This window comes from Cryobacterium zongtaii, assembly GCF_002909375.1.
Classification (GTDB): domain Bacteria; phylum Actinomycetota; class Actinomycetes; order Actinomycetales; family Microbacteriaceae; genus Cryobacterium; species Cryobacterium zongtaii.
This window is the reverse complement of sequence record NZ_PPXD01000015.1, coordinates 1-57,332: the sequence shown is the minus strand read 5'-3', so window position 1 is coordinate 57,332 and position 57,332 is coordinate 1. Positions and strand designations below refer to the sequence as shown.

Below are 57,332 nucleotides of genomic sequence, written 5' to 3'. Positions count from 1 at the left end.
TGTGCACCTGCAGCTGCTGCTGGAAGACCCGTGGATCGAGGAGAACCTGGCCTGCCGGTCACTGCTGCACCTGATGGGCAGCCCGGTGCCCCCGGACCGTGACCTCACCCGCAAGGATGTGCTGGCGACCCTGGCGGCCGACCGCACGAATCCGGCGTCGATCGCGTATTCGCTCGGTGCCGCCAGGGAGAACGCCCGCCGGGCCAGGGAGATCGTCTCCACCGAGCTCTGGGAATGCCTGAACACCACCTACACGAAGATGCCGAAGAACATCGCCAGCGCCAAGACGCACGATTTCTTCGGCTGGGTGCGCGAACGCGCGGCCCTGGCCGTCGGCATCGTCGAGTCCAGCGCCAGCCGGGACGACGCCTGGCACTTCTTCACCCTGGGCCGCAGCCTCGAGCAGGCCGACATGACCGCACGGCTGCTGGCCACCCGGTCACTGACCGAGAACAGCGGACCGTCCTGGACCACGATCCTGCGCTCCTGCGGGGCATACGAGTCGTATCTGCGCACCTATCGTGGGGTGCCGTCGGCACGGAACGCCGCCGAGTTCCTGCTGCTGGACCGGCTCTTTCCCCGGTCGATCGTGTTCTCGATTTCCCGGGCCGAGCAGTGCCTGCAGGAACTCGAACCCCGCACGGACCGGCTGGGCGTCTCCGAATCGTCGCAGCGGGTGCTCGGCCAGATCCGCAGCCAGCTGGAATACCGACCGATCATGGAGATCCTGAACGACCTCCCTGGGCACATGGACATGGTGCTGGACGCCACCAGCACCGCGTCGGAGTCGATCGGGCACCGATACTTCCCGACCAGCGCGGTGCCGACCTGGACCGGAGAAGCCTCGTGAAGCGCCTACGGATTCGCCACACCACCGGCTACAGGTATCAGGGCGAAGTAGCCACCTCCTACAACGAGGCCAGGATGCTGCCGGTCACCTCCCCCGACCAGTTCGTGCTGTATTCCAACCTGGACATCAGCCCGGTCTCGAGCAACCACAACTACGTGGACTACTGGGGTACCAGGGTGTCGTCGTTCGAGGTGCTCACCCCGCACGCCGAACTCACTCTCACGGCCAACAGCCTCGTGGAGGTGTCGCCGCGGGAGCACGCGCTGCATCCGATGCCCTGGGCGGACCTGGCGGCGTTGGTGGCCCGCTCGACGGCCTCGGTCGAACAGTCCTGGCAGACCTCGCTCACCGAACCGCCGGCGGACGTGGTGGCCACAGCCGCCGAGATCGCCGGTCGGCTGGACCCGTGTGACGCTGCGCTGGCGATCTGCCGATTCGTGGGGGAGAACATGGCCTACGTGCAGGGTGTCACCGGGGTCAAGACCAACGCCCGTGAGGCCTGGGCCGACAGGCGCGGCGTCTGTCAGGACATCACCCACGTGGCGCTGGGCGCGCTGCGGTCGGTGGGGATTCCGGCCCGTTACGTGTCCGGCTACCTGCACCCCAGGCCGGATGCCCTGATCGGAGAGACCGTCACCGGCGAATCCCACGCCTGGGTGGAGTGGTTCTGCGGCGAGTGGCGCGGCTACGACCCCACCAACCTGATCGACATCGGTGACCGGCACGTGGGTGTGGGTCGCGGCCGCGACTACAACGACATCGCCCCCTTGCGCGGGGTGTACGCGGGGTCGAGCGGGTCGCAGCTGTTCGTGAAGGTGGAGATCACCCGGGAGTCGTAGCCCGGCGCTGACGCGGCCCGCCTCGCTGCATAGACTGGTAGTTGCAAGCGCGGTGTACTTGCGTCGTGTAGTCGGAGTCGGGTCGGAAGAGCATGGAGCAGCACGAATGAGCATCGAAGACGACGCCGTCGAGGTTCGCGCGCAGGGTTGGCGCACCCTGGCCGCCCTGCATGGCCGCATCGAAGCCGTGCTGGAGCGGGCCCTGCAGGCCGGCTTCGACCTGTCGGTGGTCGAGTTCACCGTGCTGGACGCCCTCAGCCGCCAGCACGGCTGGCACATGCGGATGCAGCAGCTCGCCAGGGCCGCCGCCCTCTCGAGCAGCGCGACGACCCGCCTGGTGAACCGGCTGGAAGACCGGGCGCTGCTCACCCGCATCCTCTGCGCCGACGACCGCCGCGGCATCTACACCGAGCTCACCGAGGCCGGTAAGGCGCTGCTGGCCCGCGCCCGGCCGGTCTACGACGAGGCCCTGGCTGGCGCCCTCGCCGCCGCCGAAGAGGAACCTGAACTCGGCCCCCTGGTCGACGCCCTGCACCGACTGCCCGACCTGGCCCGCGCCGCGCTCTGACGGCCGCGCGCACCGCACACCGCTCGCCCTGCCGGTCTGCACGGACTTGCGCACTGTCGCGAGTTGCCGCAAAGTGACCCTTCAGGCGACCTGAAGGGGCACTTTCCGGCAAGTCGGCGAACTGGGAAGTCGGCGGATCTAGGCCGGGGCGTGCGCCTCGAGGAACTGATACACCTCGGTGGGGTCGACGCCGGGGAAGGTGCCCGTCGGCAGGGCGGCAAGCAGGCTGGTGGGGGTGCGGGCGACCGGCCAGGCCTGGCCCTCCCAGCGGCCGGAGAGTTCGTCGGGCGCCCGGCGGCAGCAGGATTCGTCAGGGCAGCGCGACACGGCCCGGTTCGGGGTCTCCCGGCCGCGGAACCAGTTGACGTGGGCGAACGGCACGCCGACGCTGACGGAGTAGTCGCCCTCCTTGGCCTTCTCGATGCGGGAGGTGCACCAGAAGGTGCCGGCCGGGGTGTCGGTGTACTGGTACCAGGGGCTGAACCGGTCCGGAACGTCGAAGACCGTGCGCGCCGTCCAACTGCGGCACACCGTGCTGCCCTCCACGGCGCCGAGCGCGTCGCTGGGGAACTGCACGTCGTCGTTCTCGTACGCCTTGATGATGGTGCCGGACTCGTGCACCTTCATGAAGTGCACCGGGATGCCCAACCGCGCGGTGGCGAGGTTGGTGAACCGATGCGCGGCGGTCTCGTAGGACACCGAGAAGGCATCCCGCAGGTCTTCGAGCGAGATACGCCGGGCCGCCTTGGCGTCGTTCAGCAGTCGCAGGGTGTCGGTCTCCGGCAGCAGGATGGCGGCGGTCAGGTAATTGGTCTCCACCCGCTGTCGCAGAAAATCGGCGTAATTTCCCGGTTCGACGTGCCCGCAGAGGTGGCTGGCGAAGGCCTGCAAGATCGGTGAGCGGCTGTCACGGGACGCGGCCTGCTCGGTGGGCAGATAAATTCGGCCGTTGCGCTTGTCGGTGACCGACCGGGTGGAGTGCGGCAGGTCGCCGACGTAGTGCAGGGAGAAGCCGAGGTGTGCGGCCATGTCGGCCACGACCTGATGCGAGACGGGGCCGCCGGAGTGCCCGACGGCCGTGAGGAGCTCGAGCGCTTGCGCCTCGAGTTCGGGGAAGTAATTGTCGCGGGCGCGCATCTCGGCGCGCAGTTGGGCGTTGGCCCGCCGCGCCTCTTCCGGGGTGGCCGCGCGTTCCCGGTGCAACCGTTCGATCTCGTTGTGCAGGGTGAGGATGGTCTGCAGGGTCTCGTCGGGCTGGCCGGGGCCGACCCGGAGCCGGGGCAGCCCGAGCGCCGTGAAAACCGGTCCACGCTGGGCTCGTTCGACGGCGATCTCCAACGCCGCCCGGGGAGTGGGCGCATCCGTCCGCAGTAGTTCGTCGACGGTGGTGTTCAGGGCCGCGGCGATCAGGCGCAGCATCGACAGGCGGGGTTCCCGTTTGCCGTTTTCGATCATCGAGATCTGCGAGGGCGCCCGGTCCACCGCCGCGGCGAGGGTGTCGAGGGTGAGGCCGAGCCGGTGCCTGCGGTCCCGGATGCGCCGGCCCAGGGTGAGCGCGTCGAGGCCGCCCTCGCCCGGCTCGGCGTGGCCCGGCGCGGGGGACCCGGTGGCTGACGGGCTCGGTGCTGGCGCTATGGGCGGGAGAGCTGGATCGACGGTGACCATGTGCTCATGCTCACATGCGGCGATTGTTCACACAACCGGAAGAACAGGATTTCTTCTTCGGATTGGGCCCGGGGTGCGGTCGGTGGCGCGCAGCAGAGTGGGTGCACGCACCAGTTCCGCAATGACGCTGACCGAGGAGAACACCATGACGAACCCCACCGCATCCGGCCCCACCGCATCCGGCAGCCCCGCCGCCCGCCCCGGCGACCAGACCCAGACGGCCGCGGAGCTCGCCCTGGAATGGGCGGCCGACCCGCGCTGGGAGGGTGTGCGCCGCGACTACACCGCCGACGACGTGATCGCCCTGCGCGGTGCCGTTCGTGAAGAACGCACCCTGGCCCGGCGCGGCGCGGAGAAGCTCTGGGAGCTCATCCACCAGAACGGCACCCCGGAGAACCCCGAGTGGGTCCACGCGCTCGGCGCCCTCACCGGCAACCAGGCCGTGCAGCAGGTGCGCGCCGGACTCAAGGCCATCTACCTGTCCGGCTGGCAGGTCGCCGCCGACGCGAACCTGTCCGGCCAGACCTACCCCGACCAGTCGCTCTACCCGGCCAACTCGGTGCCGGCCGTGGTGCGGCGCATCAACAACGCGCTGCTGCGGGCCGGCCAGATCGAGGGCGCCGAGGCGGCCGCATCCGGTGCCGAGCCCGGCATCGACTGGATGGCGCCCATCGTTGCCGACGCCGAGGCCGGCTTCGGCGGACCGCTGAACGCCTACGAGCTGATGGCCTCCATGATCGAGGCCGGCGCGGCCGGTGTGCACTGGGAGGACCAGCTCGCCAGCGAGAAGAAGTGCGGCCACATGGGCGGCAAGGTGCTCGTGCCCACCGGCCAGCACATCCGCACCCTCAACGCGGCCCGGCTGGCGGCGGATGTCGCGGGCGTGCCCACCATCATCATCGCCCGCACCGACTCGCTCGCCGCCACCCTGATCACCAGCGACATCGACGAGCGTGACCAGGAATTCCTCACCGGCGGCCGCACCGCCGAGGGGTTCTACGACACCGCGAACGGACCCGACGTGGTGATCATGCGCGGCCTGGCCTACGCTCCGTACGCCGACCTGCTCTGGGTGGAGAGCAGCGAGCCCGACCTCGAGCTCGCCCAGCGCTTCGCGAAGGAGATCCACGCGCAGTTCCCCGGCAAGAAGCTCGCCTACAACTGCTCCCCGTCGTTCAACTGGAAATCCCACCTCAACGACGAGCAGATCGCCGCGTTCCAGCGGGAGCTCGCGGCCTGCGGGTACGCCTTCCAGTTCATCACGCTGGCAGGCTTCCACGCCCTCAACCACTCCATGTTCACCCTGGCCAAGGACTACTCCGAGCGTCAGATGAGCGCATACGTCGACCTGCAGGAGGCCGAGTTCGCCTCGGAGGCCGACGGCTACACCGCCACCCGCCACCAGCGGGAGGTGGGCACCGGCTACTTCGACCGGATCGCCACCGCGCTCAACCCCACCAGCGCCACCCTCGCGCTGGCCGGTTCCACCGAGGCCGAGCAGTTCTAGCCGGCCCGGCCCAGACATCCGCATCGCTTCGAAGGAGAAAACGATCATGACCACGACAACCCAGGCGACGGCCGAACGGCCGACACCGCCCACCACCGGGCGGGCCTTCGGTGAGACCAGCACCGGCAGCTTCGCCACCATCCATCCGCACCTCGAGGTGACCGGGTCCCTCGGTGAGCGCTACGACGAGATCCTCACCCCGGCGGCCCTGGAGTTCCTCGCCGAGCTGCATGACCGCTTCGCCGGCACCCGGCACGACCTGCTGGCCGCCCGGCTGCAGACCCGGGTGGACGCCGCCAACGGGCGCGACCCGCGGTTCCTGCCCGAGACCGCGCACATCCGCGATGACCCGACCTGGCGGGTGGCCGGCGCGGGCCCCGGCCTGGAGAACCGCCGGGTGGAGATCACCGGGCCGACAGACCGCAAGATGGCCATCAACGCGCTCAACTCCGGCGCGGCCGTGTGGCTGGCCGACCAGGAGGACGCGACCAGCCCCACCTGGGCGAACGTGATCGAGGGCCAGCTCACCCTGTACGACGCCGTGCGCGGCACCTTGTCGTACGACGGCCCAGACGGCAAGGCGTATCGGGTCACCGGCGCCCCCTCCGACCGGCAGGATGGCGGCACCCCGGGGTCCACCCCGACCATCGTCATGCGGCCGCGCGGCTGGCACCTGGTGGAGAAGAATCTCACCTTCGTCGACCGGGCAAACCGGCGGATGCCGGCCTCCGGCAGCCTGGTGGACTTCGGCCTCTACGCCTTTCACAACGCGCACCGGCTGACCGAGAACGGCAGCGGGCCCTACTTCTACCTGCCCAAGCTCGAGAGTCACCTCGAGGCTCGGCTGTGGAACGACATCTTCAGCCACAGCGAGGACCACCTGAACCTCGGACACGGCACCATCCGCGCCACGGTGCTGATCGAGACCATCCAGGCCGCGTTCGAAATGGACGAGATCCTCTACGAGCTGCGCGACCACTGTGCGGGCCTGAACGCCGGGCGCTGGGACTACATCTTCAGCATCATCAAGACCTTCCGCGCCAGGGGCCGCCGGTTCGTGCTGCCCGACCGCAAGGAAATCACCATGACGGTGCCGTTCATGCGGTCATACACCGAACTGCTGGTGGCCACCTGCCACCGCCGCGGCGCATACGCCATCGGCGGGATGAGCGCCTTCATCCCGAACCGGCGGGACCCCGCCGTGACCGAACGAGCCCTCGAACAGGTGGCCGCGGACAAGCGCCGCGAGGCCGGTGACGGCTTCGACGGCACCTGGGTGGCGCATCCCGACCTCATTCCCACCGCGAGGGCCGAGTTCGACGCCGTGCTCGGCGACCGGACCAACCAGCTGGAGCGCACCCGCGATGAGGTCCAGGTCACCGCGGCCGACCTTCTGGATGTGGCGTCGGCCGGCGGTCAGATCACCGAGGCCGGGGTGCGCGACAATGTGCGCATCGCCCTGCGCTACATCGAGTCCTGGCTGCGCGGCGTCGGCGCCGCGGCGATCGACAACCTGATGGAGGATGCCGCCACCGCGGAGATCTCCCGCTCGCAGATCTGGCAGTGGATCCACGACAACTCGGCCCTCGCCGACGGTCGCCGGATCGACGCGGACTGGGTGGCCGGGCTGGTCGCCGAGGAGATGGCGGCGTTGCCCCGTACGGCAGAGGACAGGTTCGATGACGCCCTCGAGGTGTTCAGGGCCTCGGCGCTCGAACCCGAGTTCCCGACCTTCCTCACCGTCGCCGCCTACGCCCGCTACCTGTAGGCGACAGGCGTCAGCGAACGGCCCCGCCGGCACCCCCGGCCGGGCCGTTTGCGCGTCCGGAGCCGGACTGAGAAGCTGGGACGGTGACCGAGACCACACCGACAGACCCTGCTTCGACAGGCCCCGCACCGACCGACCCTGCTTCGACAGGCCCCGCACCGACCGACCCTGCACCGACCCGGCCCGCCGCCGAGGTGCGGATTCGCCCGGCCCGTCCCGACGAAGCCGCGGCGCTCGCCGAGCTGGCCGAGGCCACCTTCGCCCTGGCCTGCCCGCCGCACACCAGCGCCGACGCCATCGCCGCGTTCCTTACGCGTGTGCTCGCCCCGGCGAACTTCGAGGCCTTCCTCGCCGACCCGGACCGGCTCCTGCTCGTGGCCGAAACCGGCGCGGGCACCCTCACCGGCTACACGATGCTCGTCTTCGGTGAACCGCACGACGCGGATGCCGCCGGCGCGATCCGGATCCGCCCCACCGCCGAGCTGAGCAAATGCTATGTGCGCGCCGAGGCGCACGGCAGCGGCACGGCCGCCGCCCTGATGGCGGCCACTCTCGATGCCGCCCGGGAGCGTGGGGCCGCCGGCTCCTGGCTCGGCGTGAACCAGGAGAACGTGCGCGCCCTGCGCTTCTACGGCAAGCACGGCTTCGAACAGGTGGGTATCAAACGGTTCCTGGTGGGCGAGCGCTACGAAGACGACTACGTGCTGGAGCGCGCCCTCTAGATCCGCGAACCGTGAGAAAAAGCCCCGAAAACCTCGAGATTCCGGGGGTTAACTCACAGGTCGCGAGTTCTTGACCTGCTCGTAGGCGGCCAGGGCGGCCCGGCGGGTTTCGCCGAGGTCGACGATGGGCTGCGGGTAGGCCCCGGTGCCCCATTCGGGCACGTTCTGCCGCACGTATTCGTTGGCGGGATCGAACTTGGCCGCCTGCAGTTCGGGGTTGAACACCCGGAAGTACGGCGCGGCATCCGCCCCCGACCCGGCCACCCACTGCCAGCCGAAGGGGTTGCTGGCCGGGTCGGCGTCGACGAGGGTGTCCCAGAACCACTGCTCGCCCAGCCGCCAGTCGATGAGCAGGTTCTTGATCAGGAACGACGCCGTGACCATGCGCACCCGGTTGTGCATGCTGCCGGTGCGCCACAGCTCACGCATGCCGGCATCCACCAACCGGAAGCCGGTGCGGCCCTGCCGCCAGGCCTGCAGGGCGCGCTCGTCCAGCGGCGGCCAGGGGAAGGCGTCGAAGCCGGGGCGCAGGTTGGCCGTGGCCAGATCGGGTGCGTGGAAGAGCACGTGGTACGCGAACTCACGCCAGCCGACCTCGGTGAGGAACCGGGTCGCGCTGCTGGCGGCTGCGCCGGTGAGGCCCCGCCGGGCGACGTCGGTGGCGTGCCAAATCTGGTGCGGACTGATTTCGCCCCAGCGCAGGTACGGCGAGAGCCTCGAGGTGGCCTGTTGCGCCGGCAGGTCGCGTTCGGTGCCGTACCGCGGCAGGGCGTCGTCGAGGAAGGCCGCGAGCAGCTGCTGCGCGGCGCCTTCGCCGGGGGTCCAGGCCTCGCGCAGCCCGTCGGCCCAGTCCGGGTGGCGCGGCTCCAGCTCCCACGAGTCGAGGTCGTCGGAGGGCAGGGTGGCGGGGGTGCTGCGCGCTGGGCTGGCTGCGTCGGTGTCGCCGGGCAGATCGAGCGATGCCGGTGCGGGGTAGGGCGTCCGTGGCGGTGGGCCGGCGGTGCAGGCCCGCCAGAACGGGGTGAACACCGTGTACGGGGTGCCGCCGCCGGTGCGGATGGTCCACGGTTCGAAGAGCAGGGAGCCGGCGAAGCTGTGCGCCACGATGCCGGCCTCGGTGAGGCTCGCCTTGATCTGGGTGTCCACGTCGCGCTCGGCTTCGCCGTACCGCCGGTTCCAAAACACCGCGCCGGCGCCGAGCTCATCGACGAGCTCGGCGATCACGGTCGCCGCGGCACCGCGGCGCAGCACCAGGCGGCCGCCGAGGGCCGCCGTGTCGGCGGCCAGGGAGACCAGGCTCTGGTGCAGCCACCAGCGGGCGGCGCCGCCGAGCGGGCGGATGCCGGGGGAGGTCTCGTCGAGAAGATAGACCAGCGTGAGCGGCCGGTCGCGTTCGACCGCGGCGGTGAGGGCTGGGTTGTCACCCAGCCGCAGGTCATCACGCAACCAGACCAGCGAAGGCCCGTCGGGATGGGCCGGGCCTGTTTGGGCCGCGGAACCGCCTGCGCCGGTCACGCGGCGCTCTCGTCGACGTCGGAGACCCGCAACACGATCTTGCCGCGGGTGTGGCCGCCCTCGATGGCCCGGTGTGCGGCGGCGCCGTCCTCGAGATCGAAGACCGAGTCGATGTTCACCCGCACGCTGCCGTTGTCGATCAGTGCCGTGATGGTGTCGAGCACCCGGGCGTCGGCAGCGACCTTGTAGCCGGTGGCGCGCACGCCAGCGGCGGCGGCGTCGGCCTGCATGGTGGGCCAGCTGCCGGTGGGGGCGTTCACGAGCAGGCCGTCCGGCCGCAGCACCGCGAGCGAGCGGGTGCCGGTGTCATCGTGCACATTGCCGATCAGGTCGATGACACTGTCGAGGTTCGTGAGGTTCTTCTCGAACCGGGTGGTGCTGTAGTCGATCACCTCGTGCGCGCCGAGGCGCTGCAGGAACTCGATCGAGGCCGTGGAGCCCGTCGCGATGACGTGGGCGCCCAGGTGCCTGGCGAACTGTACGGCGAAGTGGCCGACGCCGCCGCTGCCGGCGTGGATGAGTATCCGCTGGCCGGGGCCGGCCTCGGCGAGGTTCACCATGCCCCAGGCTGTCATCGCGGCCAACGGGATGCCGGCGGCCTCGACATGGCTCACCGCGGCGGGCTTGCGGGCGACGGACAGGCTCGACACCACGAGGTATTCGGCGTAGCTGCCCGCGATCCGCGGCGGCCGGGCCATGCCGTACACGGCGTCGCCGGGCTGCAACTCAAAGGTGTCGTAGGGGGCGCGCACGACGACCCCGCTGAAGTCGTTGCCCAGCACTGTGGGGTAACCGCCGATTGCGGCTGCGGCGCCGGACCCGGCCCTGGTCTTCGCGTCGATGGGGTTGATGCCCGCGGCCACCACGCGCACGAGGAGCTCGTCGCCTACCGCGATGGGCAGTGGCAGCTCGGCCACGTGGAGTTCGTCGGGGCCGCCCGTGCGGTCGATGACCAGGGCGCGCATGGAGGTGGGCATAACCGGGGAAAAGGGCATGTGCCTATTCTGCGCCACTATCCTGGCGTCTTCCCGGCCGGGCGCCCCGGCCGGCTAGGTGCCGGACGGGCCGCGACTGGCGAAACGCTGCTGCAACAACACCGCGACCACGATGATGAGGCCCTTCGTGATGGACTGCACCGAGGTGTCCAGGTTGTTCTGGGTGAACACATTGGTGAGGGTGCTGAAGATCAGCACGCCGAGCACCGTGCCCACGATCGTGCCGCGGCCGCCGATGAGCAGGGTGCCGCCGACCACCACGGCCGCGATGGCGTCGAGCTCGTACAGGCCGCCGTGGGTGGATGTGCCCGCTGTGGTGCGGCCGAGCATCATGATCCCCGCGATCCCGGCGGTCAGGCCGCTGAGCACGTAGACGTAAACCAGGTGTCGCTTCACCCGGATTCCGGCCAGCCTGGACGCCTCCCGGTTGCCGCCGATGGCCACCGTGCGCCGGCCGAAGGTCGTGCGGTTCAACAGGAACCAGGCCAGGATGGCGACGATGAGGAAGACCCAGATCAGCAGGGGGACGCCGATGATGCTCGACCGGGTGAACTGCAGGAAGCCGGTTTCGATGACGATCTGGGTGCGGCGACCGGAGATGAGTTCGGCGAGTCCGCGGGCGCCGACGAGCATGGCTAGCGTGGCCATGAACGCCACGACATTGCCGTACGCGATCACGATCCCGTTGATCAGCCCGGCCGCGATCCCCACGCCGACCGGGATCAGCACCATCAACAGCCAGGAACTCTGGGTGGCGGCGGCCTGCACGGCGGTGAGGCTGGCGACCACGGTGGCCAGGCCCATCACCGACCCGACGGACAGGTCGATGCCGCCCGCGATGATCACAAAGGTCAGGCCGATGCTGATCACCCCGATGATCGAGGCGAAACGGATGATGGTGAGGAAGTTGTCGTAGCTGGCGAATCTGTCGCCGGCGGTGACGGTGCCCACGATCACCAGCACCACCAGCGCGATCACCAACCCGAGGTTGCGGCCGACGGATCCGCTCATGATCCGCCTGAGCACACCTGGACGGTTTTCGCCTCCGGTTTCGGGGACGGTCTGGGCGGCGATGGCACCGTTGGGTTCGCTCACGCTGCTGCTCCTTTCATGACCAGATCGAGCACGCCGGCCTCGTCGATGGCGTGCGCGTCGGTGGTGGTCAGCACCTCGCCGTCGCCGATGACGAGCACCCGGTCGGCGAGTCCGATGACTTCCTCGATCTCACTCGAGACCAGGATGATGGCGGTACCGGCGGCGGCCAGCCGGCGGATGAGGGCGTAAATCTCGGCGCGGGCGCCCACGTCGACGCCCCGGGTCGGTTCATCCAGCAGAAGCACCTTGGTGCCGTGCAGCAGCCAGCGGGCGAGGAGTACCTTCTGTTGGTTGCCGCCGGACAGCGTGCGGGTGGCCCGGTCGGGGTCGGCCGGTCGCAGCTCGAGGGCCTGCATCTGCTCGAGCGCTACTTGCCGTTCGCGGCGCTCGTCGAGGAAACCGCCGCGAGCGAACCTGGCGAAGGTCGACAGGGTGACGTTGCGGTAGACCTGTTCGTCCAGGATCAGGCCCTGGCTCTTGCGCTCTTCCGGAGCCAAGCCGATACCGGCCTTGACGGCGTCATTCACCGAGCCGGCCGCGAGCCGCACCCCAGCCACGGTCACGTGCCCGGCCGAGGCCTTGCGAGCCCCGTAGATGGTCTCCAGGATCTCGGACCGGCCGGACCCGACCAGCCCGGCGAGGCCGACGATTTCGCCCCCGCGCACGCTCAGGCTCACGTCGGCGAAGATGCCGCGCAGGCCGAGGCCCGCCACCTCGATGAGCACCGGGGCCTCGGCGGGCACCGGAACCCGGTCGGGGAAGACGTTCGCCACGGTCCGCCCCGTCATCAGGGTGATCAGGTCGGCGGTGGAGGTGTCCGCAACGCTCAGTCCGACGGCCATGCTGCTGCCGTCCTTGATCACGGTGATCCGGTCGCCGATCTGCCGGATCTCCTCGAGGCGGTGCGAGATGTACACCACGGCGACGCCCTGGGCGGTGAGCTCGCGGATGACCCTGAACAGGTTTCGCACTTCCTCGGAGTCCAGCACCGCGCTGGGCTCGTCCATGATGATCAGCTTCGTGTCGTGGGACAGCGCCCGCGCCATGCTGACGATCTGCTTGTTCGCGGCGGACAGCCGGCCCACCTCAGTGCTGGGCGACAGATTGCCGTGGCCGAGCCGCACGAGTAGGGCGCGGGCGGCGCGATTGGCCTCCTTCACCTTGAGCAGGCCCCCGGAGGAGCGCTCGTGCCCGAGGAAGATGTTCTCGGCGATGGTGAGGCCGTCGACGACGTCGAGTTCCTGGTACATCGTGGCGATGCCGAGGCCGAGCGCGAAGACCGGATGGATGATCGACACTTCATCGCCCTGCCACCGGATGACGCCCCCGTCGGGTTGATACACACCGGAGAGCACCTTGATCAGGGTGGACTTGCCGGCGCCGTTCTGCCCCAAAAGGCAGTGCACTTCGGCCGGGCGAACCTCCAGGTCGACCCCCTTGAGCGCCTGCACGCCGGCGAACGCCTTCGTGATTCCGTGCACCCTGAGCAGGGGTTCCGAATGGTCGTCGTCGATCATGCGGGCAACATAACACACATATGTCGATGCACGAGATTAAGTCGGCGATAAATGGGGATACTTCTGCTACTGTGTGCCGCGTCAGCGTTGATAGGCCTCCGGGATGCACCCTTTCGCCCGGTTTGCTGCGCACCTCTTCGTTGGCGAACCTGCGATTCACCAATAAGGAGGACCACATGCATGCACTACGCACCAGGCGCCGCAAGATGCTCCTGGCCGCCGGAACCTCGCTCGCCATGGTCGGACTACTGGCGGCCTGCACCCCCGGCAGCACTGAAGAATCCGACACCGAACCCACCAGTGCCTCGCTCGAAGAGAACGCCGAGACCGGGGACACCGTCGTGATCGGCTTCTCCGGTCCCGCCGCCGACCACGGCTGGCTCGCCGCGATCAACTCGGCGGCCATCGCCGAGGCGGAGAAGTACCCGGACATCGACCTCAGGGTCGCCGAAGGCACCAACGACGCCAACCTCCAGATCAGCCAGGTGGAGGGCTTCATCAACGACGGCGTCGACGCCATCGTCCTGCTGCCCACCGACGGCGCCGCCTTGACCGAGGTCGCCATCCAGGCGATGGAGGCGGGAATCCCGGTGATCAACGTCGACCGGGAATTCTCCAGCACCTTCGCCGCCCGCACCACGATCCTCGGCGACAACTACGGGATGGGGGTGAGCGCGGGCACGTACATCTGTGAGGAGGTCGGCGACAACCCTGACGCCGTCGTCGCGGAGATTGCCGGCGTCGACTCGCTGCCGCTGACCCAGGACCGTAGCCGCGGCTTCGCTGATGCCCTCGACGACTGCGGCCTGGCGGTCGAGAACCGGGTGGCGGCCGACTTCACCGTGCAGGGCGGCGAGGCGGCGGCATCCCAGCTGCTCTCTGCGGCCCCGCAGATCGACGCCCTCTGGAACCACGACGACGACCAGGGTGTCGGCGTGCTCGCGGCCATCGATGCGGCCGGCCGGGATGAATTCATCATGGTCGGCGGCGCCGGCTCGGCGAACGCGATGCGAGAGATCGAGTCCGGCGACAGCGTGCTGCAGGCCACGGTCATCTACCCGTCCACCCAGGCCGCAGATGGCATCCGGCTGGCCCGCCTGCTGGTGCAGGACAAGGCGATGAGCGATCTTGTCGAGGTCGAGGTGCCCACCCGCATCGTGCTGAACGCGCCGGTGGTCACGAGCGAGAACGTCGACAAGTACCTGCCGACCGCCTTCGAATCCTGACCAGGCGGGACGCCCGCGGGTACCCGCGGGCGTCCCGCGACACCCACTTCATTCACGCCACGCCAGAAAAGAGGACACGTTGGACGCTCGCCAGTTGAGGATTGCCATGGTCGGCCACGGATTCATGGGGGCGGCGCACTCCCAGGGCTGGCGGGTTGCGCCACGGTTCTTCGATTTGCCGGCGCGGCCGGAGATGGCGCTGCTCGTGGGCCGGAATCCCGATTCCGTGGCCGCCGCCGCCGAGAAGTGGGGTTGGGCCCAGACCAGCACCGACTGGCGGTCGGCGGTCACCCGCGAGGACATCGACGTGGTCGACATCGTCACCCCCGGCCACAGTCACGTCGAGATCGCGATAGCCGCCCTCGACGCCGGCAAGCACGTGCTTTGCGAGAAACCCCTGGCCAATACGGCCGAAGAGGCCGAACGGATGGCGGCCGCCGCCTCCCGCGCGGCGGCGAACGGCGTCTTCGCCATGGTGGGCTTCACCTATCGAAGGGTGCCGGCCGCCACCTTCGCCCGAGACCTGGTGGCCGCCGGAACCATCGGCGAGATTCGTCAGGTGCGCGCCGCGTACCTGCAGGACTGGCTGGTCGACCCCGCGGTGCCGTTGGCATGGCGGCTGCAGAAAGACCTGGCCGGGTCCGGCGCCCTCGGTGACATCGGTGCGCACGCCATCGACCTGGCCGAGTTCATCACCGGTCAGCGGCTCACCTCGGTGAGCGGGGTGATGAAGACGTTCGTGACGGAGCGACCGTTGCTGGCCAGTGTGTCCGGACTCTCCGGCACCGCCTCGGTCGAGCGCGGCGCGGTGACCGTGGACGATGTGGCCCTGTTCACCGGTCGTTTCGACGGCGGCGCTCTTGGATCGTTCGAGGCCAGCCGGATGTCGACGGGGCGCAAGAACGCCCTGCGAATCGAGGTCGCCGGTTCCCTGGGGGCGGTGTCGTTCGATCTGGAAGACCTCAACGCGCTCGGCTATTACGACAGGGCGGCGCCCGCAGACCGGCAGGGCTTCACCCGGGTGCAGGTCACCGAGCCCGAGCATCCGTATATCTCGGCGTGGTGGCCGGCGGGTCACCTGCTGGGCTACGAGCACGGGTTCACCCACCAGGCCCGGGATCTTGTGGAAGCGATCATGGCCGGCCGCCAGCCGACACCGTCATTCGCGGACGGCCTGCACGTTCAGCGGGTGCTTACGGCCGTCGAACGCAGTGCCGCGACCGGTAGCGCCTGGACCCCGACCCTCGAAAGTGCTTGAGCACACCCCCTCTACCCAGCACAGTTCCACCTCAACCCAGGAGAATACGATGCCCCGTCCCGTCACCCTGTTCACCGGCCAGTGGGCCGATCTGCCCTTCGAAGACGTAGCCAGGCTTGCGTCCGGCTGGGGCTACGACGGGCTGGAGATCGCCTGCTGGGGCGACCACCTGGATCCCTGGCGCTGGGATGACGACGCCTACGTGGCGGATCGGCTGGCGATATTGGCCCGGTACAACCTCAAGGTCTACGCGATCTCGAACCACCTCAAGGGCCAGGCCGTGTGTGACGACCCGATCGACCAGCGGCACCGGGACATCCTGCCCGACGTGGTGTGGGGAGACGGCGACCCTGAGGGGGTGCGACGACGTGCGGCCGAGGAGATGAAACACACCGCCAGGCTCGCCGCGAAGCTGGGCGTGAAGACTGTGATCGGCTTCACGGGTTCATCGATCTGGAAGTACATTGCCATGTTCCCCCCGGTGTCGCAGGAGGCCGTCGACGCGGGCTACCAGGACTTCGCCGACCGGTGGAATCCGATCCTGGACGTCTTCGATGAGGTGGGCGTGCGGTTCGCGCACGAGGTGCACCCCAGTGAGATCGCCTACGACTACTGGACCACGGTGCGCACCATGGAGGCGATCGGCCACCGGGAGGCGTTTGGGCTGAACTGGGATCCGAGTCACTTCGTCTGGCAGGACCTGGACCCGGTCGGATTCCTCTGGGACTTCAGGGACCGGATTTACCACGTGGACTGCAAGGACACCAAGAAGCGCATGGTGAACGGGCGCAACGGGCGGCTGGGCTCCCACCTGGCCTGGGCGGACCCGCGCCGGGGCTGGGACTTCATCTCCACGGGCCACGGTGATGTGCCCTGGGAGGACAGCTTCCGGATGCTCAACACCATCGGCTACGACGGGCCGATCTCGGTGGAATGGGAGGACGCCGGTATGGACCGCCTCGTCGGCGCCCCTGAGGCGTTGGAGTTCGTGCGGAGGTTGGCGTTCGAAGCGCCGACGGCCTCGTTCGACGCGGCATTCAGCAGTCGCTGACGGTCCTATTTCGCCAGCGCGGCGGTTTCCATCAGTTCCAGCACCATGGCGTCCACCCGGGCGGGCGAGAGGGCGTGATGGATGGCCAGCATGCTGGCGCCGATCACGGCGGCGTCCGGACCCGCGCCGGACTGGGTGATCTGCAGATGCTGGGTCGCCAGGGGCATCGACCTCGTGTACACGACCTCCCGCACGCCGGCGATCAGGTGTTCGCCGGCCTGCGCCATGGAGCCGCCGATCACGATGACGGACGGGTTGACCAGGCTGACGCAGGCTGTGAGCACCTCACCGAGGTCCCGGCCGGCCTGTCGCACGGCTTGGATGGCCTCGAGGTTGCCGCGCTTGACCAGGTCGACCACATCCTGGTTGGAGTCGACCGGCAGGCCCTGGCCGCGAAGCTGCGCGGCGAGGGCGGGACCGGACGCCAACGCCTCAAGGCAGCCGCGGTTGCCGCAGTGGCAGGGCACCTCGGCCCCACGCTGTACCTGCACGTGGCCGATGTCGCCCGCGATGCCCTGGGCGCCGCGCTGCAGGATGCCGCCGGAGATCACGCCGGAGCCGATGCCGGTGGCCACCTTGACGAAGATGAGATGGTCCACATCCGGCCAGGCGGTCTCGCGTTCCCCGAGCGCCATGATGTTCACGTCGTTGTCGACCAGTACCGGAACGTGGAAATGCGCTTGTAGGGTGCCGCGCACGTCGAACCGGTCCCAACCGGGCATGATCGGCGGGTTGATCGGGCGGCCGCTGCTGTATTCGACCGGTCCGGGAAGGCCCACCCCGATGGCGAGCAGGTCATCCGCGGGCCGGCCGGACGCGCGCAAGAGGCTGTCACCGGCCTCGATGACCCAGTCGAGCACCGAGACGGGCCCGTCGGCGACGGCGATGGCGGCGCTGGTCTCGTGCAGCGGGCGCCCGGTCAGGTCGCTGACCGCGATCCGTATGTGCGAGGCACCGATATCCACGCCGAGCACGATTTTTGTGCCGGTGGCCAGCGCCACTTGCGAGGACGGCCGGCCACCGGTGGACGGTGCGTCCGTGCTGGGGCCGACGAGGCCGAGCTTGACGAGGGAATCGATGCGCAGGGCTATGGTCGAACGAGCGAGCCCGGTGAGAGCAGCCAGTTCGGTGCGTGTGCGGGAACGGCCGTCGCGAAGGATCTGAAACAGATCACTCGTGCCGGTGGAGCCGAGCGCATCTCCACGACTTATGTCGATCATTGGACAATCAAATCACATCGGTCGACTTATTTCTGTCGAACAGAATCGAATCATCGGGCGGCCGGCTCAGCGGCCGTAGTCGTAGGGTGGCGGGGCGGCGGCACGCTCGCGCTCGCGTTGGTGGTTGAGCAAATCGATCAGCTGGTCGGCGAATCCCACCAGGATCCTGATCTGGTCGTCGTCCCGGTCGATCCAGCGGCACTCCGGCACAGCGTTGCGCGGCACGAAGTTGTCGTGCTCCTCCCACACCAGCAGGGTGCGGTCGGCGCCGAGCACGTACTGCTGCCACCAGATCTGCCGCAGGTAGGAGCGGGGGATGCTGCGCCAGGGCTTGCTGGTGGTCTTGATCTCGGCGAGTTCGAAGACCCCGTTGCCCGCCAGGCCCAGGCCGTCGGGAGTGGCCAAGTGGCGGGGTTGACCCGCGGCATGGAACAGGTTGGTGCTCGGTTCGATGCCGTAGTTCGCCAGCACCCAGGCCGCGATCTCGGGTTCCCGGGCCCGACCGTGGTCGGTGTACGGGTTGCCGCCGAAACCGCTGCCGTTGATCTTCTCCCTCGCCGCGTTGTGCACGGATTTCTCGGTGGCGAGCTTGGCGACATCCGTGGCGGTGATGCCCTGGCTGCGAGCGCGCAGCCAGGCGACCCTGTCGGTGGAGTCGGCGACGATGCGCAGCAAGTGGGCGCTCACGGGCAGTGCGGCGGGCGCGGCCCGGACGGGCGGTGCGAGCATGTCGCCGGTCTCCTCGCCCAGGTCGAACAGGGCGAGCAAGTCATGGGGCACCTGCCCATTCTGCCGCACGCAGAGGCCGGATTTGTGCGGCCGGGCCGATGCCCGAGGGAACGGATGATGGGTTGGAAATCCCAAGCTGACTCGGACTGGGGGTGCGTACTTCCTAGGGAATACGGGCCGCCTTCCCTAGGCTTGTCCTCATAAAGGGGGACCGGCCGCCAATCCAAAAGGCCGAGAGCGAGTAGGCCCGATCGGCCTTTACACCAGCCACTCAACCGTGGACAGGTGGCCGATAACAGGCGGTCGTAGTGCACCACGATGTCATCGAGGCGCCCACCCACGCCCACTCGCGTCCATATCACCCGGGGCATCGTCCCGGGCCTCCTTCAGCGCGCCCCGCCGAGCGATTCGGCGCGCGCAATTCGTAGTACTGCCGCGCCTTCACCCGAGTGTGCGCGCATACACATTTCGACTGACCCATGAGGTAAAGAAAAATGACCACGATCCCTACCAAAGCCGCGACAATCTTCGGTTCCGTTCTTCTCGTCGGCGGCCTCGCCGTCGGAGGCGCTGCCGTGCCGGCGTTCGCCCACACTCCGGCCGTGAGCGCTGACTGCACGTCGCTGTCGATGAAATTCGAGAGTTACAACGTGATCGCCGCGAAGCCGGCCAGTGGCGGCAAACCGGCCGTTGCGGCCGACGCCACGCCGAATACGGTCACCGTCACCATCGACGGCGTCGCCTCGGCACCGGTGAAGTTCGGCAAGACCTATTCCTCGACGATCGCACTGGACGGCCAGAGGCCGCACACCTATTCGGTGGTTCTCGGCACGCACGACGGGTATGACCGCACCTTCGCCGACAAAACTGTCGCCTGCCCGACCCCGACGCCTTCAGTGCCGCCGGTGACGTCGACGCCGACGCCCACGCCTTCAGTGCCCCCGGTGACGTCGACGCCCACGCCCACGCCTTCTGTGCCGCCGGTGACGTCGACGCCCACGCCTTCTGTGCCGCCGGTGACGCCCACGCCCACGCCGATCGTGCCGTCGGTGAGCGAGACGCCCGCACCGATCGTGCCGCCGGCGAACGCCACGCCCACCCCGACGGCGACTGCCGTCACGCCGGCAGCCGTAACGGCGCCGGCGCCCACCCCCGCGGCGTCAACGCGTGAGCTTGCCGAAACAGGCGTCTCGACCTGGAGCGTTCCGGCCATTGCGGCGAGCGTCCTCGCGATGCTCCTTGGCGCCGGCCTGCTGCTGGCCCGCCGGTTCCGCCGCGCATAACCCGGCATAATCCCCAAGAACGCCCCGGACGAGGAATCGTCCGGGGCGTTCTGTCGTACTCGCGAGCACCTGCGGCCAGGCGGCCCGCTAACCGAGCGGGGGCCCGTCGGGTGCGGTCTGCGTGATGATGGCGCGAAGCAGGTGCATGGGCACCTTGGGCCTGCGGTTGTCATCGAGCAGTCCGTTGGTTTCCTGGAGGGTGTCGGTCAGTTGGGTATAACAGAACCCGGCCAGGAACGAACTGGAGTGGATTGCCGCCACGACGGCGTCCAGACGCTCGAGGAAATCGTCCGCGGTCTGGGCGCTCGAGTAGCCCCAGGCGTCACTGTCCGCATAGTGGGTGGCGAACGAGATGCCGCCGAATTCGGTGAGCATGACGGGCCGCTCACCGATCTCCTGGCCGGCGAGAAGGAGACGGCGCCCCGCGGGCCCGAGGTCGCTGAGAAGCCGGCGTTTTGCGTCGTCGTCGCTGTAACGCTCGCGGAGGGTGTCGCCGATCGATTCATAGTCGTGCACCGAGAGGATGTCGGAGTCGATGTGCTCCCATCCGTCGTTGGAGATCACCGGGCGGGACGGATCCAGCGTGCGGGTGAGCGCGACGAGTGCCCGCGCGTAATTCTGCTGCGCGGGGTCATGGGCGATGTGCTGCACGCCCCAGCTCTCGTTCAGCGGCACCCACGTCACGAGAGAGGGATGCGAGAGGTCCCGTTCCACGACTTCGGTCCACTCCGCCATCATCCGCCGCACGGCCGTGGCGCCGAATTCGAAGGCGCCGGGGGTCTCGCCCCAGACGAGGAGGCCGAGCCGGTCCGTCCAATAGAGGAAACGGGGGTCCTCGATCTTCTGGTGCACACGAGTCGCGTTGAAACCGAGTTCCTTGATGAGCTCGACGTCCCGGCGCAGGGCCTCCGGCGAGGGGCTGGCGAGATGCGACTGGGGCCAGTATCCCTGTTGCAGAACAGACCTCACATAGTAGGGCCGGTCGTTCAGAAGGAACCGGCCGCGAGCGATCGCCGCCGAGCGAAGGCCGAAATAGGAATGTACGACATCCACAGCCGTCCCCTGCGTGTCCGTTGAAGAACCGGTGCGTACCGTCAAAGTGGCATCGATCAGCCGTGGCGACTCTGGGGTCCACAGCAGCTCTTCGTAGGCTTGACCGTTCACCTGAGCCGGGAGCGCGATGGTGAAGACCTGGGTCGTCGCGGTGACGGCTACCGTCGCCTGGGTCAGGGGATCACCGTCGACACTCAGGCTGAGGCACACCGTCGTGCCGGCCGTGGGTCGTCGACTGACATCGATCCGAACACGAACCGTCGCATTCGGCAGGTCCGGTATCCAGTGCACGAGAGTGACGGCCAGGGGGTTCGTGGACTCGAGCCAGACCGGCTGCCAGATGCCGCTGGTGCGGTGATACCAGATTGAGTGCGGTTCGACGCGCCAATCCTGTTTGCCGCGCGGCTGAGTCACGTCGAGGGGATCATCCTCAGCCCTGACCACTATGGAGTGTTCGGCCACACCGGCCGCGACCGCGTCGGTGATGTCGAAGGAGAAGGGGGTGTGCCCACCCTCGTGCTGACCGAGAAACGTTCCGTCGACCCAAACGCTGGCGCGATAGTCGACCGCGCCGAAGTGCACGCGCAGACGCTGGCCCGTGAAGAAGCCGGCCCGCGCCAGGTCGTTGTCGTCGAAGGACCGCGAATACCAGGCCACCGGGTGGAACCCGGTGTCGTGAATGCCCGAGGCGGCGGACTCGAAGGGGAACGGAACCTGAATGGTTCGATCGAATCGCGCGTCGGCGAACCAACGGGCTGCCAAACCGATGTCGGCGTCGTCGAAGGCGAAGCCCCAGTCCCCGGACAGTTCGGTCCAAGCGGGGCGGACGAGCTGGGGGCGCGGGTAGCGCCCGTCCTGCTGGCTGGCGCGAAAGACGGCGGGCGCGAGATCGACGGTGCTACTCATGTCCTCCATCATGCACTGAATTTGCAGCGCTGTAAATCCGCAAATTGAATTGATGCCGTCGCAGCCGGGCCGGTCGGTTCAACCGTGGGGTACTGCTGGCGCGCTTTCCCGAATGACGAGGTCGAAATCCACCAGGCGATGGCGCCCCAGGCCGGTGTAGCCCATGATGCGCTCTTCCAGCATTTCGAGGGCGACGCGGGCCAGCGCGGGCATGTCCGGGGCGATCGTGGTGAGGCTCGGGAAGGTGACGGCCGCGAAGGAGATGTCGTCCCAGCCCACGACGGCCACGTCGTCGGGAATCCGGATGCCGCGTTCCTGGAGAGCGCGCAAGGCGCCGATCGCTGCGAGGTCGTCCCGGCACACCAGGCCGTCAAATCGCAGACCGCGATCCAGTGCTGCTCCGACGGCACGGGCGGCCTCTGCTGGAGCGATGGCCCGGGTGGGGATGAGCAGGGACATATCCAGGACCAGCCCCGATTCCTCGATCCCCTGCTGGTATCCGATGAGTCGCTGCGTGGACGTGGCGGATTGGCCGCTCTCCTCGTGACCCACGAAGGCAATTCGGGTCCGTCCGAGGGCGCTGAGGTGGCGCGTGGCCAGGTTGGCGGCGGCGACGTTGTCGATCATCACGTGGTCGACACCGATCGGCGCCGCGCCCTCGCCCAGCAGCACCATGGGTATGTCGCTGCGGCGCTGGGCCACTTCGGTGGACGTCATCATCGAGGGTTGGAAGAGCATGCCGTCGACGAGGCCGGCCTCACTCGACGAGAGGACGGCCCGCTCGCCGTCGATGGTGCCGGATGTCTCCTCGAGGAGCAGTCGGTAGCCGGCGCCCGTCGAGGCGGCTGCCGCTGAGACCAGACTCGCCAGCTCGGAGAAGTAGGCCAGGCGCACATCGGCGAACGCGAGTGCGATGAGGCCCGTGCGTCCCGTGGCCAGGCGTCGGCCGAGGGCGTTCGGCCGGTAGCCCAGATCATCAATGGCGCGTTGAACCCGCTCCCGCATCGCCGCGGAAACGTGGGGATGGTCGTGCACGACGTTCGACACTGTCTTCATCGACACGCCGGCGTGAACGGCGACGTCCTGGAGTCGCACTCCGGCCATTGCTGCTCCTTGAGTCGGCGCTGCGGGGGCGCGTGAGGGTTTCATCCATGACTCTAGCCTTCGTGCCCGTCTGCTTCGTGATGCGAAGGAAGCTTGACGGATGACTTTCTAGCGCTGTAAATTTATCCCGTCGCATCATCCGCTTTCTGAAGCCGTGCCGGAATGAACACATCACCCGGTCCGGCACCGGCCGGGCACCTGATCCGACTCATTCATCGCCGCGAGTCGGCGACTACTCAAAGGAGAGCACCATGAAGGAAGGATTCGCGCGTCGCGCGATTGCCGCAACCTTGGCGGTTGGAATGGGGGTTGCCCTCGCCGGTTGCAGCACTGGAGGCACGAGCGCCGGTGGTGGAGCCGTGTCCGGCGCGGACTACACCGGTCCCGACGTGACGATCAGCTTCTGGAATGGGTGGACGGGCGGCGCCGCCCCCGTTCTCGTACCGAAACTCGTCGAAGAGTTCAACTCTGAGCACCCGAACATCGTGGTCAAGAACGTTCCCATGGAGTGGGGGGACATCTCGAAGAAGATGCCGCTGGCCATCAAGGCGGGCAAGGGCCCCGACGTGGCCGTCGCCCACGGTGACGATGTCGCCACCTACGCGGCGCAGGGCCTCCTCCTTGAGGCCGACGCCATCATCGACGATCTCGGCTACTCCGCCGATGACTTCCCCGAGGGCCTGATGGACGCCGGCGCATACTCCGGCAGTCAGTACGGGATTCCCTGGAGCGTGACGCCGCTTGGCCTCTACGTCAACAACGATGTCCTGAAATCCGCCGGAATCGACCCCGCGACGGTACCCGCCGACAAGGACGGCTACATGGCCGCACTCGAGACACTGAAGGCAGCAGGCATCCAGGGCGAGTGGGTCGACGGCTACGTCTTCACCGGCACCTTCGAGTTCCAGTCCCTGCTCTGGCAGTTCGGTGGCGACCTGTACAACGACGATGTGACCAAGGCGACCTTCAACTCCGAGGCCGGCGTGCAGGCCCTCACTCACATGACCGACCTGATCGACCAGGGCTACAGCCCCGCGAATGTGGCCCAGGACGGCAACATCAAGGGCCTGCTCTCCGGGCAGACCGCTTACAACTGGAATGGCGTCTGGCAAACGACCAATGAGGCGTTCGACGCGCTGGACTGGACAGCGGCACCGGTTCCCCAGATCGGAACCGAGAAGGCCGTTTGGTCGAGCTCGACCCACTGGATGTTCCTGAACAACAAGGGCCAGGACGCCAACAAGACCTCCGCAGCAGCGACCTTCGTCAAGTGGATGAACGAGAACTCCAGCGGTTGGGCCGAAACCGGTGAGCTGCCCGCAGCAAATGACGTTCGTAACGACCCCGCCCTGATCGAGGCGTACCCCAACCTCGCGACCTTCATCGATGAGCTTCCCTACGCGCACTACGAGACCAGCGCGCCGGGCATCACCGCCGCGAACGCGCTCATCACCACCGCGCTCAACGAGGCGCTGACCGGCAAGAAATCACCCGCGGATGCTCTCGACGACGCGGCCAAGCAGGCCGACGCGATCCTGAAGCAGAACGAGGCGAAGTACGGTGACTAGTCTGGCACCCCTCCCCCCGACCGCCGTGGCGACCCCGATCCCTGCCCCTCGGCGCGCGAGCGCCGGGGGGTCGGGGACCCGCAGGCGAACCTGGACGGCCTATGCCTTCCTGGCTCCGTTCCTCGTTCTCTTCGCTACCTTCGTGGTCGGTCCCGCGGTCTTCGGAGTCTGGATCAGCGTCACCGACTGGAGCCCCTATAAGACCGAGCAGTCGTTCATCGGGCTGCAGAATTACATCGATCTCGTCACGCCGGGTTCGGTCTTCTTCGGCGATTTCTGGCAGAGCCTGGGTGCCACCGGGATCTTCACGGTGGCGAGCGTTCCCTTCCTGCTCGTGATCCCCCTCGGTGTGGCGCTGCTGCTCAACCAGAAAATTGCCGGCGGAACCGTGTTCCGGGCGATCTTCTTCGCACCGTTCGTTCTGGGTGTCGCGGTGATCGGAGTGATCTGGAAGTACATGCTCGACACGCAGTCGGGCATGATCAACCACCTCCTCGGCCTGATCGGTCTCCCCTCCGACATCCCCTGGACCGTCGACGTGCCGTGGGCGTGGGTCTCGCTGGTGGGCGTGACCGTCTGGTGGACTCTGGGGTTCAACGCCGTCATCCTGCTCGCCGGTCTCAAGGGCATCAACACCGACCTCTACGAAGCGGCCGCGCTCGACGGCGCGGGGGCGATCCGCAAGTTCTGGAACGTCACCCTGCCTGGACTGCGACCGGTGATGCTCTTCGTCAGCACCACCACGATCCTGGCGTCCGCGAACATGTTCGGGCAGTCCTACCTGCTCACCAAGGGTGGGCCGGCCAACCAGACCCGCACGGCGATCATGTACATCTCCGACCAGGGGCTCTCGCAGAACAACATGGCGGCAGCGGCGGCCATGAGCTACGTGCTCTTCGCCTTCCTGGCGATCATCAGCGTGATCAACTTCCGCCTTCAGCGGGACAAACCCTAAGGATCATCGATGACTACTCTCACTCCGCGACGGGTGTCGGGACCCGCACGCCTTCGGCGTGGTGCCCTCTACGCCGCGCTGATCGTCGTCGCCCTCACGATCATCCTGCCCCTCGTCTGGATCGTGATCACCTCATTCAAGACCGACACCGATGTCATCTCGAATCCGTATTCAATCCTTCCGAACCCGTTTTCAGTCGACGCGTACGGGACTCTGGCCAGCGGCCAACAGCCGATCTTCCGCTGGCTGCTCAATAGCCTCGTCGCGGCCACGCTGCAGACCGTGATCGTGCTGGTGACCGCCTCGATGGGCGCCTACGCGCTCGCGCGGCTGGAATTCAAGGGAAAGAAGTTCATCTTCGGGCTCATCATCGGCACCCTCCTGGTGCCGCCGGTGATCTTCCTCATTCCCAATTACCTGATCGTGCAGAACCTCGGTTGGCTCGACACCCTGTGGGCGGTCTCCGTCCCCGGCGCGGCCGGTGCCTTCGGCATCTTCTTCCTGCGCCAGTTCTTCGTCGGGCTGCCGACCGAGATCGAGGAAGCCGCGCGTATCGACGGGGCCGGGGATATCAGGATCTTCCTCCAGATCGTGCTGCCGCTGGCCAAGCCCGCGCTGTCGACGCTGGCAATTCTGACCTTTCTCGGCAACTGGAATGACTTCCTGTGGCCCATCTACGTTCTGCTGAGCCCGGAGAACCTCACCCTGCAGCCCGGCCTGTCCCAATTGCAGGGCGCCTATTCCACTCACTTCAGTATCGTCATGGCCGGCGCGGTCATCGCTTCGGTCCCGGTGCTCGTGCTGTTCTCGCTGGCCCAGAAGCAAATCGTTGAAAGTGTCGCCAGCTCGGGCGTGAAGGGGTGAGTCTGCGGCGGGCCGGCGCCTCTGTCCTCGTGTGTGCGGCGGTGGCGTTCCTCGGCGGTTGTGGGCCGGCCGGGTCTCTGGATGCCGCCGCAACCGACGTGCCGGCAGCCTTCGCGATAGACCAGGATTTTCCCGACCCGGATGTGCTGCTGGTCGGTGACAGCTACTACGCGTACGCCACCAATTCGCTCACCGCAAATGTCCAATTCGCCACCTCCACCGATCTCCAGTCGTGGGAGGTGCAGGACGGCGACGTTTTCCCTGACCTCCCGGACTGGGCCGACACCGGGAGGACCTGGGCGCCAGAGGTGACCTCTGGTCCGGATGGCACCTTCCTGCTCTACTTCACCGCCGCCGACAGGGCCTCAGGCCTGCAGTGCATCGGCGTCGCCAGCGCCGCATCGGCCACCGGCCCGTTCGTGGCAACATCGACGGTGCCGTTGATCTGCCCGACCGGCGAGGGAGGCGCGATTGACGCCGGCGCATTCGTCGATGCGGACGGGAGTAGATGGCTGCTCTGGAAGAACGACGGCAACTGTTGCTCCCTGGATACCTGGCTGCAGCTGTCACCGCTCTCGCCCGACGGCCGCACACTGACCGGCGAACCGACCAGGCTCATCAAGCAGTCGGAGGAGTGGCACGGCACCGTGGTGGAGGCGCCGATCCTGATCCGTCATGACGACGAGTACGTGCTCTTCTACTCGGCGAACAGTTACGCCGATGACAGTTACGCCATGGGTTTCGCCACGGCGCCGACACTCCAGGGGCCCTACACGAACGGTGCCGAACCGCTCTTCAGTACGGAGAGTTCCGGCGACCGCTATCTCGGCCCTGGCGGTCAGGACGTGGTCTCCCCGGGCCCGGACCAGCCCGGTGGTGACCAGATCGTGTTGCACTCCTGGGATCCGGCCTACGTCTACCGGGGGATGAGCGTTCTGCAGCTTGACTGGGTCGACGGGCGCCCGACGGTGGTCCCACCGGCCTGACGCCGAGCCGGCGGATTCCAGATGGCATCCGCCGACTCAGCGCGATCGCTCGGCACGGACCTCAGCCGAGGTCCTTGACCACACCCTGCTTGATCAAGAGGCGCCTCTGCGCACGCTTGGCGACAGCCGAATCGTGGGTGACCACGATCAGGGTCAGCCCCTTCGCCCGCCACAGGCCCTCGAGCAAGTCCATGATCTCGTCACGGGTCTGCTCGTCGAGGTTCCCGGTGGGCTCATCGGCCAGCAGCACCGTGGGCTCCTTGACCAGGGCGCGGGCGATCGCGACGCGCTGCTGCTGGCCACCGGAGAGCTCCGCGGGCAGGTGGCTGCCGCGCTCGCCGAGCCCGACGGAGTCGAGCGCCGCCGCGGCCCGCGAGATGCGCTCCGCCGTGGGAACCCCGAGCGGCGCGAGCGCGGTCTCCACGTTCTCCTGCGCGGTCAGGGTGGGGATCAGGTTGAAACCCTGGAACACGAAGCCGATCTCGCGCGCCCGGATTTCCCCCAACGGCCCCTGGCCGAGCTTGGACAGATCCGCACTGCCCAACTCGATGGTGCCCTCGGTGGGCCGGTCGAGGGCGCCCAGCATTTGCAGCAGCGTGGACTTTCCGCCGCCGGTCGGCCCTTGGATGGCGACCATCTGTCCATCCGGAATGGACAGGGTGACCTTGTTCAGGGCCGTGACCGAGCGCTTGCCCTGGTCGTATTTCTTGGTGACATTGGTCAGTTCATACATGGGAGCTCACTTCTGGTGATGAATTCGACGGAGGGGGTCACGCGATGCTGCGCAGTGCCTCGGAGGGGCTCAGGCGCGAGGCGCGCCAGCCGCCGATCGCGCCGGCGAGCAGACCGCCGAGCACGGCGAGACCGACGGCGATGAGGATGACCGACAGGGTCACCGGCACCTGCAGAACGATGTCAGAGGTGGTGGCTTCCACCATGGCCTGACCGAATCCGCCGGCACTGCCGCCGGGGCCGCCCATGGCGGATGCCGGGTCGGCAGTGGCCGCGCCCGCGGTGAGCGTGGGGGCCGCGAGGTTGATCACCAGGATTCCGGCCAGGCCGACCGCGATGCCGCCGACGCCGCCGATCAGGCCCTGAACCAGGGATTCACCGGCCACCTGGCGTACGATCCGGCCGTTCGACCAGCCGATCGCCTTGAGGGTGCCGAACTCCCGGGTGCGCCGGGTGACGCCGGAGATCGTGAACAGGATGGCGATCAGGAACGCCGCCGCGAGCACGATGAGCGACAGCCAAAGGCCGAGGTTCTTCACCAGGTCGGCGGCGCTGGAGAGCGACCCTGACACGCTCGAGGCGAGGTCGGACTGGGTCTGCACCGTGGCCTCCGGCAGGGCGGTCTCGACGTCGGCCTGGATCTGCTCGATGTCGGTGGAGGACGCGGCCTGCACGTAGATGTCGGTGACCTGATCGGTCAGGCCGGACAGGGTCTGGGCGACGTCGAGCGGGATGTAGACGTTGGAGGCCGTGGCGGCATCCGCCGAGGAGGCCGTGACCAGGCCGACCACGGTGAAGTCGGTGTCCGCGATGGCGACGGTGTCGCCCACGACGAGTTCGGCGGTGGTGGCGTAGTCGGCGTCGAGGACGGCGACATTGGTGCCGGCGTCAGTGGTCTCCAGGCTGCGTCCATCCGTGAGGCTCACGGCCGAGAGGGGCCCGACGGCCTCAGCGGCCGGGTCCAGGCCCAGCACTGTGAAGGAATCGACGCTGAAGGAGCTGCCGCCGGCACCGTCGGGTCCACCGCTGGGCGGGGTTCCGCCGGCCGCGTCGTCCCCGGTCTGCGGTGTCCCGGCGGAGAAATCGGGCAGGGCGCCGTCGAAGGTGGTGTTGCTCAGCGACAGGGTCGCGGCGGCGGCGGAGACGTTGTCGATGCCGCCGACGGTGTCCAGCGCCGTGGCGTCGAACGCGGTGGTGCCCCGGTCGACGGAGAGCCTGGACTGGCTGACGGTGGTGGTCCCGTCGGCGGTGGCGCCGGCATCCGCGCCGAAGTCGAAGTTCGCCGGCCCGCCGGCGCCTGCTTCGCCCTCGGTGGGCGCGGCCGGGGTCTGGCTGACGGTGATGTCGGTGCCGACGCCGTAGACCGAGGCCAGCACGGTGGACTGTGCCAGCTGTACTCCGCTCGACACTGCGTTGACGATAATGACCAGGGCGATGGCGAGGGCCATGCCGATGGCGACGATGGCGGTCTGCTTGCGGCGACCCGCCAGCTCTCGTCGCAGATACGTGACAAACATCGATTCTCCAGTCCGGCGGCAGGGAGGTTCCCGCCGTTGCCTTCGAAGCTAAGGAGCCCGGTTATGGCTGCACTATGGCCTGCCTATGAATACGCCCAGAAGGCCGCAGGGTCCCGCTCTCTCAGGATCGTCGTGGGCGGCGCATAGCCGGTTCATAGGAAAGGCGGGGATACTTCGGAGCATGAGCACCCGAACCAACGAGCAGCCGACCCACGGACCACGCCTTCGCAAGGCCGACGGCTCCCCGATCCGGGTGCTCGTCGTCGACGACGAACCCACCCTCACCGACCTGCTCTCGATGGCCCTCCGCTACGAGGGCTGGGAGGTGCGCACGGCCGGGGAGGGCCGGGCCGCGCTCACCCTGGCGCGGGAGTTCCGGCCGGACGCCATCGTGCTCGACATCATGCTGCCCGACATCGATGGTCTGCAGGTGCTCCAGCGGCTGCGGGCGGATGGCTACCAAACGCCGGTGCTCTTTCTCACCGCCAAGGACTCGCTCGACGACCGCATCGCCGGTCTCACCGCCGGCGGCGACGACTACGTCACCAAGCCGTTCAGCCTGGAAGAGGTCGTCGCCAGGCTCCGCGGCCTCATCCGGCGCTCCACGATGGCCGTCTCCGACTCCAGCGACCCCCGCATCACGGTGGGCGACCTCACCCTCGACGAGGACAGCTACGAGGTGTTCCGCGCGGGCGAACAGATCGAGCTGACCGCGACCGAGTTCGAACTGCTGCGTTTCCTGATGCGCAACCCGCGCCGGGTGCTCAGCAAGGCCCAGATCCTCGACAGGGTCTGGAGTTACGACTTCGGCGGCAAGTCGTCGGTGGTGGAGATCTACATTTCCTATTTGCGCAAGAAGGTGGACGCCGGTCGCGAGCCGATGATCCATACCGTGCGCGGCGCCGGTTACATGCTGAAGATCGCCTGATGAAACCCGGAGCACCCGTCGGCGACACCCCCATCATCCCGACCCGCAGCGGCCGGGCCCCCTGGACCCTGCGCCGCCGACTGGTTGTGGCCGTGGTGGGCCTGCTTGCCCTTGTCAGCCTGGTCATCGGGGTGGTGAGCGTGGCCATCCTCAGCGCCAACCTGATGGACGGCCTCGACCAGCAGGTGGAGAGTGTGGCCGAACGCTCCAGCGTGGTCGTCGGCGGCGGACGGCCGACCGGCACCGACTTCAACGCCGGCACGCCCACGGCCAGCGAGGTCCTCAACGGGCCCTCTCAACCGCCGAGCACCCTCGCCCTGGTCTACGACGGCAGTGCCGTCACGGCGGGCTACACCGACGACACCGGCGCCGTCGTGGCTCTGAGCAACGACCAGATCACCCAATTGCTCACCGAACTCGACGCCGCGGTGCAGGAGGGGCGCACGTCGGTCCCGTTCAGTGTGGATCTCGGCGGCGACGTGGGCGAGTACCGGGTCCTCGCGCAGGCCGCGCGCACCGGCGCCCTCTACCTTGTCGGTCTGCCCGTGTCCTCGGTGACCGGCACCGCCACCCAATTGGCGCTCATCATCGCCGTCGTGTCGCTGGCCGGCCTCGTGCTGGCGGCGTTCCTCGCCACCGCGATAGTGCGTCTGGCCCTGCGTCCGCTGCAGCGGGTGACGGCCACGGCCACCCGGGTCTCCGAACTGCCACTGGACCGCGGCGAGGTGCTGCTCGTCGACAGGGTTCCGGCCGCGGACACCGACCCCCGCACCGAGGTCGGCCGGGTGGGCTCAGCGCTCAACCGGATGCTCGACCACGTCGACATCGCCCTGGAAACCCGGCAGGCCAGCGAGAACAAGGTGCGCCAGTTCGTGGCGGATGCCAGCCACGAACTGCGCACCCCGCTCGCGTCGATCCGCGGCTACTCCGAGCTCACCCGGCGCAGCGGCCAGGAACTGCCGCCGGACGCCATCCACGCTCTCGGGCGCATCGAGTCGGAGTCGGTGCGGATGACCGGTCTCGTCGAAGACCTGCTGCTGCTCGCCCGCCTGGACGAGGGTCGCGAGCTGGAACGGGAACCCGTGGACCTCACCATGCTGCTCGTCGACGTGGTCAGCGACGCCCACGCGGCCGGCCGGGACCACAGCTGGGACCTCGACCTGCCCGAAGAGCCTGTGCTGGCGGCCGGCGACGGTCCGCGCCTGCACCAGGTTTTCGCGAACCTGCTGGCCAACGCCCGCGTGCACACCGACGCGGGCACCCGGGTGCAGGTGGCGCTCGGCGTCGAGGGGCCAGACGCCGTGGTCACCGTGACCGACGACGGTCCCGGCATCCCGGAGAACCTGCAGGAGACCCTGTTCGAGAGGTTCGCCCGAGGCGACAGCTCCAGGTTCCGCGGTACCGGAGGCAGCACCGGTCTCGGCTTGGCCATCGTGCAGGCCGTGGTTCTGGCCCACGACGGCGAAGTCACGGTGGACAGTCGGCCGGGGCGCACCAGCTTCCGCGTGGCGCTGCCCCTGGCCTGACCTACCGTGCGCCGTCGGGGGAGTTCAGCCGTTTCAGCAGCAGGGCGAACTGCTGCAGGTCGGCTTCGGGCCACGAGGTCAGCCGGCCGTGCAGCAGGCTCTTGTCGCCTCCCGGCACGGCCGCCATCTTCTCCATCGCCAACGGGGTTGCCGCGAGGAACCTGGCGCGCCCGTCGGCCGGGTCCGCGGCCAGCTCGAGCAGGCCGAGGTCCTCGAGCAGCCGGGCCTGACGGCTGATCACACTGCGGTCCACCTCGAGCAACTCGGCCAGCGCGCTGGCGTGCGTGGGTCCGCAGCGTCGCAGGGTGCGCAGGATCTTGAGGCCGAACGGTTGCAGCGCCGGGTCGATGCGCAGGGCCGAATCGCGCAGGGCGCCGCGCACATAGGCCGCCAATTGCATCATCTGCTCCTCGACGTCGGCCAAGGCCTCGGCGGCCTCGGTCGCGGTGTCGGGGGACAGGGCGGCCGTGACGCCGGGCTCGGCGACCGGGGGAAGCTCGCCGTGGTCGGTCATGACCATCACACTAGCGACCGGTGCTCGGGTTTTCCGACGGGTCGGTGCCGGGCTGCACGCGGATCGAGCCGGTCGGGTGGGCCAGGCCCACCGGGGTGAGGCCGGCGGCGGCAGCGCCCACTTCGATCAGCATGTCCTCGGCCTCGAGTTCGCGCAGGTCGTTGTCCTCGAGGTTTTCGGGTGCCTTCTTCGTCGCCTGGGCCTTGGTCAGGGCGATGGCGGTCTGGGTACCGAGCGACGCGTTGGGCATCAGCGCGACCATCACCAGGGTGATCACGGCGAGCGGCACTCCGAGCAGGAAGACCGTGCCGACGCCGGTGCCGTAGGCCGACTCGACGACGACGCGGATGGCGTCAGGCAGGGTGTTGACGTGCGGGATGACGCCGGAGCCCAGCGTCTTCACCGCGATGGCCTGGTCGGCCGGCGCGAGGGTGCCGATGCCGTCCTTGATGTTCTGGGCCACGACGGTGCCGAGCACCGAGCCGAGAACCGAGACACCGATGGTGCCGCCGAGGCTGCGGAAGAACGTGACAGCGCTGGTGGCCACACCCAGGTTGGTGACGTCGATCGAGTTCTGAACGACCAGGACCAGGTTCTGCATGACCATGCCCAGGCCCGCGCCGAGCACGAACATGAAGATACCGACCAGGATCAGGTTGGTGTCGTACTGCAGGCTGCCGAGCAGCAGGAGCCCGGCGACGACGAGGACCGAACCAGAGACCATGACGGCCTTCCACTTGCCGGTGCGGCTGATCAGGGTGCCGAACAGCGTGGACGAGATGAGCAGGCCGCCCATCATCGGGATGGTGAGCAGGCCGGACTGGGTGGGCGTGGCCCCGCGGGCCAGCTGCATGTACTGGCTGAGGAAGACGGAGGTGCCGAACATCGACACGCCCACCGAGATGCTGGCGACGGTGGCGAGGGTGAAGGTGCGGTTCTTGAACAGCGTCAGCGGGATGATCGGCTCCGGCACCTTGAACTCGACGATCACGGCGGCGATGAGCAGCAGCGCGGCGGCGGCGACCATGACGAAGGAGGTGACGGATGCCCACTCGAAGTTGTTGCCGGCCAGGGTGACCCAGATCATCAGCAGCGAGACGCCGCCGGCGATCAGCACGGCACCGAGGTAGTCGATCTTCACCACGCGCTTGACCCGCGGGGGCAGGTGCAGGGTGCGCTGCAGGAGCACGATGGCCACGATGGCGACGGGCAGGGCGATGAAGAAGTTCCAGCGCCAGCCGAAGGCATCCGTCACCACGCCGCCGAGCAGCGGGCCGCCGACGGTGCCGAGGGCCATGACGCCGCCGAACAGGCCGGCGTACTTGCCGCGGTCCCGGGGGCTGATGATGTCGGCCATGATGATCTGGCTGAGCGCGGCGAGACCGCCGGCGCCGAGGCCCTGCAGCACGCGGAAGCCGATGAGGGTTCCGGTGTCCTGCGAGAAGCCGGCCAGTGCCGAGCCGATCACAAAGGTGGCCAGGGCCAGCTGGATGAGCAACTTGCGGTTGAAGAGGTCGGCGAACTTGCCCCAGATGGGCGTGGACACCGTGGTGGCGAGCAGGGTGGCGGTGATGACCCAGGTGTATGCGGACTGGTCACCCTTCAGGTCGGAGATGATGATCGGCAGCGAGGTGCTGACCACGGTTCCGGCGAGGATCGACACGAACATGCCCAGCAGCAGGCCGGACAGGGCCTCGAGGACCTGGCGCTTGGTCATGGAACCGTCGGCCGTGATGGGCCGGTTCGGGGGAGTGGTGGTGCGAGAACGGCGTGACATGAATCTCCAGCTAAATAATTGACAGATGTCAACTATAAATACATAGTGGACCTTTGTCAACTAGTTTGCGAAGCCGGGTGGGGTGCTGGCCCGATTTGCGCACCGCCAGGGGGATCCCGTATGGTGGGGAACAGCCAAAGACCGCCGGTTGTCGCTGCCCAGAAATGGAAAAGCGATCGAAGGTTCATTCACGTGAACGGCCCGCGCAGGTGTTCGAAGTTAGCCAGTCAAACTGGCCTCAGCTCCGGCGCTTGCGCTGGAGCTTTTTTCATGTCTGCGCCCCGGGCTACCGGCACATGAATATTTAGAGGAGCGCCATGGCGAACAAGGAAGCAACGGTCGCCGAGCTGCAGGAGAAATTCCAGAGCTCGACCGCCGTTCTGCTCACCGAGTACCGCGGACTCACTGTTGCGAAGCTCAAGGAGCTGCGCACGTCCATCAGTGAGGACGCCACGTACGCCGTGGTAAAGAACACGCTCACCAAGATCGCGGCCAACAACGCCGGCATCACGTCTTTCGACGAGGAGCTCGTTGGTCCGTCCGCTATCGCTTTCGTACACGGTGACCCTGTCGCCGTCGCGAAGAAGCTGCGTGCCTTTACCAAGGCAAACCCTCTCCTGGTTGTCAAGGGAGGTTACTTCGACGGTAACCCCCTGACCGCCGCAGAGGTAGGCAAGCTCGCCGACCTCGAGTCCCGTGAAGTTCTGCTCGGCAAGCTTGCCGGCGCCTTCAAGGCCTCGCTGTTCGGAGCCGCATATCTGTTCAACGCACCGCTGTCGAAGGCTGTTCGCACCATCGAAGCGCTGCGTGAAAAGCAGGAGTCCGCGAACTAGGCATCTGCCTGTACCGCGGTGAGTAACTAAGAAACTAATAGGAGAAAAATCATGGCAAAGCTTTCCACTGAAGAGCTGCTCGAGCAGTTCAAGGGCCTCACCCTCATCGAGCTCTCCGAGTTCGTCAAGGCATTCGAGGAGACCTTCGAGGTCACCGCGGCTGCACCCGTCGCCGTCGCCGGAGCCGCTGGCCCCGCCGCCGCTGCCGAAGAGGTCGAAGAGCAGAGCGCGTTCGACGTCATCCTCGACGCCGTTGGCGACAAGAAGATCCAGGTCATCAAGGTTGTGCGCGAGCTCACCAGCCTGGGCCTCGGCGAGGCCAAGGCCGTTGTCGATGGCGCGCCGAAGGCCGTCCTCGAGGGCGTTGCGAAGGAAGCTGCCGAGAAGGCAAAGGCTTCCCTCGAGGCCGCTGGCGCCACCGTCACCCTCAAGTAATCTCGCCCCGCAAGGGGTTAGTTGCTCGCACGGGCGTCGCATCCATTGGATGCGGCGCCCGCTGCCGTTAACCCGCGAACTGTGAGAAAAGCACCAAAACTCTCGAGTTTCTGGGGCTTTTCTCACGGGTCGCGGGCGATTCGGTCTGTATATGGTGGGGGGATGCCCGCAGCACTTCCTGACATCCTCGGGGACCTCGTGTCCGTCAACCACCGGCTCACCCGCGTCGCGGCCCGCGCAGCGCGCGGCACGGAATCGCCCGCTCTGTGGCGCACCCTCAGCGTGCTGCTCTCCAGCGGCCCGATCCGCCTGGGCGACCTGGCCGAGCGCAGCCGGGTCTCGCAGCCCACCGCCACCAAGCTGGTGGGCAGCCTCGTCGACCGAGGCTGGGTCGAACGCGCCGGCGACCCCGACGATGCCAGGGCCAGCCTCATCGCCAGCACCCCGGCGGGTGTCGCGGCTCTGATCGCCTGGCGGACCGAGCTGGTCGCCGCCCTGCTGCCCTACTTCGCCGACTTGCCCATCGACGATGTCGGCACCCTCGAACGCGCCGTCGCCATCCTGCGCGACAGGGTCGAGGTCGGCGAGCGGATGGCCGCACCGCACCGCGTAACGCCGCCGGACCGGATGGCGGCGGCGCCCCGCCCGGCCTCCGAGCCCCGGTGACCGCCCATTCAGCGTGTGCGGCCGGCCCGGTTAGTGCGAGCGGTGGTCCTGGACGGTCATGCGCGGGCCGCGGCGCGGGGCGCGGTAGCCGCTGCCCAGGATGAGGCGCACCACACGCTGGCGGTGTCCCGCGAAGGGATCGAGCAGTTCGAGCATGCCGTCGTCGTCGACGGGGGATCCGGTCAGGGCCCAGCCCACCTGGGCGGCCAGATGGTAGTCGCCCACGCTCACCGAATCGGGGTCACCGTGCGAGCGCTGAGTCACCTCCGCGGCGGTCCATCGGCCGACGCCGGGCAGGGACTGCAGCCGTCGTGAGGCCGTGACGGCGTCGACGGGCCGGTCGAGGGATGCCGCCACGGCCGCAACAGAAACGGCCGTGCGTGAGCGGCGCGGATCGACGCCGGCCCGGTGCCAGTCCCACGACGGCACCAGGCGCCATCGTTCCGGTCCGGGGGAGACCATCATCCCCGCTGGTGCGGGGCCCGGGGCCGCCTCGCCGTGCTGGCGGATGAGCCGGTACCAGGCCCGGTGGGCCTCGAGAGTGGTGACCTTCTGTTCGATGATTGCCGGGATCAACGCCTCGAAGACCAGCCCGGAGCTGCCCAGCCAGACGCCGGGGTTACGGCGGCGGACCTCGGCAAGAACACCGTGGCCGCCGAGGTCGAGTCCGGTCCAGTCGTCGCCGTCGCCCAGCAGGGCGGGTACCTGGGCGATGCACCACTCGGCGCCCGGTCCCCAGGCCTTGGCGTCGACGCCGCCGTCGGCGGCCTGCCGAAGCAACAGGGTCGCCGGTCCGAGCGGGGTGCGTTGGGTGCGCCAGAGCCCGGCGGCATCGGCGCGGGCGGTGGGGTCGCCGCGACCGCGACTGTGCGGGGCCATGGTGGCCGCCAGGTCGAACGGGCGCCGGGGTGCGTACCGGGTGGATGCCCGGGGGGTGGCATCCCGGTCCGTGCCGGCGGTGGCGTCGTCTGAAGGGTCGGAAATCATCCCCTCGAGGCTAACCCGCGCCGCTGACGGTCTGGGGCGACCACCCCAACTGTTGCGCACGGGCAACAGTTGCGGAGCCGGGTCACCGGGGTGCGCTGGTGCTGGAGCGCATGACCAGGTTGGTCGGCGCCCTGGTGAGACCGGGTGTGACCGGCGCCGACGGCTGCTCGAGCGCACCCAGCAGGGACTCAACGGCCATCCTGGCCTGGTTGCGCGGGTGCTGTTCGATGGTGGTGAGCCGGAACATCTCGGCATACGGATGGCCGTCGATGCCGATCACCGAGAGCTCGGACGGGATCAGGATGCCGAGCTCCCTGGCCGCGACGATGAGGCCGAACGCGATCTCGTCGCTCGCCGCGAAGACCGCCGTCGGCCGCCGGTGCGGATTACCGAACAGCGCCAGACCGGTCTCGTACCCCCCGGGAACCGTGAAGGCGCAGGGGGCGAAGCGGCCATCCCTGGACAGGCCGGCGGCGTGCATGGCCGTGTTGAAACCGGTGAGCCGTTTGGTGTGCACGGCAAAGTCCATCTGGTCCACCTGATCACCGCCGACATGACGGATGTCGGTGTGCCCGAGGCTGATCAGGTGTTCGGTGGCCAGGCGCGCGGCCGCGATGTCGTCGATCGCGATGGTATGCACGCCGGGGATCTCACCGCCGATGCCCACCAGAGGACGGCCCAGCCGGTGCAGGAGCTCCACCTCGGCATCGCTGAGCTCGACGCCCACGGAGATGACACCGTCGAACCGCTTGCGGGCGAGGAAGAAATCGAAGACCCGCTCCCGTTCGGCCGAATGTGCGGGGAGGTTGTAGAGCGTCATGTCGTAGCCCTCGGCGAGCAGGGACTGCTCGAGGCTCTCCAGGATCTCGGAGAAAAACCAGCGGCTGATGAACGGAATGATCACGCCGATGCTCTTTGTCCGGCCGGTCACCAGGCTGGCCGCATTGGGCGAGGCGACGTAGCCGATCAGGGCGGCGGCGTCGACCACCTTCTGACGCGTTTCGTCCGACACGTAGCCCCGGCCGCTGAGCGCCCGGGAGGCCGTGGCCTTGGCGACGCCGGCCATGCGTGCTACATCCGCGATCGCGCTCATGCCAGCCTCCCCGTCGTTGGAACCGCTCTGGCCACCATATCTCCTCGGCGGCCGGGCTGGAATCGGTTCCAGAAATTCGACACCGAAGTGTGACCGGTTTGAAGCGTCGCTGGCATGAGAGCGCGATCTTTGTCAATCTGTAACCATATTGGGCTTGTGTCGAACGAATCTGTGCCGTACTTTGTGGTGTGGAACCGGTTCCTTGTGCAACCGTTTCCAGCACGACGAGCAGTTCCTGCAGCACCTTGGTGTTTGTCCGGGGGATCCCGGCGCACCGCAACCACTCAACGAGGAGGAAGAATGCGGTCATTCCACCGCCGAATCACAGCACCCATCGCCATGGTCGCGATTGCCGGGCTGACATTGGCCGGCTGTTCCGGTGGTCCCGGCAGCACGAGCGCCGAAGCCGGAGCCGAGGGTGACGGTGTCGTCACCGTCTACGGCACCATCGCTGACACCGAGGCCGAGCTTCTCGAAGAGTCCTGGAAGGCTTGGGAAGAAGAGAACGACATCGACATCCAGTACGAGGCGTCGAAGGAATTCGAAGCTCAGATTGCCATTCGTGCTCAGGGTGGCAGCGCTCCAGACCTCGCGATCTTCCCGCAGCCCGGCCTGATGGCCGACCTCGCCAGTCGCGACTTCCTCAAGCCGGCCCCCTCGTCCGTTGAAGACAACGTCGACGAGTTCTGGTCCTCCGACTGGAAGGCATACGGCACCGTCGGCGACACGTTCTACGGCGCTCCGCTGATGGCCAGCGTCAAGGGCTTCGTCTGGTATTCCCCGGCCAAGTTCACCGAGTGGGGTGTCGAAGTTCCCGAGACCTGGGACGAGCTCCTCGCCGTGACGAAGACCATCCAGGAGAAGACCGGCACCGCCCCGTGGTGCGCCGGATTCGGCTCTGGTGACGCAACCGGTTGGCCGGGCACGGACTGGGTCGAGGACCTCGTTCTGCGTGAGGCCGGCGCTGAGACCTACGACAAGTGGGTTGCCAACGAGATTCCGTTCACGGACCCGGCGATTGCATCCGCATTCGACTCCGTCGGCGAGATCCTGCTGAACCCGTCCTACGTCAACGCCACCTTCGGCGATGTGAGCTCGATCAACAGCATCGCGTTCGGTGACGTAGCCACGCCGCTCGCCGAGGGCACCTGCGCCCTGCACCACCAGGCATCCTTCTTCGACGGCTTCATCACGGATGCCGGCGGCGAGGTCGGTCCCGACGGTGACGTGTGGGCCTTCATCACCCCGGCCCAGGAGGCCGGTAGCCAGGCTGTCACCGGTGGTGGCGAGATTGTCGGAGCGTTCTCGGACGACGCAGACACCCAGGCCGTGCAGACGTACCTCTCCAGCGATGACTGGGCGAACAGCCGCGTCAGCCTCGGCGGGGTCATCAGCGCCAACTCGGGTCTCGACCCGGCCAACGCGCAGAGCCCGATCCTGCAGGAAGCCATCAAGATCCTTCAGGACTCGGAAACCACTTTCCGCTTTGACGCCTCCGACCTGATGCCCGGCTCCGTTGGCGCCGGCACCTTCTGGAAGGGAATGGTCAACTGGATCAATGGAGCCCCGACGGGTGAGGTGCTCACGAGCATCGAAGCCGGCTGGCCCTCCAACTAGTCTGGTTCGACAACCGGCTCGTCTAACAGCCCAACCGTGCGGGTCGTCCTCTGAGGAGGGCGACCCGCACCCCCTACTGGTGTATCGGGGCGGTTGTATTCCGCCCCACCAGCAAAACACTGTGAGTCCGCAGTCGTACTCGAGAGGTTTCACATGTCGGCATTCCTTGCCTGGCTGGCTGACTTGCCGCCCCTGGTTCAAGTCCCCATCATCATTCTCGCGTTCGTGGCCCTGGTGGCCGCGATCCTGTTCTTCGTCGAAATAGCCCCGCGAACGGGCACCGTTTACACCGTCATCCGTCTCGCCGTCTGCATCGCCGCACCCCTGCTGATCCTGGTCGCTGCCGGATCGTACTGGTGGGCCATCGCCGCGGCCGCCGTCCTCGGTGGGGTCTTCTTCATCGTCGACTACCGCTCGCGCTCCGGCGCCGGCTACCTCTTCCAACTCTTCGGCTTTCTCGCGCCGGCCATCCTGCTCCTGATCGTCGGCCTCGTCATTCCGACCATCCAGACCACGGTGCAGGCGTTCATGAACTCGCGGGGAACCGAGTTCATCGGCTTCGACAACTTCATCTGGGTGTTCACGCAGCCCGAGGCCATCCGCACCGTACTCAACACGATCGTCTGGGTGCTCATCACCCCGCTCGTATCGACGATCGCCGGCCTGGCCTACGCGGTCTTCATCGACAAGAGCCGCGGTGAGAAGTACTTCAAGATCATGGTCTTCATGCCTATGGCCATCTCCTTCGTCGGGGCGTCCATCATCTGGCGCTTCATCTACACGGCGCGTCCGGCCGACCAGAATCAGATCGGCCTGCTCAACCAGATCGTGGTGTGGCTCGGCGGCAACCCCGTCGACTTCCTCGCCGTCGCACCCTGGAACACGGTCTTCCTGATCGTCGTGCTGATCTGGGTACAAACCGGATTCGCCATGGTGGTGCTCTCCGCGGCCATCAAGGGTGTGCCGGCCGAGCAGCTGGAGGCCGCTGAACTCGACGGCACCAACGCGTGGCAGAAGTTCACCAACGTCACGGTTCCCGGCATCCGCAGCGCCCTCATCGTTGTCCTGACGACGATCTCCATCGCCTCCCTCAAGGTCTTCGACATCGTCCGGACCATGACGGCAGGCTCCAACGACACGAGCGTCATCGCGAACGAGATGTACACGCAGTTCAAGAACTTCGAGCAGGGCCGGTCCGCCGCCTTCGCCGTGATCCTGTTCCTGCTCGTCCTTCCGATCGTCGTCTACAACGCCCGCCAGATTCAGAAGCAGAGGGAAATCCGATGAGCGCGATTCTTCCGGTGGAGCTCCCCGTCGACAAGAACACCAAAAACCAGCTCCGCCGCGGCGAACGCCGCGGGGAGTTCACCGCGGCCAAGCGCACCAAGAAGCGGTTGACCAGCCGGGGCGCCACGATCGCGGCACTCGTGATCGCCGTGCTCTGGACGGTGCCCACCTTCGGTCTCTTCGTCTCCTCGTTCCGCCCGGCCCAGGAGGTGCGCACCACCGGATGGTGGACGCTCTTCTCGAACTGGGGCCTCACCCTGGACAACTACAGCGAGGTGCTCCAGGCCGGTAACAGCCAGCTGAATCTGGCCGGCGCGTTCATCAACTCGATCGCGATCACCCTGCCGGCCACGCTGCTGCCCCTGATCATCGCCAGCCTCGCGGCCTACGCGTTCGCGTGGATCAACTTCCGTGGCAAGAACGTGCTGTTCATCGCGGTTTTCGCGCTGCAGATCGTTCCGCTGCAGATGGCCCTGGTGCCGCTTCTGCAGTTCTTCTCACGGGGTGAGATCTTCGGCTTCCCGGTGGTCTCCTCGATCAGTGACGCCGGCGGCTATTCGCAGGTGTGGATCGCACACACGATGTTCGCTCTGCCGCTGGCCATCTATCTGCTGCACAACTTCGTGTCTGAGATCCCCGCCGACGTCATCGAGGCGGCGCGGGTCGACGGCGCCGGTCACGGGCAGATCTTCTTCCGGATCGTGCTGCCGCTGACCATGCCCGCGATCGCGTCCTTCGCCATCTTCCAGTTCCTCTGGGTCTGGAACGACTTGCTCGTGGCGCTGATCTTCGCGGATGGCGCGGTGGCACCGATGACCAAGCTGCTGGCCGAGATCACCGGTAGCCGGGGCCAGGACTGGCACCTGCTCACAGCGGGCGCGTTCATCTCGATCCTGGTTCCGCTGATCGTCTTCTTCAGCCTGCAGCGCTACTTCGTGCGCGGCCTGTTGGCCGGTTCCACGAAGGGCTAGCTTCCCCACCTGGCCGGGCCGGCACTGGACTCGGCTGCGACGGACCGGTCCCGGATTTCCGGGGCCGGTCCGCTGTCTTAGAGTGAGTCCATGAGCGGATCGCACGGCACGGGCGGACGTCCCCCTGAAGAGTTTCGTGGCCGCCGCAACCGCGTCAGCGGTGACGACCCGGCCGCCCAGAAGGCGCAGAACGCCGAAGCGCCCGAGATTCCCAACCTGTTCGGCCGCATCAGGGCCCTGTTCGCCCCGCACGCCCGGAAGCTCACCGTCACCGTCATCCTGGTGCTAATCTCTGCGGCACTGTCGGTGCTTCCGCCGCTGCTGATCCAGCGCGCGTTCGACGAGGGTCTGTTCCCGCCCTCCGGCGGCCCGGACCTGCAGCGGCTGACCGTGCTGGTGGCGCTGATGATTGCGGCCTATCTCACCACCGCGCTGCTGGGTGTCTGGCAGACCTGGCTCACCGCAACCGTGGGCAACTCGGTGATGGGTGAACTGCGGGTGCGGCTGTTCACCCACCTGCAGGCGATGGAGCTGAGCTTCTTCACCCGCACCAAGACCGGCGTGATCCAGTCCAGGCTGCAGAACGATGTCGGCGGGGTGGCGAGCGTGCTCACCAACACCGTCTCCAGTGTGCTCGGCAACGCCGTCACGGTGATCGCCGCGTTCGTGGCAATGCTGCTGCTCAACTGGCAGCTGACGATCGTGGCCGTGATCCTGATGCCGATTCTGGTCTTCGCACAGCGCCGGGTGGGCCGGGTCCGGGCCCGCATCGCGGGCAAGACCCAGGAGTCCCTCTCCGACATGACCGCGATCACCCAGGAGACCCTGAGCGTGTCCGGCATCCTGCTGTCCAAGAGCTTCACCCGGCAAAAGGCCGAGATCGCCCGGTACGCGCACGAGAACGACAACCAGGTGCACCTGCAGGTCAGCCAGCAGATGAGCGGCCAGTGGTTCTTCGCCATGGTCAGCATCTTCTTGTCCAGCATCCCGGCCATCGTCTACCTGGTCGCCGGCCTCCTCCTCACGAACGGCGCCACCGACATCACCGCGGGCACCGTCGTGGCCTTCACCACGGTGCAGGCGCGGCTGCTCTTCCCTTTGCTGGGGCTGATGCGGGTGGCCCTGGACCTGCAGACCTCCAGCGCACTCTTCGCGCGCATCTTCCAATACCTCGACCTCACCCCCGCCATCAGCGACGCTCCCGGAGCCCGCCCGGTGCCCGCAGTCACCGGCCGGGTGCAGTTCGACACCGTCACCTTCGCCTACCCGGATGCCGACGCCGACGCCCGGCCGACCCTCGACGCGGTCTCGTTCACGATCGAACCCGGCGCGTTCGCCGCCTTCGTCGGGCCCAGCGGCGCGGGCAAGACCACGGTGTCGTACCTGATCCCGCGCTTCTACGAGGCGACGGGCGGCCGGGTGCTGTTCTCCGGGGTCGACGTGCGTGACCTCGAGCAGGAGTCGCTGGTCTCCCACATCGGCATCGTCAGCCAGGAAACCTACCTCTTCCACGCGACCATCGCCGAGAACCTCCGGTACGCCAAACCCGAGGCCACGGATGCCGAGCTCGAGATCGCCGCGCGGGCCGCGAACATCCACAACACCATCGCGTCTTTCCCGGACGGCTATGACACCGTGGTCGGCGAGCGGGGCTACCGGCTCTCCGGCGGCGAGAAGCAGCGGGTGGCCATCGCCCGGGTGCTGCTGAAGGACCCTGAGGTGCTGATCCTCGACGAGGCGACCAGCGCCCTGGACGCGATCTCCGAGCGGGTGGTGCAGGCCGCCCTCGATACCGCTTCCCGCGGGCGCACGACCATCGCCATCGCCCACCGCTTGTCGACGATTGTGACCGCCGATGTGATCTTCGTCATCGACCACGGTCGCGTCGTCGAGGCAGGCACCCACCAGGAGTTGCTTGCCGAGGGCGGCACCTACGCATCCCTCTACGCAGAGCAGACCCCCGTGCAGGCTCGCGAACTGTGAGATAAGCCCCGAAAACCTCGAGTTTCTGGTGCTGAGGTCACGGCTCGCGGTCGGCGAGCATGGACTCCATGAGGGTGATCTCGGCCTCCTGGGAGATGATCACCGAGTTCGCAAAACCGAGCACCGAGGTGTTGTTGGCACGATCTTGCACCGACTCGGCCATTTCGACGGCGCCCAAGTGGTGGGCGATCATCAGGGTGAGAAATCGGCGCTCGGCGTCGACTCCCGTCGATGCGGTGAGGTCGGCGATCTCCTCGTCGGTGGCGAGCCCGGGCATCGGGGCGCCCGGGGTGTGGGTTCCCTCGGGGTGCGCGTGAGAGGTGTCCGAACGGCCGGGCCGGGTCATCCAGGTCATCGAGGGTTCGGGGCCGGCCTGGGACAGGTCCCACTCGGTTAGCCAGCCGTAGAGCTGGCCGGCCTGCTGCGCCTGGGTAGTGGCGATGTCGTAGCCGAGCAGGCGCACATCCGCCGCCTCGGTGCGGTCGCGGATGATCATGGCCAGTTCGACCCCCTGCAGGTGGTGCACCTGCATGTCGCGCGCAAAACCGGCCTCGGCGCTGGTCGATGTGGGCGTGGGATTGTCGATGGTGCTCAGCCGGCCGACGGAGAAGCCGACCAGGCCGATCGCGACGGCCGCAATCGCGGCCGTGACGACCAGCGCGGCACGCCGGGCCGAGCTACGCCTTTCCGGGGGCATCGTAGGCGCCGGTGCAGAGCGCGCCGGGTTCGGGAACGTTGTTGCTCTTCCAGTGCTCTTCGAAGAACGCGGCGATGCGCTCATCGTCGGCCGAGTCGACCTGCAGTTGCACGTTCCAGCCGCTCACCACGATGGGGGCGGGCAGGCCGTCGAACGGCGAGAGGATCACGTAGGTAGACGGGAGCGCCTGCTTGAGCGTGGCCAGCTCGTCATCGGAGATGGCGGGGTCGTAGGTCACCCAGAGGGCACCGTGCTCGAGGGAGTGCACGGCGTTCTCGTTCGGCACTGGTTCGGTGTAGACGCCGCAGTTCAGCCAAGTTGGATTGTGGTCGCCGCCGGCGGGCGGGGTCTGCGGGTACGAGACGGGGGTCTCCACGTGCAACGAGGCGTTCTCGAACGTTTCCACACCGTCGATGTCGGCACCGTCGCCACCGGCGGAGTAGCTCGCGCTCTGCGGGGTGAGCACGATCGAGGTGATCAGCAGGCCGATGACCGCGACGGCCACGGTGATCCCGCTGATCAGGCCGATGCGCCGGTTGCGGGCGCTGCGTTTTTGATCGCGGTGGTACTGCTCGAGCTTCTGGGCGCGCTGCGCCGCCCGTTGCTGCTTGACGCCGGGCTTGGGCGACGAAGATCCGGATGTGCCGGTGGGCGGGGCAGGGGTCACGAGGGGCCTCTTTCGTTTGCTGTGCACTTATTCGAACGCATGCACCGGTGCGTGGGCTTCCTCGGTTTGTGATCTCACAGATGCTTCACAGGCTGGCCGCGCCTCCCGGGCGGCGACTAGAGTGAAGGAGTGATCACCCTGACGTCGTGTCCCTGTTGCTGCTTTCGCTAGCCGACCCGCACACTCACACTCTCGGTACCAGGACCGCCCACCCAGGCCAGCGGCCACGCCTGCATCGTCCCGCGACACGTCGATCGACGTAAGGATCCCATCATGAAAATCGCTGACACCATTCTCGACCTCATCGGCAACACGCCGCTGGTCAAGCTGCACAAGGTCACGGAGGGCGTGTCCGCCACCGTGCTGGTCAAGCTCGAATACCTCAACCCCGGCGGGTCCGCGAAGGACCGCATCGCGACCCGCATCATCGACGCCGCCGAGCGTGACGGGCAACTGCTGCCGGGCGGCACCATCGTCGAGCCGACCTCCGGTAACACCGGCGTCGGCCTGGCCCTGGTGGCCCAGCAACGCGGCTACAAGTGCGTATTCGTGCTGCCGGACAAGGTGGGCGAGGACAAGCGCAATGTTCTCACCGCCTACGGCGCCGAGATCGTCGTGACACCGACATCCGTCGCCCCCGACGACCCCGAGTCTTACTACAGCGTGTCGGACCGCCTCGCCCGCGAGATCCCCGGCGCCTTCAAGCCCAACCAATACGCCAACCCGAACGGCCCGCTCAGCCACTACGAGTCCACCGGCCCGGAGATCTGGCGCGACACCGACGGAACGGTCACCCACTTCGTCGCCGGCGTCGGCACCGGCGGCACCATCACCGGAACCGGCCGCTACCTGCGGGAGGTGTCGAACGACGCCGTGCGCATCATCGGCGCCGACCCCGAGGGGTCGGTCTACTCCGGCGGCACCGGTCGGCCCTACCTCGTCGAGGGCGTCGGCGAGGACTTCTGGCCTGGCGCGTACGACCCGGCCGTTCCGCACGAGATCATCGCGGTCTCCGACGCCGACTCCTTCGCCATGACCCGCCGTCTCGCCCTCGAAGAGGGCATCCTGGTCGGCGGCTCCAGCGGCATGGCGGTCGTCGCGGCGCTGCGGGCCGCGAAGGACCTGCCCGCCGACGCCGTCGTGGTCGTGCTGCTGCCGGACGGCGGCCGCGGCTACCTGGGCAAGATCTTCAACGACGGCTGGATGCGGAGTTACGGCTTCTCGAATGCGCCCGCCGGTCACACCGTCGCCGACCTGCTGCACTCCAAGACCGGCACCCTTCCGGCGTTCGTCTATGTGCACCCGAACGACACCGTGCGCGACGCCATCGAGACCATGACCTCGGCGAGCGTGTCACAGCTGCTCGTACTGACGGCCAAGCCGCCCGTCGTGATGGGCGAGGTTGTCGGTGCGCTCGACGAGCGCAGCCTGATGGGCCGGGTGTTCTCCGGCGAAGCCCAGCTCACCGACAAGGTCGGCTCGATCGTGGGCGACGCCCTGCCACTGATCGGCGTGAACGAGCCCGTCGGTTCGGCGCGCGCCGCGTTCGCCGAACACGATGCGCTGCTCGTCACCGACGGCGGCAAGCCGCTCGGCGTGATCACCCGGCACGACCTCCTCACCTACCTCAGCGTCTGAAAGCGATAACACCATGAGCCAGTCCGAGAACCAGAAGTTCAACACCATCGCCATCCACGCCGGTCAGGAATTCGACCCGACCACGGGCGCCGTCATCCCGCCGATCTACCAGACCTCCACCTACGTGCAGGACGGCATCGGGGGACTGCGCGGCGGCTACGAGTACAGCCGCGGCGGCAACCCCACCCGCACGTCACTGGAAACCATGCTCGCCGCACTCGAAGGCGGCCGGCACGGGCTGTCGTTCGCCAGCGGCCTCGCCGCCGAGGACAGCCTGCTGCGCGCGGTCCTCGTTCCGGGTGATCACGTGGTGCTCGGCAACGACGTCTACGGCGGCACGCACCGGCTGATCAACCGAGTGCACGGCGCCTGGGGTGTGCGCAACACGACGGTGGAGATGAGCGACCTGGCCGCTGTCGAGGCCGCGATCCTCCCCGGCGAAACGAAGATCCTCTGGGTGGAGACGCCGAGCAACCCGCTGATGAAGATCAGCGACATCGCCGGCCTCGTCGAGATCGGCCACCGGCACGGCGTGCTCGTGGTCGTGGACAACACCTTCGCGTCCCCCGCCCTGCAGCAGCCCCTCGCCCTCGGCGCCGACGTCGTCGTGCACTCCACCACCAAGTACCTCGGCGGACACTCCGACGTCATCGGCGGCGGCCTGGTCATCAACGATGACGAGCTCGCCGAGAAGGTCAAGTTCATCCAGTTCGCGGCCGGCCCGGTGTCCGCGCCGCTGGACGCCTGGCTCACCGTGCGCGGCATCAAGACCCTCGCGGTGCGGATGGACCGGCACAGCAGCAACGCACTCACCATCGCCCGGTACCTCCAGACCCACCCCGCCATCGAGAAGGTCTACTACCCGGGCCTGGAAAGCCACCCCGGCCACGAGCTGGCCAAGGCCCAGATGAGTGCCTTCGGCGGCATGCTCTCCCTGGCGTTCCGCGGCGGCGAAACCGCGGCCCGGCGGTTCGCCGAGTCGATGCACCTGTTCCAGCTGGCCGAATCGCTCGGCGGCGTCGAATCGCTGGTGAACTACCCGTCCGAGATGACCCACGCCTCGGTGCGCGGCACCGAGCTCGAAGTGGCCACCAACATCGTGCGCCTGTCGGTGGGCATCGAAGACATCGACGACCTGCTGGCCGACCTCGCTCAGGCCCTGCCCAGCGCCTGAGGCCGGCGCCGGGTGGTGCTGTGGCAGCACGCGGTCACTCCGGGGTGGCGGGAAGTCGATGAACCATGTCAGTTCTGCCATTGGCGGGGCCGCGCGGATCGGGCACACTGGACCCAAGGGAGCGGTTTTGCTCCCAACCAGGTCTTTTCCCCTCCCCGTGACCGATCAGAGAGAACTCCTATGCCGGCTTCCGCCTCCAGCTTCGTCGACCTCAGCCACGAGATCAGCGCGGGGCTGGCGACCTACCCCGGACTGCCGGCGCCGGTGATCACACCGCACCTCACCAGGGCGGATTCGCGCAGCCGTTACGCGGAGGGCACCGAGTTCGCCATGGACACCATCACGATGATCGGCAACACCGGAACGTACCTCGACAGCCCGTTCCACCGGTACGAGGGCGGGGTCGACCTGGCCGGGCTGCCGCTCGAGGCTCTCGCCGACCTGCCCGCACACGTGTTCCGCTGCGAGCAGGCGTCGGAGCGAGGGATCCCGGCGGCTGTCTTCGACGGCCTGAACCTGGGTGGAACCGCCGTTCTGCTGCACACGGGGTGGGACCGCCATTTTGGCACGGCAGCTTACGCGAGCAGTGCGCCGTTCCTCACCGGGGACGGCGCCAGGGCGTTGGTGGCCGCCGGCGTGACCCTGGTGGGAATCGATTCCCTCAACATCGACGACACCGAGTCCGGCGGGGAGCGGCCGGCGCACTCACTTCTGCTGGCCGCGGGGATCCCTGTGGTCGAGCACCTCACCGGGCTCGGCGGGCTCCCCGACCGGGGAGCCCGATTCACCGCCGTGCCACCGCGGGTGCGGGACTTCGGCACCTTCCCGGTGCGGGCGTTCGCCCGGCTGCCCTGACCCTGCGACTGTTCCCCGTGCGGACACGTGCGCCCGGGGCGCCGGGAACAGTTGTCCGCACGGGGAACAGTTAGCCGCTATCGGACGCGGTGCACCACGCGGGTGAGTCCGGCCGGCACCAGGACGGTGCCGTCGACCGTGGCCTGGGTGAGCAACTCGGTTCCGGTGGCCGGCCAGGACTGGTCGGCATCCGTGTGGTTGATCACGAACAGGAACTCGTCGGTGTCGGTGGACCGGATGATGGTCTCGACGCCGTCGATGCCGCGGGCCGCCTCGAGGCCGGCGGTGTTGAGGACGTCCAGCAGCAGGGAGTCCAGGTCGGTTCCGGTCAGCTTGGTCGAGATGTACCAGGCCGACCCCGCACCGAACGCGTTGCGGGTGAGGGCCGGTCCGCCGGCGGCCGGGCCGTCCACGTACCGGGCCAGCACCTCAGCGGTGGAGACCTCGATGTCGTCGGTCCAGGCGGTTCCGGTGCGGGAATCGCTGAGGGTGACGGTCTCGTTCTCGTGCAGGGGCAGGAACTCCGGGATGGTCAGGCCGAGCACCTCCCGGAGCGCGCCGGGCGCGGCTCCAGGGTAGACGGTGTCGTTCTCGTCGACGATGCCGGAGAAGTAGGAGACGACCAGGTGGCCGCCGTCCCGCACGTAGCCGTTGAGGTTCTCCGAGGCCGCCGGACCGGCGAGGTAGAGGCTGGGCGCGATAACGAGGTCGTAGCCGGTGAGGTCGTCGCGCGGATGCGCGAAGTCCACCGACACGTTGCGGTTCCACAGCGCCGTGTAGAAGGCCTCGAGGCGTTCGCGGTGGCCCAGTTCGGCGCTCGGGCGCCATTCGAAGTCCTGTGCCCAGAACGACTCGGTGTCCCAGAGCAGCGCGACGCGAGCCTGCACGCGGGAGCCGCGCACGGCCTCGAGGGACCCGAGGGTTTCGCCCAGGGCGACGACCTCGCGCCAGACCCGGGTCTCGGCTCCGGCGTGCGGCAGCATCGCGGAGTGGAACTTCTCAACGCCGAACCTGGAGGCCCGGAACTGGAAGAACAGGATGCCGTCGGCGCCGCGGGCCAGGTGGGAGAGTGAGTTGCGGGCCATCTCGCCGGCACGCTTGGCGATGTTGCGGGGCTGCCAGTTGACGGCGCCGGTGGAGTGCTCCATCAGGATCCACGGGGCGCCGCCGGCCAGCGACCGGGACAGGTCGGCATCCATGGCCAGCAACACATGGTTGTCGGCGCGTTCGGCCACCAGGTAGTGGTCGTTGGCGACGATGTCCACCTCCCTGGCCCACTTCCAGTAGTCGGGGGAGAGGCAATTGGTGGCCATGAAGTTGGTGGTCACGGGGATGTCCGGGGTGAACCGGCGGATGACATCGCGCTCGTTGATGTAGCACTCGAGCAACGCGTCGGAGGTGAACCGGTGGAAGTCCAGGCGCTGCGCCTGGTTGCTCACCGAGGCCGACTGGCGGGGCGCGTCGATCTCGTCCCACTCGCCGTACACCTGTCCCCAGAAGGTGGTGCCCCACTTCTCATTGAGGGTGTCAAGGGTGCCGTAACGCTTCTGCAGCCAGACCCTGAAGGCGGCGACGGAGTGGTCGTCGTAGGAGTCGCTGATGGGCGCACCGTACTCGTTGTGCACGTGCCAGAGCACAAGGGCGGGGTGGTTCGCATACCGGCGGGCGAGCTGCTCGGTGATGGCCGCGGCGGCCCGGCGGTAGTCGGGGCTCGACGGGCTGACCATGCCGCGGGAACCGTTGCCCAGGGTGATGCCGTCCCGGGTGACCGGCCGGGAGTCCGGGTATTTCTTCCAGAACCAGGCCGGCGGGGCCGCGGTGGGCGTGGCGAGGTCGATGTCAATGCCGGCCTCGTGCAGCAGGCCGAAGATGTCGTCGAGCTTGCTGAAGTCGTATTCGCCCTCGCGTGGCTCCAGGATGCCCCAGGCGAAGATCGCGATGCTGACCAGGTTGATCCCGGCCTGCTTCATCAGCTTGATGTCTTCCAGCCAGGTCTCGCGGGGCCACTGCTCCGGGTTGTAGTCGCCACCGTAACGAAGCCCGGTCGTGCCCTTCAACCACCGGTCTGTCGCGGGCGCTCTGGCGGGGAATGGGGTGTGGATCGACATTGGTCTAAGGCTCCTTCAACTGTGTGCGCTCCCAGTTCTAGCACAGCCGATTGGCATAATCCAGATCAGGACCGCATGTTGACACGGCTAGAAATGTGTGAATTACTAGTACCGCTCCCAGTCAAGCCCGAGTTTTCTCGATACGACAGCTGGGCGCCACCACACAGCACCCAGCTTTCATCAAGGAGGACGAATGCGCACGTCAATTCGGGTAGGGGCAGTGGCCATGGCCACGGCCGCCGCACTGCTCATGTCAGGTTGTTCGGCAAACACGGGCGGGGGTGACGACGGCCCGGTCGAACTGAACTACTGGGCCTGGGCCCCGAACCTCGAAGAGGTCGTTGACATCTGGAACGCGGAGAACCCCGACATCCAGGTCACCGTGCAGAAGCAGGACGGCGGCGACCCCGCCATCACCAAACTGCTCACGGCCATCAAGGCCGGCAGCGGTGCGCCCGACCTGATCCAGGCCGAGTACCAGAAGATCCCCACCTTGGTCTCCTCCGACGCTCTCGCCGACCTGTCCGAATACGGCGCCGGCGACGTCCAGGATGCCTTTGCCGACGGCGTCTGGGACTCCGTCACGCTCGGATCCGACGCGATCTACGCGATCCCCCAGGACAGCGGACCGATGATGTTCTTCTACCGGGCCGACATCCTCGAGCAGCTCGGCCTGGCCGTGCCCACCACCTGGGACGAATACGCCGACGTCGCCCGCGCCGTGCACGCTGCTGACCCGGCCAAGTACCTGGGCACCTTCTCGTCCAATGACGCCGGCTGGTTCACGGGCATGGCCCAGCAGGCCGGTGCCTCCTGGTGGGGCATCGACGGTGAGGCCTGGAGCGTCGACATCGCCGAAACCCCCACCGAAACCGTTGCCGGTTACTGGGGCGGCCTCGTCGAAGAGGGCGTCATCGACAACAAGCCCATGTACACGCCCGAGTGGAACGCCGGCCTGAACAACGGCGAACAGGTGGGCTGGCTGAGCGCCGTCTGGGCACCCGGCGTGCTCGGCGGCAACGCTGCAGACACCGCCGGCCTCTGGAAGGCCGCGCCGATGCCGCAGTGGGATGTCGACGCGCCCGCGACGGGCAACTGGGGCGGATCGTCAACGGCCGTCACCACTCAGTCCGACCACCCGGAGGAGGCCGCCAAGTTCGCCACGTGGCTGAACACCGACGCCGAAGCCGTCCAGGCCCTGGTCACCACGGCCGGGATCTACCCCGCCGACGCCGAACAGGCCAAGGCCGCGCTGACCTCCCCGCCGGAGTTCTTCAGCAACCAGCCGGACTTCTACGAGGTCGCCGCGGAGGTGGCCGACACCGTGAGCCCGTTCACCTACGGACCGAACGTGAACGTGGCCTACAGCGCCTATAACGACGAGTTCGCGAAGGCGGCCGACGCCAAAACCCAGAGCGCTTTCCTCGATGCCGTCACTGCCATGCAGAAGATCACCACCGACGACATGAAGAAGAGCGGCTTCACGGTCGAATAGACGCGGTCGGGTACCGTCGCGTCTCGCCCCGGAGAGTCCGCCGGCCCACCGGCCGGCGGACTCCCTCCACCATCCATCACCACCCCAGATCGTGTCGATTGAGGACAACCCGTGACAGTGACAGAGGCCCCCGTGGCCACCCGGAGCAGCACCCCGACGGTTCGCCGGGGACGCGGCACCTTTCGTTCGAGGGTGCTCGTGCCCTACGCCATGCTGGCGCCCGGCATCATCCTGTTCGTGGCCTTCATGGCCGCGCCCATCGTCTACACGCTCTTCCTGAGCTTCCAGAAGACCAAGGTGTCCGGCCTCGGTCTCGGCTCCGGCGCTCGCAGCACGGTCTTCGCCGGCATCGACAACTACGTCACGACCCTCACGAACACCGAATTCGGCGCCAGCGTCGGACGAGTGCTGGTCTACGGCTTCATCCTGATCCCACTGATGCTGGGCCTCGCGCTGCTCTTCGCCCTGCTGCTGGATTCCCGCCGCACCCGCGCCGCCGGCTTCTCCCGCACCGCCATCTTCCTGCCGTACGCCGTTCCGGCCGTGATCAGCTCCCTGCTCTGGGGCTTCCTCTACCTCCCCGCCGTGAGCCCGTTCTACTTCGTCTTCGACAAGCTCGGCTGGGACGTGCCCTCGCTGCTCTCCTCCGGCGGGGTCACCTTCGCGATCGCCAACATCGCCCTCTGGGGCGGCGTGGGATTCAACATGATCGTGATGTACACCTCCCTCAAGTCGGTACCGTCCGACATCTACGAAGCCGCCAAACTGGACGGAGCCAGCGAGATCCAGATCGCGCTGCGAATCAAGGTCCCCATCATCGCCCCGGCGATCGTGATGACCGCGCTGTTCTCGATGGTCGCCACCCTGCAGGTGTTCGCCGAGCCCACCACGCTCCGCCCGCTCACCAACTCGCTGTCCACCAGTTGGTCGCCGCTGATGCTGGTCTACCGGGATGCGTTCACCCGCGACGACATCTACTCCGCCGCCGCCACCTCGATAGTCATCGCCCTGGTGACCTTCGCCTTCTCATTCCTGTTCCTGCGCGTCGTGCAGAAACGCGCCTTCGGCCAGGAGGACTGACCCATGACAACCACACTCACGCCCACCCGGCCCGACCGCGCCCAGCGTAAGGCCGAGCGGGCCTCGGCTCGCACCTTCCGACAGAAGGCCAGCCCGGTATCCACCGGCATCCTCATCATCGGTGCGATCTACTGCCTGTTCCCGGTCTTCTGGGTCCTGATGGCGTCGAGCAAGGACAGCTCCGAACTGTTCTCCACCTTCACGCTGATGCCGAGCACCCACCTGTGGGACAACATCGTGCAGCTCAGCCAGTACCGCGACGGCCTGTTCTGGCGCTGGGTGCTCAACACCGCGATCTACGCGGGCGTCGGCGCCCTGGCCTCCACCTGGATCTCGGCGATCTCCGGCTATGTGCTGGCCAAGTTCGAATTCCCCGGCAAGAAGGTCGTCTTCTCGATCCTTCTGATGGGAGTGCTGGTTCCCGGCGTCATCCTGGCCATCCCGCAGTACTTCCTGCTGGCCGAGGTGGGCCTGACCAACACCATGTGGTCGGTGCTGCTGCCCCAGATCATCAGCCCGTACGGCATCTACCTGGCCCGCATCTACGCCGCTGCCTCCGTGCCCACCGAGGTCATCGAGGCCTCCCGCACCGAGGGAGCCGGCGAGCTGTACATCTTCAACCGCATCGCCCTGCCGATGATGGGCCCGGGACTGGTGACGATCTTCCTGTTCCAGTTCGTGGCGGTCTGGAACAACTTCATGCTGCCCTACATCATGCTCGGCGACGACAAACTGTTCCCGGTGACCGTCGGCTTGAGCGGCCTGCTCAACCAGGGCGCATCCGCACCGTCGATGTACACCCTCGTGATCACCGGCGCGCTGCTGTCGATCATCCCCCTGATCATCCTGTTCCTCGTTCTGCAGCGCTACTGGAAGGTGGACCTCGCCGCCGGTGCGGTCAAGGCCTGACGGTCGCTAGGCTTCACTCGTGACCCCGCCACCCGCCAAGCGCCGGCCGACCATCGATGATGTGGCCGCCGCTGCCGGCGTGTCCAGGGGCACGGTGTCCAGGGTGCTCAACGGCGGCCACTGGGTGAGTCCGGATTCGCTGGCCTCGGTCAACAGCGCGATCAAGAAGACCGGTTACCGGGTCAACCCGCACGCCCGCAGCCTCGCCACCAGCCGGGCGAATTCGGTGGCGTTCCTGCTCACCGAATCACACGACCGCCTCTTCGAAGACCCGAACTTCGCGGTGCTGATGCGCGGTGCGTCGAAGGCGCTGTCCGAACACGACATCTCGCTCGTGCTGATCATGGCCGGTAACGAGGACGAACAGCGCCGGGCGACCGAGTTCATCACCGCCGGTCACGTCGACGGGGTGCTGCTCGTGTCCTCGCACAGCGGCCGGCGCGGCCTGATCTCCGAGATCATCGCCGCGAACGTGCCGGCCATCGCCTGCGGGGTGCCGCTGGGCTTTGAGAGGAAGATGGGTTACGTCGCCGCGGACGACTACGAGGGGGCCAGGGAAATGGTCCGCTATCTGCACGGGCTCGGCCGTTCCCGTATCGCGACCATCGCCGGACCGGAAGATACCTCTGGAGGCATGCGTCGGTTCGAGGGATATGCCGACGAACTCGGGGCGGCCTTCGACCAGAGCTTCGTGGCCCGCGGCGACTACAGCCGGGCCAGTGGGGCGCTGGCGATGACCGAGCTCCTGGAGAGCCAGCCCGACCTCGACGCCGTCTTCGCGGCGAATGACATGATGGCGGCCGGCGCCATCGACGTGTTGCTGGCGTCCGGCCGCCGGGTACCTGACGACGTCGCCGTCGGCGGCTTCGACGACGCCCCAGTGGCGACCATGACCATTCCGGGTCTGACCACGATGCACCAGCCGTTCGAGAGGATCAGCGAGGAAATGGTGCGTTTGCTGCTGCGAGTCATCGATGGTGAACGGCCCGCCGCCATCGTGCTGCCCACCGATCTGGTGGTGCGCGAGAGCGCCTGAGTCGAGTGCGCTTCCGCGACAAGGTGCCCTTGTGACTGTCACATGGCTCCATTGCTGGGGCATGTGACCGTCACATAGTGCACTTCGTCAAGGCGCGTCGCGTGCATAATTGGGGTGCGTCCACAATTGTGACCGTGCACATTCGAACGAGGCCTCCTCCCGTGCCAGCTGATCTGCCCAAGAGTCGCGCACCCAGCATCCGGGATGTCGCGCGCCTTGCCGGCGTGTCGCACCAGACGGTCTCCAGAGTGCTCAACAACCACCCGAGCATCCGTGATTCGACCAAGGCCCGCGTGCAGCAGGTCATGGAGGACCTGCAGTACCGCCCCAACCGGGCGGCCCGTGCCCTGTCCCGCGGCACGTCGCGCACCATCGGGGTACTCGCGGCGTCGAGTTCGCAATACGGACCGGCCAGCAGCATCGCCGCCATCCAGGATGCCGCCCGCGAAGCCGGCTACTACGTCAACACCGCCAATCTCACCTCCGTCGACCCGGACACCATCGAGGCCGCCCTTGACCACCTGATGCTGCAGTCCGTGGAGGGAATCGTCGTCATCGCCCCGCAGATGCGGGTCTTCGACGTCCTCGAACAGCTCTCCATCGCCGTGCCATACGTGACCTTGCAGTCCACCGGGAAGCTGAATGAACACGGCCTGTCTTTCGACCAGATCTCCGGTGCCCGGGCCGCGACACGGCACCTCATCGACCTGGGTCATCGCAATATCTACCATCTGGCCGGTCCGCAGGACTGGATCGAGGCCGAGGCCCGCATGCGCGGCTTCCTCGACGAGATGGGGGCGATGGATGTGCCGACCACGGCGCCCATCCTGGGCGACTGGACCGCCGACTTCGGCTACTACGCCGGCCGCGAGCTGTTGCGGGTGCGCGATTTCACCGCCATCTTCTCGTCGAACGACCAGATGGCGCTCGGCCTGATGCATGCCATCAGGGATGCCGGACTGAGCATCCCGGGCGACGTCAGCGTGGTCGGCTTCGATGATATTCCGGAAGCGGCACATTTCTGGCCGCCGCTCACGACGGTGCGGCAAGACTTCCCCGAACTCGGTCGACGCTGCATGGCGCTGCTGCTCGACGACATCAGCGCCGTCTCCCCAGAGCGCCGCGGCGCCATCATCCCCGAGCTCGTCGTGCGGGCGTCCACGGGCCCGCCGGCGTTCTGACCGGCACCATCTGGCGCCAGGTCGGGCCCCTGATCAAGGCTGTTACCCAAAGGTGACAATCCGAACTTGACAGATGTTTCCCAGATGCGACTAACATGAGGTCAGCAATGTGACCGTTCACATTTGAAGTTTCACCCGTAGCACCTCAGACAAGGGAGTCGATTCTGTGAGCACGTCCACCGCGCAGCGCGCCGCACAGGCCGCAGCTGCAGACGAGTCTTACGCCTCCGGAATCGGCAACCCTGCAGCTGCCGCGGTGTCGGCATGAGCACCTTCGGCCCGCAGATCGAGGTCGCGATCGCGCGTGTGCGGGCGGATATCGCTCGGCTGCACGGTGAGCTGACGGCCAATGGCTTGGTGGTGTGGACCGGCGGTAACGTGT

49 protein-coding genes and 1 pseudogene (1 of these 50 running past the window's edge) are annotated in these 57,332 nt (G+C 67.6%); 32 read left to right on the top strand and 18 right to left on the bottom strand.

The window, feature by feature from the left end; genetic code table 11:
• From C3B61_RS10340 to C3B61_RS10330, 3 genes are all read left to right on the top strand, one after another.
• Positions 1–850 carry the 3' portion of an alpha-E domain-containing protein gene (locus C3B61_RS10340; RefSeq protein ID WP_088455021.1) on the top strand. Its footprint begins 80 nt before the window's first position, so the window shows 850 of its 930 coding nt (coding positions 81–930); its start codon lies beyond the left edge, outside the window; the stop codon is at positions 848–850.
• Positions 847–1,689, top strand: coding sequence for a transglutaminase family protein (locus C3B61_RS10335; protein ID WP_103460534.1), 843 nt, complete (start codon positions 847–849; stop codon positions 1,687–1,689). Before C3B61_RS10340 ends, C3B61_RS10335 begins: the two co-directional genes overlap by 4 nt.
• Before the next feature lie 106 nt (positions 1,690–1,795).
• Complete coding sequence (locus C3B61_RS10330) at positions 1,796–2,257, top strand: MarR family winged helix-turn-helix transcriptional regulator (protein ID WP_103460533.1); 462 nt, start codon at positions 1,796–1,798, stop codon at positions 2,255–2,257.
• Between the two features lie 138 nt (positions 2,258–2,395).
• Here C3B61_RS10330 and C3B61_RS10325 read toward each other — a convergent pair whose 3' ends face one another.
• The gene (locus C3B61_RS10325) at positions 2,396–3,922 is read right to left on the bottom strand and encodes a helix-turn-helix transcriptional regulator (protein WP_103460532.1); all 1,527 of its coding nucleotides are present in this window, start codon (positions 3,920–3,922) and stop codon (positions 2,396–2,398) included.
• 145 nt (positions 3,923–4,067) lie between these two features.
• Here C3B61_RS10325 and aceA point away from each other — a divergent pair, with 145 nt between their 5' ends.
• From aceA to C3B61_RS10310, 3 genes are all read left to right on the top strand, one after another.
• Positions 4,068–5,429, top strand: a complete 1,362-nt coding sequence (aceA, locus tag C3B61_RS10320) for an isocitrate lyase (protein ID WP_103460576.1) — start codon at positions 4,068–4,070, stop codon at positions 5,427–5,429.
• A gap of 46 nt (positions 5,430–5,475) precedes the next feature.
• Positions 5,476–7,197 carry a malate synthase A gene (gene aceB / locus C3B61_RS10315; protein ID WP_103460531.1) on the top strand — a complete coding sequence of 574 codons (1,722 nt, stop codon included), beginning with the start codon at positions 5,476–5,478 and terminating at the stop codon, positions 7,195–7,197.
• A gap of 83 nt (positions 7,198–7,280) precedes the next feature.
• Entirely contained in the window at positions 7,281–7,919 is a 639-nt protein-coding gene (locus C3B61_RS10310; RefSeq protein ID WP_341866768.1) for a GNAT family N-acetyltransferase, read from the top strand.
• A gap of 48 nt (positions 7,920–7,967) precedes the next feature.
• On the opposite strand, the gene C3B61_RS10305 is transcribed toward C3B61_RS10310, so the two are convergent.
• The 4 genes from C3B61_RS10305 to C3B61_RS10290 are packed head-to-tail and all read right to left on the bottom strand — an operon-like array spanning position 7,968 to position 13,041.
• A complete protein-coding gene (locus tag C3B61_RS10305; RefSeq protein ID WP_103460530.1) occupies positions 7,968–9,434 on the bottom strand; it encodes a cryptochrome/photolyase family protein in 1,467 nt (488 codons plus the stop codon).
• Positions 9,431–10,429, bottom strand: a complete 999-nt coding sequence (locus C3B61_RS10300) for an NADP-dependent oxidoreductase (RefSeq protein ID WP_244285908.1) — start codon at positions 10,427–10,429, stop codon at positions 9,431–9,433. The genes C3B61_RS10305 and C3B61_RS10300 overlap by 4 nt, the downstream gene beginning before the upstream one ends.
• Positions 10,430–10,483: 54 nt before the next feature.
• Positions 10,484–11,524 (bottom strand): ABC transporter permease, encoded by a 1,041-nt coding sequence (locus C3B61_RS10295; RefSeq protein WP_370290195.1) that lies wholly within the window; start codon positions 11,522–11,524, stop codon positions 10,484–10,486.
• Positions 11,521–13,041, bottom strand: a complete 1,521-nt coding sequence (locus C3B61_RS10290; protein ID WP_103460528.1) for a sugar ABC transporter ATP-binding protein — start codon at positions 13,039–13,041, stop codon at positions 11,521–11,523. The genes C3B61_RS10295 and C3B61_RS10290 overlap by 4 nt, the downstream gene beginning before the upstream one ends.
• 176 nt (positions 13,042–13,217) lie before the next feature.
• Here C3B61_RS10290 and C3B61_RS10285 point away from each other — a divergent pair, with 176 nt between their 5' ends.
• The 3 genes from C3B61_RS10285 (at position 13,218) to C3B61_RS10275 (ending at position 16,576) form a co-directional block, all read left to right on the top strand.
• The gene (locus C3B61_RS10285; RefSeq protein WP_103460527.1) at positions 13,218–14,267 is read left to right on the top strand and encodes a substrate-binding domain-containing protein; all 1,050 of its coding nucleotides are present in this window, start codon (positions 13,218–13,220) and stop codon (positions 14,265–14,267) included.
• Between the two features lie 106 nt (positions 14,268–14,373).
• Positions 14,374–15,525: a Gfo/Idh/MocA family protein gene (locus tag C3B61_RS10280; RefSeq protein WP_103460526.1), complete on the top strand. Its 1,152-nt coding sequence runs from the start codon at positions 14,374–14,376 to the stop codon at positions 15,523–15,525.
• 49 nt (positions 15,526–15,574) lie between these two features.
• A complete protein-coding gene (locus C3B61_RS10275; RefSeq protein WP_103460525.1) occupies positions 15,575–16,576 on the top strand; it encodes a sugar phosphate isomerase/epimerase family protein in 1,002 nt (333 codons plus the stop codon).
• Positions 16,577–16,581: 5 nt separating this feature from the next.
• Here the strand turns inward: C3B61_RS10275 and C3B61_RS10270 are convergent, their stop codons facing one another.
• Both C3B61_RS10270 and C3B61_RS10265 read right to left on the bottom strand, forming a co-directional pair.
• Entirely contained in the window at positions 16,582–17,796 is a 1,215-nt protein-coding gene (locus tag C3B61_RS10270) for an ROK family transcriptional regulator (protein ID WP_174776354.1), read from the bottom strand.
• Positions 17,797–17,862: 66 nt separating this feature from the next.
• The gene (locus tag C3B61_RS10265) at positions 17,863–18,525 is read right to left on the bottom strand and encodes a YqaJ viral recombinase family protein (protein WP_103460573.1); all 663 of its coding nucleotides are present in this window, start codon (positions 18,523–18,525) and stop codon (positions 17,863–17,865) included.
• Positions 18,526–19,019: 494 nt separating this feature from the next.
• Here C3B61_RS10265 and C3B61_RS19475 point away from each other — a divergent pair, with 494 nt between their 5' ends.
• Positions 19,020–19,808 carry an LPXTG cell wall anchor domain-containing protein gene (locus C3B61_RS19475; RefSeq protein WP_133160276.1) on the top strand — a complete coding sequence of 263 codons (789 nt, stop codon included), beginning with the start codon at positions 19,020–19,022 and terminating at the stop codon, positions 19,806–19,808.
• Between the two features lie 87 nt (positions 19,809–19,895).
• On the opposite strand, the gene C3B61_RS10255 is transcribed toward C3B61_RS19475, so the two are convergent.
• Both C3B61_RS10255 and C3B61_RS10250 read right to left on the bottom strand, forming a co-directional pair.
• The gene (locus tag C3B61_RS10255; protein ID WP_103460572.1) at positions 19,896–21,767 is read right to left on the bottom strand and encodes a glycoside hydrolase family 2 protein; all 1,872 of its coding nucleotides are present in this window, start codon (positions 21,765–21,767) and stop codon (positions 19,896–19,898) included.
• 78 nt (positions 21,768–21,845) lie between these two features.
• Positions 21,846–22,871 carry a LacI family DNA-binding transcriptional regulator gene (locus C3B61_RS10250; protein ID WP_103460524.1) on the bottom strand — a complete coding sequence of 342 codons (1,026 nt, stop codon included), beginning with the start codon at positions 22,869–22,871 and terminating at the stop codon, positions 21,846–21,848.
• Between the two features lie 251 nt (positions 22,872–23,122).
• On the opposite strand from C3B61_RS10250, the gene C3B61_RS10245 reads away from it, so the two are divergent.
• The 4 genes from C3B61_RS10245 to C3B61_RS10230 all read left to right on the top strand — a co-directional run bounded on the left by C3B61_RS10245 (position 23,123) and on the right by C3B61_RS10230 (position 27,244).
• Entirely contained in the window at positions 23,123–24,439 is a 1,317-nt protein-coding gene (locus C3B61_RS10245; protein WP_088455032.1) for an ABC transporter substrate-binding protein, read from the top strand.
• Between the two features lie 142 nt (positions 24,440–24,581).
• The gene (locus tag C3B61_RS10240) at positions 24,582–25,394 is read left to right on the top strand and encodes a carbohydrate ABC transporter permease (RefSeq protein ID WP_240632341.1); all 813 of its coding nucleotides are present in this window, start codon (positions 24,582–24,584) and stop codon (positions 25,392–25,394) included.
• Between the two features lie 9 nt (positions 25,395–25,403).
• Positions 25,404–26,258, top strand: coding sequence for a carbohydrate ABC transporter permease (locus C3B61_RS10235; RefSeq protein WP_103460522.1), 855 nt, complete (start codon positions 25,404–25,406; stop codon positions 26,256–26,258).
• The gene (locus tag C3B61_RS10230) at positions 26,255–27,244 is read left to right on the top strand and encodes a glycoside hydrolase family 43 protein (protein WP_103460521.1); all 990 of its coding nucleotides are present in this window, start codon (positions 26,255–26,257) and stop codon (positions 27,242–27,244) included. Before C3B61_RS10235 ends, C3B61_RS10230 begins: the two co-directional genes overlap by 4 nt.
• 61 nt (positions 27,245–27,305) lie before the next feature.
• On the opposite strand, the gene C3B61_RS10225 is transcribed toward C3B61_RS10230, so the two are convergent.
• Positions 27,306–27,977 carry an ABC transporter ATP-binding protein gene (locus tag C3B61_RS10225; protein ID WP_103460520.1) on the bottom strand — a complete coding sequence of 224 codons (672 nt, stop codon included), beginning with the start codon at positions 27,975–27,977 and terminating at the stop codon, positions 27,306–27,308.
• Between the two features lie 37 nt (positions 27,978–28,014).
• The gene (locus C3B61_RS10220; protein WP_103460519.1) at positions 28,015–29,493 is read right to left on the bottom strand and encodes an ABC transporter permease; all 1,479 of its coding nucleotides are present in this window, start codon (positions 29,491–29,493) and stop codon (positions 28,015–28,017) included.
• A gap of 181 nt (positions 29,494–29,674) precedes the next feature.
• On the opposite strand from C3B61_RS10220, the gene C3B61_RS10215 reads away from it, so the two are divergent.
• Together C3B61_RS10215 and C3B61_RS10210 are read left to right on the top strand one after the other, a co-directional pair.
• On the top strand, positions 29,675–30,421 hold the full coding sequence (locus tag C3B61_RS10215; RefSeq protein WP_103460518.1) for a response regulator transcription factor: 747 nt from the start codon (positions 29,675–29,677) through the stop codon (positions 30,419–30,421).
• Positions 30,421–31,947: a sensor histidine kinase gene (locus C3B61_RS10210; RefSeq protein ID WP_103460517.1), complete on the top strand. Its 1,527-nt coding sequence runs from the start codon at positions 30,421–30,423 to the stop codon at positions 31,945–31,947. The genes C3B61_RS10215 and C3B61_RS10210 overlap by 1 nt, the downstream gene beginning before the upstream one ends.
• 1 nt (position 31,948) lies before the next feature.
• On the opposite strand, the gene C3B61_RS10205 is transcribed toward C3B61_RS10210, so the two are convergent.
• Positions 31,949–32,461, bottom strand: a complete 513-nt coding sequence (locus C3B61_RS10205) for a MarR family winged helix-turn-helix transcriptional regulator (RefSeq protein ID WP_103460571.1) — start codon at positions 32,459–32,461, stop codon at positions 31,949–31,951.
• A gap of 10 nt (positions 32,462–32,471) precedes the next feature.
• The gene (locus C3B61_RS10200) at positions 32,472–34,238 is read right to left on the bottom strand and encodes an MDR family MFS transporter (protein ID WP_425266417.1); all 1,767 of its coding nucleotides are present in this window, start codon (positions 34,236–34,238) and stop codon (positions 32,472–32,474) included.
• 317 nt (positions 34,239–34,555) lie between these two features.
• Between C3B61_RS10200 and rplJ the strand changes: the two genes are divergently transcribed.
• The 3 genes from rplJ to C3B61_RS10185 all read left to right on the top strand — a co-directional run bounded on the left by rplJ (position 34,556) and on the right by C3B61_RS10185 (position 36,172).
• Entirely contained in the window at positions 34,556–35,071 is a 516-nt protein-coding gene (gene rplJ / locus C3B61_RS10195) for a 50S ribosomal protein L10 (protein WP_088455040.1), read from the top strand.
• 51 nt (positions 35,072–35,122) lie between these two features.
• Positions 35,123–35,506: a 50S ribosomal protein L7/L12 gene (gene rplL, locus C3B61_RS10190; protein ID WP_066592329.1), complete on the top strand. Its 384-nt coding sequence runs from the start codon at positions 35,123–35,125 to the stop codon at positions 35,504–35,506.
• A gap of 162 nt (positions 35,507–35,668) precedes the next feature.
• Positions 35,669–36,172 carry a MarR family winged helix-turn-helix transcriptional regulator gene (locus C3B61_RS10185; protein WP_103460516.1) on the top strand — a complete coding sequence of 168 codons (504 nt, stop codon included), beginning with the start codon at positions 35,669–35,671 and terminating at the stop codon, positions 36,170–36,172.
• A gap of 30 nt (positions 36,173–36,202) precedes the next feature.
• Here C3B61_RS10185 and C3B61_RS10180 read toward each other — a convergent pair whose 3' ends face one another.
• Complete coding sequence (locus C3B61_RS10180; RefSeq protein WP_103460515.1) at positions 36,203–37,159, bottom strand: DNA-3-methyladenine glycosylase family protein; 957 nt, start codon at positions 37,157–37,159, stop codon at positions 36,203–36,205.
• Positions 37,160–37,241: 82 nt separating this feature from the next.
• Positions 37,242–38,252, bottom strand: coding sequence for a LacI family DNA-binding transcriptional regulator (locus C3B61_RS10175; RefSeq protein WP_103460514.1), 1,011 nt, complete (start codon positions 38,250–38,252; stop codon positions 37,242–37,244).
• Between the two features lie 300 nt (positions 38,253–38,552).
• Between C3B61_RS10175 and C3B61_RS10170 the strand changes: the two genes are divergently transcribed.
• The 4 genes from C3B61_RS10170 to C3B61_RS10155 all read left to right on the top strand — a co-directional run bounded on the left by C3B61_RS10170 (position 38,553) and on the right by C3B61_RS10155 (position 44,110).
• On the top strand, positions 38,553–39,869 hold the full coding sequence (locus C3B61_RS10170; RefSeq protein WP_103460513.1) for an ABC transporter substrate-binding protein: 1,317 nt from the start codon (positions 38,553–38,555) through the stop codon (positions 39,867–39,869).
• Between the two features lie 153 nt (positions 39,870–40,022).
• The gene (locus tag C3B61_RS10165; protein WP_103460512.1) at positions 40,023–41,156 is read left to right on the top strand and encodes a carbohydrate ABC transporter permease; all 1,134 of its coding nucleotides are present in this window, start codon (positions 40,023–40,025) and stop codon (positions 41,154–41,156) included.
• Entirely contained in the window at positions 41,153–42,127 is a 975-nt protein-coding gene (locus C3B61_RS10160; protein ID WP_088455046.1) for a carbohydrate ABC transporter permease, read from the top strand. Before C3B61_RS10165 ends, C3B61_RS10160 begins: the two co-directional genes overlap by 4 nt.
• A 90-nt stretch (positions 42,128–42,217) precedes the next feature.
• Entirely contained in the window at positions 42,218–44,110 is a 1,893-nt protein-coding gene (locus tag C3B61_RS10155) for an ABC transporter ATP-binding protein (RefSeq protein WP_103460511.1), read from the top strand.
• 37 nt (positions 44,111–44,147) lie between these two features.
• Here the strand turns inward: C3B61_RS10155 and C3B61_RS10150 are convergent, their stop codons facing one another.
• Positions 44,148–44,807, bottom strand: coding sequence for a DUF305 domain-containing protein (locus tag C3B61_RS10150; protein WP_103460510.1), 660 nt, complete (start codon positions 44,805–44,807; stop codon positions 44,148–44,150).
• The gene (locus C3B61_RS10145; protein ID WP_103460509.1) at positions 44,788–45,474 is read right to left on the bottom strand and encodes a DUF3105 domain-containing protein; all 687 of its coding nucleotides are present in this window, start codon (positions 45,472–45,474) and stop codon (positions 44,788–44,790) included. Before C3B61_RS10145 ends, C3B61_RS10150 begins: the two co-directional genes overlap by 20 nt.
• Positions 45,475–45,747: 273 nt before the next feature.
• On the opposite strand from C3B61_RS10145, the gene C3B61_RS10140 reads away from it, so the two are divergent.
• The 3 genes from C3B61_RS10140 (at position 45,748) to C3B61_RS10130 (ending at position 49,141) form a co-directional block, all read left to right on the top strand.
• A complete protein-coding gene (locus tag C3B61_RS10140) occupies positions 45,748–47,112 on the top strand; it encodes a cystathionine beta-synthase (protein WP_103460508.1) in 1,365 nt (454 codons plus the stop codon).
• Between the two features lie 13 nt (positions 47,113–47,125).
• Positions 47,126–48,286, top strand: coding sequence for a cystathionine gamma-synthase (locus C3B61_RS10135; protein WP_103460507.1), 1,161 nt, complete (start codon positions 47,126–47,128; stop codon positions 48,284–48,286).
• A gap of 180 nt (positions 48,287–48,466) precedes the next feature.
• A complete protein-coding gene (locus C3B61_RS10130) occupies positions 48,467–49,141 on the top strand; it encodes a cyclase family protein (protein WP_103460506.1) in 675 nt (224 codons plus the stop codon).
• 77 nt (positions 49,142–49,218) lie between these two features.
• Here the strand turns inward: C3B61_RS10130 and C3B61_RS10125 are convergent, their stop codons facing one another.
• Positions 49,219–51,249, bottom strand: a complete 2,031-nt coding sequence (locus C3B61_RS10125) for a beta-galactosidase (RefSeq protein ID WP_103460505.1) — start codon at positions 51,247–51,249, stop codon at positions 49,219–49,221.
• A 193-nt stretch (positions 51,250–51,442) separates the two neighbouring features.
• Between C3B61_RS10125 and C3B61_RS10120 the strand changes: the two genes are divergently transcribed.
• From C3B61_RS10120 to C3B61_RS20055, 6 genes and pseudogenes are all read left to right on the top strand, one after another.
• Complete coding sequence (locus C3B61_RS10120; protein ID WP_103460504.1) at positions 51,443–52,744, top strand: ABC transporter substrate-binding protein; 1,302 nt, start codon at positions 51,443–51,445, stop codon at positions 52,742–52,744.
• Positions 52,745–52,954: 210 nt separating this feature from the next.
• Positions 52,955–53,824 (top strand): carbohydrate ABC transporter permease, encoded by an 870-nt coding sequence (locus C3B61_RS10115; protein WP_088457822.1) that lies wholly within the window; start codon positions 52,955–52,957, stop codon positions 53,822–53,824.
• Positions 53,825–53,827: 3 nt separating this feature from the next.
• On the top strand, positions 53,828–54,733 hold the full coding sequence (locus C3B61_RS10110; protein ID WP_088455055.1) for a carbohydrate ABC transporter permease: 906 nt from the start codon (positions 53,828–53,830) through the stop codon (positions 54,731–54,733).
• A gap of 19 nt (positions 54,734–54,752) precedes the next feature.
• Positions 54,753–55,769: a LacI family DNA-binding transcriptional regulator gene (locus C3B61_RS10105; protein ID WP_103460503.1), complete on the top strand. Its 1,017-nt coding sequence runs from the start codon at positions 54,753–54,755 to the stop codon at positions 55,767–55,769.
• A gap of 161 nt (positions 55,770–55,930) precedes the next feature.
• A complete protein-coding gene (locus tag C3B61_RS10100) occupies positions 55,931–56,950 on the top strand; it encodes a LacI family DNA-binding transcriptional regulator (protein ID WP_103460502.1) in 1,020 nt (339 codons plus the stop codon).
• 264 nt (positions 56,951–57,214) lie between these two features.
• Positions 57,215–57,332, top strand: a pseudogene (locus C3B61_RS20055) (L-ribulose-5-phosphate 4-epimerase); the annotation flags it as partial.

Coding starts and splice junctions, on each gene's coding strand:
- C3B61_RS10330 (WP_103460533.1), top strand. CDS start 1,796: ATGAGCATCGAAGACGACGCCGTCGAGGTTCGCGCGCAGGGTTGGCGC.
- C3B61_RS10325 (WP_103460532.1), bottom strand. CDS start 3,922: ATGGTCACCGTCGATCCAGCTCTCCCGCCCATAGCGCCAGCACCGAGC.
- aceA (WP_103460576.1), top strand. CDS start 4,068: ATGACGAACCCCACCGCATCCGGCCCCACCGCATCCGGCAGCCCCGCC.
- aceB (WP_103460531.1), top strand. CDS start 5,476: ATGACCACGACAACCCAGGCGACGGCCGAACGGCCGACACCGCCCACC.
- C3B61_RS10300 (WP_244285908.1), bottom strand. CDS start 10,429: ATGCCCTTTTCCCCGGTTATGCCCACCTCCATGCGCGCCCTGGTCATC.
- C3B61_RS10290 (WP_103460528.1), bottom strand. CDS start 13,041: ATGATCGACGACGACCATTCGGAACCCCTGCTCAGGGTGCACGGAATC.
- C3B61_RS10285 (WP_103460527.1), top strand. CDS start 13,218: ATGCATGCACTACGCACCAGGCGCCGCAAGATGCTCCTGGCCGCCGGA.
- C3B61_RS10280 (WP_103460526.1), top strand. CDS start 14,374: ATGGTCGGCCACGGATTCATGGGGGCGGCGCACTCCCAGGGCTGGCGG.
- C3B61_RS10275 (WP_103460525.1), top strand. CDS start 15,575: ATGCCCCGTCCCGTCACCCTGTTCACCGGCCAGTGGGCCGATCTGCCC.
- C3B61_RS10270 (WP_174776354.1), bottom strand. CDS start 17,796: ATGATCGACATAAGTCGTGGAGATGCGCTCGGCTCCACCGGCACGAGT.
- C3B61_RS10265 (WP_103460573.1), bottom strand. CDS start 18,525: ATGCTCGCACCGCCCGTCCGGGCCGCGCCCGCCGCACTGCCCGTGAGC.
- C3B61_RS19475 (WP_133160276.1), top strand. CDS start 19,020: ATGACCACGATCCCTACCAAAGCCGCGACAATCTTCGGTTCCGTTCTT.
- C3B61_RS10255 (WP_103460572.1), bottom strand. CDS start 21,767: ATGAGTAGCACCGTCGATCTCGCGCCCGCCGTCTTTCGCGCCAGCCAG.
- C3B61_RS10250 (WP_103460524.1), bottom strand. CDS start 22,871: ATGGCCGGAGTGCGACTCCAGGACGTCGCCGTTCACGCCGGCGTGTCG.
- C3B61_RS10245 (WP_088455032.1), top strand. CDS start 23,123: ATGAAGGAAGGATTCGCGCGTCGCGCGATTGCCGCAACCTTGGCGGTT.
- C3B61_RS10235 (WP_103460522.1), top strand. CDS start 25,404: ATGACTACTCTCACTCCGCGACGGGTGTCGGGACCCGCACGCCTTCGG.
- C3B61_RS10225 (WP_103460520.1), bottom strand. CDS start 27,977: ATGTATGAACTGACCAATGTCACCAAGAAATACGACCAGGGCAAGCGC.
- C3B61_RS10220 (WP_103460519.1), bottom strand. CDS start 29,493: ATGTTTGTCACGTATCTGCGACGAGAGCTGGCGGGTCGCCGCAAGCAG.
- C3B61_RS10215 (WP_103460518.1), top strand. CDS start 29,675: ATGAGCACCCGAACCAACGAGCAGCCGACCCACGGACCACGCCTTCGC.
- C3B61_RS10210 (WP_103460517.1), top strand. CDS start 30,421: ATGAAACCCGGAGCACCCGTCGGCGACACCCCCATCATCCCGACCCGC.
- C3B61_RS10205 (WP_103460571.1), bottom strand. CDS start 32,461: ATGACCGACCACGGCGAGCTTCCCCCGGTCGCCGAGCCCGGCGTCACG.
- C3B61_RS10200 (WP_425266417.1), bottom strand. CDS start 34,238: ATGTCACGCCGTTCTCGCACCACCACTCCCCCGAACCGGCCCATCACG.
- rplJ (WP_088455040.1), top strand. CDS start 34,556: ATGGCGAACAAGGAAGCAACGGTCGCCGAGCTGCAGGAGAAATTCCAG.
- rplL (WP_066592329.1), top strand. CDS start 35,123: ATGGCAAAGCTTTCCACTGAAGAGCTGCTCGAGCAGTTCAAGGGCCTC.
- C3B61_RS10185 (WP_103460516.1), top strand. CDS start 35,669: ATGCCCGCAGCACTTCCTGACATCCTCGGGGACCTCGTGTCCGTCAAC.
- C3B61_RS10180 (WP_103460515.1), bottom strand. CDS start 37,159: ATGATTTCCGACCCTTCAGACGACGCCACCGCCGGCACGGACCGGGAT.
- C3B61_RS10175 (WP_103460514.1), bottom strand. CDS start 38,252: ATGAGCGCGATCGCGGATGTAGCACGCATGGCCGGCGTCGCCAAGGCC.
- C3B61_RS10170 (WP_103460513.1), top strand. CDS start 38,553: ATGCGGTCATTCCACCGCCGAATCACAGCACCCATCGCCATGGTCGCG.
- C3B61_RS10165 (WP_103460512.1), top strand. CDS start 40,023: ATGTCGGCATTCCTTGCCTGGCTGGCTGACTTGCCGCCCCTGGTTCAA.
- C3B61_RS10160 (WP_088455046.1), top strand. CDS start 41,153: ATGAGCGCGATTCTTCCGGTGGAGCTCCCCGTCGACAAGAACACCAAA.
- C3B61_RS10155 (WP_103460511.1), top strand. CDS start 42,218: ATGAGCGGATCGCACGGCACGGGCGGACGTCCCCCTGAAGAGTTTCGT.
- C3B61_RS10150 (WP_103460510.1), bottom strand. CDS start 44,807: ATGCCCCCGGAAAGGCGTAGCTCGGCCCGGCGTGCCGCGCTGGTCGTC.
- C3B61_RS10140 (WP_103460508.1), top strand. CDS start 45,748: ATGAAAATCGCTGACACCATTCTCGACCTCATCGGCAACACGCCGCTG.
- C3B61_RS10135 (WP_103460507.1), top strand. CDS start 47,126: ATGAGCCAGTCCGAGAACCAGAAGTTCAACACCATCGCCATCCACGCC.
- C3B61_RS10130 (WP_103460506.1), top strand. CDS start 48,467: ATGCCGGCTTCCGCCTCCAGCTTCGTCGACCTCAGCCACGAGATCAGC.
- C3B61_RS10125 (WP_103460505.1), bottom strand. CDS start 51,249: ATGTCGATCCACACCCCATTCCCCGCCAGAGCGCCCGCGACAGACCGG.
- C3B61_RS10120 (WP_103460504.1), top strand. CDS start 51,443: ATGCGCACGTCAATTCGGGTAGGGGCAGTGGCCATGGCCACGGCCGCC.
- C3B61_RS10115 (WP_088457822.1), top strand. CDS start 52,955: ATGCTGGCGCCCGGCATCATCCTGTTCGTGGCCTTCATGGCCGCGCCC.
- C3B61_RS10110 (WP_088455055.1), top strand. CDS start 53,828: ATGACAACCACACTCACGCCCACCCGGCCCGACCGCGCCCAGCGTAAG.